Source organism: Pseudomonas sp. D4002 (assembly GCF_013385665.1).
Taxonomy (GTDB): domain Bacteria; phylum Pseudomonadota; class Gammaproteobacteria; order Pseudomonadales; family Pseudomonadaceae; genus Aquipseudomonas.
On the sequence record NZ_JACAPN010000020.1, the window covers coordinates 1 to 57,671 of the forward strand.

Sequence of the window (57,671 nt, forward strand, 5' to 3'; positions counted from 1 at the left end):
AACTCCTTCTGGGCTTCGATGACCTGAAGCAACTCGCTGCCGAAACCTACATAACTCTTTGTTTACCAAGGAGTTTTCCGTTTCGACTGCGCCGGAAGTGGGGCGAATTATAGACTTCCAGAATCTGCCGTCAAGGGTTAATTACGCTTTTGTTGCAGAAGATGGTTTTTTAGCAATAAGACGGGGAATTCGGCGCGTCACCGGTGGTATACGCAGGACCAGAAGCACCCCCCCTATAGATGCATAGATAGCCCACTCCTTCAGATCTGCCCGCACGATCCACAACATATGCAGCAAACCAAGCCCGAGAATCACGTAAACCAAACGATGCAGTTTCTTCCAGCGCGCACCAAGGCGACGCTGACTGTATCGGTTGGAGGTGACTGCCAGCACCAATAGAGAAAGGAATCCCAACGTACCCACAATAATGTAAGGCCGCTTCCGTAGCTCAACCCCCAACTGCGACCAATCCAACCCAAGGATAAACACGCAGTAAGCAGCGAGATGCAAAACCACATAGGCAAAGCACCACAATCCCAGTTGCCGTCGCACGGCGACCCACCCCGCCCAACCACTGAGCTTCTGCAACGGTGTCATACCCAGGGTTATTAACAACAGAATCAAGGTGCCAAGCCCGAGCCGATCCATCAGCACCTTGCCCGGATCAGGTCCCAGCGCAAAGCTCCAGGCCTCGTACAGCCAGAACAGCGGCCACACCGCCGCTGCTATAAAGACGCCGATGCGCCAGATCGGATAGCGCATCAATAGTTCTTCCGCAGATCGAGGCCCGTATAAAGAGAGGCGACTTCATCGGCGTAGCCGTTGAACATTTGTGTCTCACGCACATTGGGACTGAACAGCCCGCTGGGCAACCGCCGCTCCCGCGCCTGGGTCCAACGCGGATGGTCGACGGTAGGATTCACATTTGCGTAAAACCCATACTCACTCGCGGCAATACTTTGCCAGGTGGTTTTCGGCTGCTCGCTGACCAGGCTGATGCGTACGATCGACTTGACGCTCTTGAATCCGTACTTCCACGGCACCACCAACCGCAACGGCGCGCCGTTCTGGTTCGGCAGCTCCCGCCCATACATGCCCACCGCAAGGATCGCCAGGGGATTCATCGCCTCATCCAATCGCAGCCCTTCTACATAAGGCCAGTCGATCAAGGCGAAGTTGGACCGCTGCCCCGGCATGCTCTTGGGGTCCTGCAGGGTTTCAAAACGAATGTACTTGGCGTTCGAGGTCGGCTCGACGTGCTTGAGCAGTTCCGATATAGGGAACCCTATCCACGGAATGACCATCGACCAGGCCTCTACACAGCGCAGTCGATAGATTCGCTCTTCCAACTGATAGGGCTTCATGAAGTCTTCAAGCGCATAGCGCCCAGGTTTGGCGACCTCACCATCTATCACCACACTCCACGGCTCAGTCTTCAGAGACCCGGCATTGGCTGCAGGGTCGCCCTTATCCGTACCGAACTCATAGAAGTTGTTGTAGTGGGTTGCGTCCTTGAAAGGGGTGATGGCCTCGTCCTTGACGGTAATCGCCTGCCATTTGGTACCCGGGAGCTTTTCGGCAAACCAGCCAGGTGCATTGCCCGGCTCGACATCGGCATAACGTGCCGCATCATCCGCACTGGCCCAACGCGGCAGGCTGCTGGCAGCCAGGCCGGCAAGCGCACCACCGAGCAAGCTGCGGCGAGAGAAATAGAGGGATTCAGGCGTGACGTCCGATTCTTGGCAATCAGACGCTTTAGGAAACTTGATTAACATGGCAACTCCGCAGCTTTGGAGGACAGATGCACCAATAGACTGCGGAGTATGGGGGAAATTACATTAAGGCAACGTTTTGCGCTGACGAAGATGCAGCAAGTACTGCACCGGACCAGACGCGGCATAGACGAGGAAAGCCAACAGCAGGATTCGCGGCGGATCACTGAAGACCACGGCAAATACCAGCACCACTGCCAGGATGGCCACAAACGGCACGCGCCCCTTGAGGTCCAGCTCCTTGAAGCTGTTGTACTTGATGTTGCTGACCATCAGCATGCCGGCCGCCGCGACCATCAAGGCCACCAGGAACGACATCTTGGAACCCTGGATACCGTAGTCGCTGAATGCCCAGACAATACCGGCTACCACACCCGCCGCAGCCGGACTGGCCAAGCCAATGAAGTAGCGCTTGTCGGCAGTCCCCACCTGGGTATTAAAGCGCGCCAGACGCAATGCCGCGCCCGCCACATAGATGAAGGCAACCATCCAGCCAACCTTGCCCATATCACCCAGCGCCCAGGCAAATGCGAGCAACGCCGGCGCCACACCGAAGGCAACCATGTCCGACAGCGAGTCATACTCGGCGCCAAAGGCACTCTGGGTGTTGGTCATCCGCGCAACCCGGCCATCCAGGCCATCAAGGACCATGGCGACGAAGATCGCTATCGCGGCAAAACCAAAGTACTTGCTGGCCCCGGCCGCATCGCCGGCCGCCAACGCACTCTGGGCACTCATGGAATTGATGATGGAGTAGAACCCCGCGAACAGGTTCGCAGTGGTGAACAGATTGGGCAGAAGATAGATGCCACGATGCCGGACTTTACGGCCTTCAGCATCGTGCCCTTCTTCGACATGTTCATCGATCGGTAGCAGGCTTTCGGCGTCAGAGGCCTGGTTTGGCTCTTCGGGACGTTCGCTCATGGACTTTACCTTGCAACGGTGTGAAAAATTTCGACAGAAACTTGCGGCGAGTGTTCGCCCGCAAACGATGCAGCTTTATACCAGAACCTGCCCCGCAAACGAAAAAACGCGGCCTAAGCCGCGTTTTCCCTTGATCCGTACGACTTAGTTTTTGGCTTTGTCGACGATCTTGTTGGCACCGATCCACGGCATCATGGAGCGCAGTTGCTCGCCGATGATCTCGATACCGTGAGCGGCGTTGTTACGACGCTTGGCGGTCATCGAAGGGTAGCCGGTTGCACCTTCGCTGATGAACATTTTGGCGTATTCGCCGTCCTGAATACGTTTCAGGGCGTTGCGCATGGCCTGACGGGACTCGGCGTTGATCACTTCCGGGCCAGTCACGTACTCGCCGTATTCGGCGTTGTTGGAGATCGAGTAGTTCATGTTGGCGATACCGCCTTCGTACATGAGGTCAACGATCAGCTTCAGTTCGTGCAGGCATTCGAAGTAGGCCATTTCTGGCGCGTAGCCAGCTTCAACCAGGGTTTCGAAACCGGCTTTGACCAGCTCAACGGTACCGCCGCACAGAACGGCTTGTTCGCCGAACAGGTCGGTTTCAGTCTCGTCCTTGAAGGTGGTTTCGATGATGCCGGTACGACCGCCACCCACGCCAGCAGCGTAGGACAGTGCGACGTTCTTGGCGTTGCCCGAGGCGTCCTGGTAGATCGCGATCAGGTCAGGGATACCGCCGCCTTTGACGAACTCGGAGCGCACGGTGTGGCCCGGTGCTTTCGGCGCGATCATGATCACGTCGAGGTCGGCGCGCGGCACAACCTGGTTGTAGTGGATCGCGAAGCCGTGGGAGAAGGCCAGGGTGGCGCCCTTCTTGATGTTCGGCTCGATCTCGTTCTTGTACAGCGCGGACTGGAACTCGTCCGGGGTCAGGATCATGACCAGGTCGGCAGCAGCAACAGCAGAAGCAACGTCAGTCACTTTCAGGCCGTGGGCTTCAGCCTTGGCAACAGTGGCCGAGCCTTTGCGCAGGCCAACGGTCACGTCAACGCCGGAATCTTTCAGGTTGCACGCTTGGGCGTGGCCCTGGGAACCGTAGCCGATGATGGCGACTTTTTTGCCCTGGATGATCGACAGGTCACAATCTTTATCGTAATAAACTTTCATGAGGTTCCTCTATATATCCAGGCCGTTTAAGGCCATTCGCTAAATTTGAGTTAGATGCTGAGTACTTTGTCGCCACGAGCAATCCCGGTGACGCCACTGCGTACAGTTTCCAGAATCGAGGCCGTCCCGATCGACTGGATGAAGCTGTCCAGCTTGTCGCTTGTACCGGTCAGTTGAACGGTATAAACGCTGGCGCTCACATCGACGATCTGCCCGCGATAAATGTCGGTAGTGCGCTTGATCTCGGCCCGTTGTGCCCCCGTAGCCTTGACCTTGACCAGCATCAGCTCACGCTCGATGTGGGCACTTTCCGACAAGTCGACCAGCTTGACCACTTCGATCAGCTTGTTGAGGTTCTTGGTGATCTGCTCGATCACCTCATCATGGCCAACGGTGGTCAACGTCAGACGCGACAAGGTCGGGTCTTCGGTCGGCGCCACCGTCAGGCTTTCGATGTTGTAGTTGCGTTGCGAAAACAGTCCGACCACACGTGACAGAGCGCCCGGTTCGTTCTCCAGAAGCAGGGAGATAATGTGCCGCATGATTAGGTACGCTCCGTCTTGTTCAGCCACATATCGCGCATGGAGCCGTCTTTGATCTGCATCGGGTAGACGTGCTCGCTGGTGTCGACCTGAATATCGAGGAACACCAGGCGGTCCTTCATGGCGAACGCCTCTTCCATCATCGGCTTCAAATCCTTCAGATCGGTGATGCGCATGCCGACATGGCCATAGGCTTCAACCAATTTGACGAAGTCAGGCAGAGACTCCATGTAGGAATGGGAGTGACGGCTGCCGTAGCTCATGTCCTGCCACTGGCGAACCATGCCCAGTACACCGTTGTTCAGGCAGACGATCTTCACCGGCAAGCCATATTGCAGGCAGGTCGACAGTTCCTGGATGTTCATCTGGATACTGCCTTCGCCGGTGACGCAAGCAACGTCGGTGTCCGGGAAGCTCAGCTTCACACCCATGGCCGCAGGGAAACCAAAGCCCATCGTGCCCAGGCCACCGGAGTTGATCCAGCGGTTAGGCTTGTCGAACTTGTAGTACTGCGCCGCGAACATCTGGTGCTGGCCCACATCGGAGGTCACAAAGGCATCGCCCTTGGTCACTTCGCACAGGGTTTCGATCACGGTCTGTGGCTTGATGACGCTGCCATCACCCTTGTCGTAAGGGAACAGACCGCGATCACCGCGCCACTCGTCGATCTGCTTCCACCAGCTGGCAACGGAATCCTTGTTCGGGGCTTCGCCGATTTCCTTCAGCGCAGCGACCATTTCGGTCAGCACGCTTTCCACAGGACCAACGATAGGCACGTCGGCCTTGATGGTCTTGGAGATGGATGCCGGGTCGATATCGATGTGGATGATCTTGGCATTCGGGCAGAACTTGCTCGCGCCATTGATCACCCGGTCATCGAACCGCGCACCGACGGCGAGGATCACGTCAGCATGGTGCATGGCCAGGTTGGCGGTGTAGCTGCCGTGCATGCCGAGCATGCCGACGAACTGACGGTCCGAACCCGGGAACGCGCCAAGGCCCATCAAGGTGTTGGTGACTGGCAGGTTGAGCAGCTTGGCCAGTTCGGTCAGCGGTGCAGAACCGCCGCCCAGAATCACCCCACCACCCGAGTAGAGCACCGGACGCTTGGCCGCCAACAGCATTTCTGCCGCCTTGCGGATTTGCCCCGAGTGCCCACGAACGGCCGGGCTGTAGGAGCGCAGCTTGGCTTTCTTCGGGAAGATGTATTCGAATTTTTCCGCCGGGTTGGTCATGTCTTTCGGGATATCGACCACTACAGGACCCGGGCGACCGGACTGTGCGAGGTAGAACGCCTTCTTCATGACTTCCGGGATTTCCGAGGCATGCTTGATCATGAAGCTGTGTTTCACGATCGGCCGGGAAATACCGATCATGTCGGTTTCCTGGAATGCATCGGTACCGACCATGGTGCTCGCCACCTGGCCAGAAATGATCACCATCGGGATGGAGTCCATATAGGCCGTCGCGATGCCGGTAATGGCATTGGTCGCGCCAGGGCCGGAAGTCACCAGTACCACACCGGCTTTACCGGTGGCACGGGCGTAACCGTCAGCCATATGGGTAGCAGCTTGTTCGTGGCGAACCAGGATGTGGGTAACAGCCGGTTCCTTGAACAGTGCGTCGTAGACATGCAGCAGAGCACCACCTGGGTACCCGTAGATATAGTCGACGCCTTCGTCACGCAAAAAGCGGACGAGCATCTCACCGCCAGATAAAAGCTCCACGTTGTTCACCTCTAAAACGCCAGAATACCGTCCGTTAAAAACCGACGGGTCTTAATAGGTTTACTTCTCAGCAGAGCATGAGCGACGGTGGTCGCCGACTACGTCAGCACTGACTGAGCAAGTATTGGGAGCGTCCCAAGTGTTGCGGGATTTTCCCACCCAGCGCGAGGTAACGCGTTGCGGGTGTAACAGGTCGGCGCGGGTATGCGCCTCATGATCTGCTGAGTGGGTCTGCTTCTGGCAGTCCCTCTACAGCGGACTTTGGATTCTTCTGTTTCAGCCCCTCCAAGTCAAGCAATAATTGCGCTTTTTTCCAACTAAGCGCATGAGAACGTAGAAGAAAGGGGCTTGAGGAGGGATAAAACTCGCCTGAATGGCGCAAAGCGGTAGAAATATGCGCAAGACTGCCGGAAAAACCGGCAGCCAGGCAATTAACGAGCGTCGACGATCAGTTGATCGAACTTTTTCAGCGCAGTCCGCAGGCCAAGGCTCTCAAGTGGCCGATCGGCGTAAACCATCTCGGCCATCTCCAGAATCCCCGACGCATTGGGCAATGGCAGGTCCTGTTCGAGGATTTGCTTCATCCGTGTCAGGAAAATCCATTGCAGCCACTGGTGAAAGTCCAGTTTGTCGACGGAAAACGGCTCAACACTGCTCAAGGCTTCAGCACTGGGGGACACTTCGTCCCACCAGCCCTGCAAGCGCAGTTCGCGCTCGATCAACAACAACAACTGTTCGGCAATCGCCGGAAAGCGTGCATCCATCAGAGGCTTACCTTGGCTTTTTGCCGAGCCTGGGCGGCGCCGGCAGCATCGCCTTGCTTCTCGCGGGCATCACCGATCAAGCTCCACAGGCTGGCCTGCAGGTCTGGACGGCCATTGGCCAGGGTCAGGCCGCGACGGGCAAATTGTTCAGCTTGCGGGGCATCGCCCTGGGCCATGCGAACCTGAGCCAGGCGGTATAGCACTTGCGGTTCACGCGGTGCAACGCGCTGGGCGCGCTCGAGGCTCGACGATGCGCCGTTCAAATCGCCACCCGACTGCTGCTGTTGGGCAGTGGTGAGCAACGCCAGAACCGGGCCATCCAACTGCTCATCGGCTGACAGACCGCCGGCACTGCTGGCGGAAGGAATTCCACTCGGCGTCGACGGCATGTTGTAGGTGCCCTGGTTGATCGGTGCCGTTTGAATCGGCGTGGCGTCGATCGGGCCCGATGTACTTGGGCCTGGGGTCCATGGTTGAGTACTGATCGGAGCCGAGGTGGCAGCGCCGCCACCCGGGATCATCACCACTACACCAGAATCCTGAGGCACGGCTTGCGCCTGGGGCCGGGCCTGGGCAGGACGGTTGGTAACGGTTTGGCGGAAGCCGCCGTTGGCCGAGATCCGGTCGTTGTTGGACACCGTTGTACTGGAGTCCACCACCGGAATAGAGCCCCGCTCCACGCTGGCGCAACCACCGAGCAATGCCAACACTGTAATAGCTGGAATCAACAACTTGTTCACGTGAAACCCTCTTTGCTTAATTCATCCAGCCCTTGACCCAATCCATCACCGATTCAGCACTGGCGGGCGCACTGGCTCCGCAGGCTGCACCGGGTGGTGGCTCGCTGCCGCGAATATACGGCATCTGCACCGCGCCCGGACAGTTGGCATCGGAACCCTGGCCGGTGTGCGGATCGATCCAGGCCTGGACAATATTGTCCGGCTGCGGCATGTTCAGCGGCAGTGGATCGGCCTTTTTCATGAAACTGGTCCATACCTGCAACGCGCCGGTGGCACCGGTAAACGGCGTCTTGCCGTTGTCATCACGCCCCAGCCAAACTACTGCCAGCAGGTCCTGGCTGAACCCTGCGAACCAGCTGTCCCGCGAATCGTTACTGGTACCGCTCTTGCCAGCCAGTGTCAGGTTGGCCGGCAGCACGTTGTAGGCCGAGCGCCCGGTACCTTCGCGCATCACGCGCTGCATGGCGTTCTGGATCAGGTAGATCGAGGCCGGGTCAAAGCGTTGCTGAATCTGGAACGGATAACGCTTGAGCGGTTCGCCTTCGGCCGTCAACACGCTCCGGATCCCACGCATCGGCGTATTGAAACCACCGTTGGCCAGGGTCTGGTACATGGTCGCCACTTCCATCGGACTCATCGCGCCCGCACCCAACAGCATCGATGGGAACGCCGGGAACTCACGAGTGATGCCCAACCGGCCGAGCGTCTTGAGCACGTTCGGCACGCCCAGTTCAAGGCCGAGGCGGGAAGTCGAGATGTTGTAGGAATGCGCCAAGCCCTGGTACAGGAAAATCGTACCGTGGGAGCGACGATCAAAGTTATGCGGCGTCCACATCTGGCCATCAGCCCCTTTGACCGACAGCGGGTCATCGGACAGCCAACTGGTCAGCGTGTACTTGCTCGGTTTTTCCAGCGCGGTCAGGTACACCGCCGGCTTGACCAGCGAGCCAATCGGCCGCACCGCGTCCAGCGCCCGGTTGAACCCGGCAAAGCTGGCCTGGCGACTGCCGATCATGGCCTGGACTTCGCCGGTTTCCGGGTTGGTCACCACCATCGCCGCCTCGACGTCGTCAGAGCCTTTACGACCTGTCAGGCGTTTGAAGGTGTCATTGACCGACGCTTCGGCCTTCATCTGCAGGATCGGGTCGAAACTGGTGAAGATCCGCAGGCCTTCTTCGGTCAAGTCTTCGTCGCGGTAGTCTTCACGCAGTTGGCGTTTGACCAGGTCGATAAAGCCCGGGAAGGAGCTGTCGGCGAGCTTGCCGCGGGTGGTTACACCCAGTGGCATTTTCTTCGCGGCGGCCACTTGTTCAGGGGTGGCGACACCTTGCTGCTCAAGTACATCCAGCACCAGGTTACGGCGCTCCAGCGCCCGCTCCGGGTTGCGACGCGGGTTGTAGTAGGACGGCCCCTTGACCATGCCCACCAGCAGCGCCACCTGGTGCAACTTCAGCTCGGACAACGGCTGGCCGAAGAAGAACTGGCTGGCCAGACCAAAACCGTGGACGGCACGCTGACCGTCCTGGCCAACGAATACTTCATTGAGGTACGCCTCAAGAATTTCCTGCTTGCTGTAGTGCAGCTCCAGCAGCATCGCCATCATGGCTTCGGTCAGCTTGCGGGTCAGACTGCGCTCGTTGGTCAGGTAGAAGTTCTTGACCAATTGCTGTGTCAGCGTACTGCCGCCCTGGGTCATCTTGCCGCCGGAGGTGTTGACCCAGATGGCGCGCGCGATGGACTTCGGTGATACGCCCCAGTGGCTGTAGAAATCCCGGTCTTCGACGGCGATCAGAGTATCCAGCAGGTAAGGCGGCACCTGATCGATCTTGATCAGGATGCGGTCTTCCAGGTTTTTCGGATAAATCCCACCGATCATTAAGGGTTCCAGGCGCACCACCGGCAACTTCGAGCCGTTGAGCGAGGACAGTTCGGCTACGTAGTCGCCAGAGAAACGCACGCGCACCGGCTGGGGTTTTTCCAGGCCTTCATAGAACTGGAAGCCGCGGGTGTTCAGGTCAACCGTGTTGCCGCTGACGGCAGCGGCGCCGGGGCCATTGCTCACGGGTTCGCGGCGATAGCCCAGGGCATCGAGCTCGGTGAGGAAGTCATCCTTGCTCAGCTTCTGGCCGCTGAACAGTTCCAGCGGGCGCGCGTAGACCTTGGCCGGAATGGTCCAGCGCTTGCCGGAGAACTTCTCCTGGACCACGGCATCGAGGTAAACCGCGAAGCCGGCGATCACGACAAGCCCTACCAGGCTGAGCTTAAGCGCCCAGCCCAGCCAAGGGCGCAGGCCGCGGGAAGGAGGTTTTTTACGGGAACGGGGAGATCGGGTACGAGTCATGGCGGCGGATTATACGCACTTTATTGATGACCAACATGAGCCGGACAGCGGTTTGCACGACCGCCTGTAGGAGCCATAATGCCCGCCATGAATTTTCCCAGACTCTGAAGGATCGCCCGTGAGCCAGTCCCTGATTGCTGCCCTGCAAAACCCGGCCCTGTTTCCCCATCCGGTGGATCAGTTCCAAGTCATCGAGACCCATATTTCCTGGGTCCTGCTCACTGGGCCCTATGCTTACAAGATGAAGAAGCCGGTGAATTTCGGTTTCCTCGATTTCACCACCCTGCAAGCCCGCGGACACTTCTGCAATGAAGAGCTGCGCCTCAACCAGCGCCTGACCGATGATTTGTATCTTGAAGTGTTGCCGATCACCGGCAGCGCCGAGGCACCGCAGTTGGGCGGCGACGGTCCGGTGGTCGACTACATGCTGAAAATGCGCCAGTTCCCGCAAAGCCAACTGCTCAGCACTCTGCAGGCCAACGGCGAACTGACCAGCGCGCACATCGACGAAATGGCCAGGCAGATCGCGCATTTTCACCTGAATGCCCCGAAAGTGCCGGCCACTAACTCTGCTGGCACGCCGCACGATGTCATGGCACCGGTGCTGCAGAACTTCGAGCAGATCCGTCCGTTCCTCAGCGACAAGGCCGACCTGGCACAACTGGACGCCTTGCAGGCCTGGGCCGAAAGCAGCTTCGAGCGCCTCAAGCCACTGTTCGAACAACGCAAGCTCAATGGCTTCACCCGTGAATGCCACGGTGATATCCACCTGGGCAACGCCACGATGATTGATGGCCACGTGGTGATCTTCGACTGCATCGAGTTCAACGAGCCGTTCCGCTTCACCGACGTGTATGCCGACACCGGCTTTTTGGCGATGGACCTGGAAGACCGCGGCCTCAAGAGCCTGGCACGACGCTTCATCAGCCAGTACCTGGAGCTGACCGGCGACTATCAAGGCCTGGAAGTACTGAACTTCTATAAAGCCTACCGCGCGCTGGTACGCGCGAAGATCGCGCTGTTCAGCATGCCTTCCGAGGCGGATGCGGTGCAGCGCGCTACCACCCTGCGCCAGTACCGCAACTACGCCAACCTGGCAGAAAGCTACAGCACCATCCCATCGCGCTTCCTGGCCATCACCCATGGGGTATCGGCCGTTGGCAAAAGCCATGTATCCATGCGCCTCGTAGAAGCATTGGGGGCGATTCGCCTGCGTTCGGACGTAGAGCGCAAGCGCCTGTTCGGCGAGCAGAAGGTCGAGAACACGCCGCAGGCCGGGATCTACGCCGCAGACGCCAGCGCCGCGACCTACGCGCGCCTGAACGAAATCGCCGACACCGTACTGCGCGCCGGTTTCCCGGTGGTATTGGACGCGACCTTCCTCAAGCGAGAACAACGCGACGCGGCGGCCAAGATCGCCGAGGCCACCGGCGCGCCATTCCTGATCCTTGACTGCAATGCGCCACAGGCGGTAATCGCCGCTTGGCTGGCACAACGTCAGGCGGACAAGAACGACCCTTCCGACGCCACCCTGGCCATCATCGAAGAACAGCAGGCCACCCGTGACCCGCTCAGCGCCGAGGAGTTGCTGCTCAGCAAGCGCGTGGAGACCAATGAAAGCGGGACCCTGGACGCATTGGTGGCACATATACGCCAGCGCCTGCCGGGGCTGTAAGAAATATTTCTTGGTCGTGCAGCCTTCCGGGGCTCACGGCCGAGAAATAGTGGCACTATAATGGCGCCATAATTCCAACACGGGAGTCGCCATTGTGAGCCAGCCGAAGCTACTTGATACCCCGCTGTACGCGCTTCTGCATAAAGATGATATCCGCGGCTTCAACCAGGAGCGTCCGAAAGACGGCACCATCGATATGCGCGGTGGCGACTTTCGCGGCCTGGACCTGCGCGACCTGAATGCCGAGGGCGTCGATTTCACCGACGCTTATTTCCGCTCCGCCGACTTGCGCGGCCTGGATTTGCGCGACTGCCCCCTGGAAGGCGCGAGCCTGGCGCATGCCCAGATCTCCGGCACTTATTTCCCCCCTGAGTTAAGCGCCGATGAGATCCTGATGTCCGTCAATTTCGGCACACGCCTGCGCTACCGCACTCGCTAAACCGCTACATCGGCTCCCGGCTACGCACAGGGCGTACCGGGGGCTTCACCCTTTCCTACGCTAAAACCCCCGCCTGCCTTAGAAGCTTTTAGGTCGTTGCCGACCAAAGAACTACGCTTTTCCTACTGAGCGCTACACTCCTTTCAGGCTTGCCTGGTCACGATACCCACCGAACCATTCGGCCGTCGCAAGGAGGCTTGATGAATGATGAGCTGCAACACCTGAAAAACCTTGGCAAGACGTCGGCGCAATGGCTGCATGCGGTGGGCATCCACAGTGCGTCCGACCTACGCCGCCTGGGGGCAGTCGACGCGTACCGTGCCGTACGCACCCGCGGTTTCAGGGCATCCAAAGTGTTGTTGTATGCCATTGAAGGCGCGCTGATGGATGTGCACTGGAATGACATTCCCGTTGAACGCAAGGAAGCTTTAAATCGTCAGCTGGACGCTCTGACGGCACGCCAAAAGAATTGAGATGCCAACTTGCACCCGCGTTTACGGGGATTCCAAGCAGAAGTTTGAGGAAATTCGAAGAGGCCGCAAAAACAAATGTTGACTCTCAAATGAGAATCGTTATGATTATCACAACTGGTCGCGAGATCAGCCGATAACTGAAAGACCATTGGTTCGGACTCTCAGATTATCTCCTCATCAGGCTAATCACGGTTATTTGACCCGGCTCTTGCCGGGTCTTTTTTTGCCCATAAAAAACTGCGGCGATTTTCAGCGGGCAATGATCAACGGATGGCCGCGCTCCGGGTGCGGCTGCACCAACACATCCAGCCCGAATACCGCCTTCAGCGGCTCAGGCCGCAACACCTGTGCCGGTGTGTCCAACGCATGGGGCCGGCCATCCTCCAGTAACAGGATGCGATCACAGTAGCGCGCCGCCAGGTTCAGGTCGTGAAGGATCACCAGCACAGCCGCGCCACGGTCGGCAAAGCGGCGGATCGCCTGCAAGGTGGTGTGCTGGTGCAGCGGGTCAAGCATTGATGTCGGCTCATCCAGCAACAAGGTCTGCCCCGCTTCACCCGGCCATAGCTGCGCCAGCACCCGTGCGAGGTGCACACGCTGCCGCTCGCCGCCCGACAACGCCAGATAGCTGCGCCCGCTCAAGTGGCCGACGTCGGCAGCCTGCAAGGCAGCATTGATGATTTCATCGTCACGCACCCGGCCCGTCTGATGAGGCAAGCGCCCCATGCCCACCACCTCTTCGACGCGAAAGGCAAAGTCCAGGGTCGAGGTCTGCGGCAACACCGCCAGGCGCTGGGCACGCTGCGCTCCGCCCCAGTCCTTCAACTCACGCTGATCCAGCCACACACGGCCTTGGTCGGGCTGCAACTCGCCGCATAACGCACCGAGCAATGTACTTTTTCCCGCGCCGTTGGGGCCCAATACGCCGAGCACTTCTCCTGGCAGCAGGTCCAGGGTGATGTCCGCCAGAACAGTTTTGCGCCCACGGCGGATCTGCAGGTCTTCTACTCGCAGCATCAGGCGCGCCCTCGTAACAACAGGTAGAGGAAAAACGGCGCACCGATAAACGCGGTAACAATGCCGATCGGTAATTCCGCCGGCGCCAAGGCCAGGCGCGCCACCAGATCGGCAAACAACAGCAAACTCGCCCCCGCCAGCACCGAGGCTGGCAGCAGCACCCGATGATCCGGCCCCGCCAGCAGGCGTACCAGATGCGGCACCACCAGCCCGACAAAGCCGATCATCCCCGCAGCCGCCACGGCCGCGCCCACGCCCAGCGCGGTGCAGAACACCAGTTCGCGCTTGAGGCCTTCAACATCAATGCCCAAGTGACTGGCTTCCGACTCACCCAGCAGGAGTGCATTCAGCGCCTTGGCCCGGCGCGGCAGCCACAGTGCTACGCCGGCGCTGACCAGCAGCAGCGGCCATAAGCGCGAGTAGCTGGCGCCATTCAGGCTGCCCAGGTTCCAGAACGTCAGGGTGCGCAAGGTAGCGTCATCTGCCAGGTAGGTGAACAGGCCCACCGCCGAACTGGCGAGCGCCGTCAGGGCGATACCCGCCAGCAACATGGTCGCGACGTTGGTTTGGCCGTTGCGCCGCCCCAGGCGATAGACCAGCGCTGTTACCCCCAAACCGCCGAGGAAGGCACACAACGACAGCAGATAAGGCCCGAGGGCATCCGGCAAACCGCCAAAAAACGAACCACCGACAATCGCAATCGCCGCGCCCAACGCTGCACCGCTGGAAACCCCGACCAACCCGGGATCAGCCAAGGGGTTGCGAAACAGCCCCTGCATTGCAACGCCGGAAAGCGCCAGAACCCCACCGACGGCCAATCCCAGCAACGTACGCGGCAGGCGAATCTGCCCGAGGATCAGCTCCGCCTGCTCCAGGCCTTGGGCCTCGATTGGCACACCCATCAAGCGTAAGGCTGCCCGCAGTGTGTCCATTAACGGCAGACTCACCGGCCCCAGGGCCAATGACAACCAGATCGCCAGTACACACAGCAGACTCAAGCCGATAAACAGGGTTCGCGGTTTAACCAGAGTGGTCATGGGGCGGTATTAGCCTGAGACGGATAGAACCCGGCAGACAGCTTCACCAGGCTTTGCGGCAAGCGTGGCCCAAGCCCACCCACCAGCAGCGTCGGGTCCAGTTCATAGACGCGTCCATTCCTGGCCGCTGGCGTCGAAGCCAGGATCGGGTTTTCCTTGAACAACGCGGCGCGGGCCGCATCCCCGGTCAAAGCGCGATCGGCAAACACCAGCACCTCAGGATTGAGCCCCGCCAGCGACTCTACGGAAAACGGCTTGTAACCATCGTGGGTCGCCAGGTTGTGGCCGCCGGCCTGCTGCAACATCCAGTCAGCCGCCGTGTCTTTGCCCGCAATCAGCGGTTTGCCGCCGGCATGTCCCAGCAGCAACAGCACTCCAGGCGCCTTTTGAGTGGCCTGGGCCTTGGCCACCCAGTTCTTTTGTTGGTCAAGTTGTTGCTGATAGTCACTGAACAGTTCTGCAGCCTTCGCTTCGTTACCCAGCAGCTTGCCCAAATGCTGAAGGTTGCCCTGCAGCGTCGGCAGATCCGGCTCGGCTGAAAACAGCTCCACTTTCACACCGGCATTGCGGATTTGCGCCAACACCGGCGGCGGCCCCATTTCCTCGGTCCCCACCAGGATTTGCGGGCGCAGGCTCAGAATGCCTTCCGCCGACAACTGACGCTGGTAACCAATGCTCGGCAACGCCTTGAGGGATTCCGGATGCTGGCTGGTGGTATCCACGCCCACCAGCTTTGACTCACCGCCCAGGGCCGTCACCCATTCCGACAACGCACCACCGGCGCTGACCCAGCGTTGTGGCAGTTCAGAGGCCTGGGCCCCAGCGTTGACCAGCAGTCCGACAACGAGCGCGATAGCACTGGCACTCAGGCGCATAAAAGGGTTTCCTTCCAAGGGGTGAGCCCGCTGAAACACTCGCAATGTGACAGATCAAGGCTGCCCGACATCGTACAGAGCGCCCAGTCAGCTTACGGGCGAAGCCGGCATTTGATAATTGTTTGCATTTGCACGTCAAGCACCGGGCTCTGCGGCAAAAACCAGGATAGCCTTACAGCCCGCAAACGGCGGCACTTAAGGATCGATATGAAGTTTCTCTGCGCCTCCAGCGAACTCGCACCCAACGCCAGCCTCGGTTTCGATATCGACGGCCGCAAGCTGTTTGCCGTGCGCCGCGAAGGCATTGCCTACTTCTATATCAACCGCTGCCCACATCGCGGGGTGCCGCTGGAATGGCAGCCGCACCAGTTTCTCGACCCCAGCGCCAGCCTGATCCAGTGCGCCACCCATGGCGCGCTGTTCCTGATCGAAAGCGGTGAGTGCGTCGCCGGCCCTTGCGCCGGCCAGAGCCTGACAGCCCTGCCCGGCCGCGAGGACGAACAAGGCCTGTGGGTACAACTCTAGTCGCCGAGCAATACTTCCAGCCGGCGATCGACGCAGATTTCCTCTGACGTCACTCGCACGCCATAGGCCAGCACCTCGACGCCCGCCGCCTTGGCCTCACGCAACGCCGCCGCATAACCGGCATCAATTTCTTCGGCAGGACGCACCGCATCGATCCCCGAGAGGTTGACGCAGTACAACTGCACTGCCCGTACACCCTCACGCGCCAGATGCGCCAGCTCACGCAGATGCTTGGCACCGCGCTGGGTCACGGCATCGGGAAACGCCGCCGTCGAGGTCCCGTCAAACCCGAGGGTGACGCTTTTGACTTCGACATATGCCGCGCCCGCCGGGTAGTCCAGGCGGAAATCGATCCGGCTGTTTTCCTGGCCGTAGGCGACTTCGCGTTTCAAGGCGGTAAAGCCATTGAGCTCGGTGATGACCCCCGCGCGCAGCGCTTCTTCAACCAACTGATTGGCCCGCGCCGTGTTCACACACGCCAGGCGCCCTTGTGGGGTTTCGCTGATTTCCCAGGTGCCTGGCAGCTTGCGCTTGGGGTCATTGGAGCGGCTGAACCAGACCTGGCCACCTTCCACCATGCAGTTGAACATCGAGCCGGTGTTCGGGCAGTGAATGGTCAACAACTCGCCGGTAACGGTTTCGATATCGGCGAGAAAACGCTTGTAGCGGCGGATCAGCCGGCCTTCTTCAAGGGGAGGATTAAAGCGCATCAGCCTTGCCAACTCCGCAGGCCGCGGGCAATCCGTTCAACGGCTTGCTGTAGGCGATCAAGGTTTTGCGTGTAGGCAAAACGCACATGGTGACCGGCTTGATAACGGCCGAAATCCAGGCCCGGCGTGAACGCAACGTGCTCGGTTTCGAGGAAGTGCCGGCAGAACGCGAAGGCATCGCCGCCGAATGCGCTGATATCGGCATACAGGTAGAACGCGCCTTCCGGCTCCACGGCAATACCGAAACCCAACTCGCGCAACGCTGGCAGCAGGAAGTCGCGACGCCGGCCAAACTCGGCCCGGCGGTCTTCAAGAATGTTCAATGTTTGCGGGGTGAAGCAGGCCAGGGCCGCATGCTGGGCCATGCTCGGCGCGCTGATGTAGAGATTCTGCGCCAGTTTCTCCAGCTCACCCACCGCAGCAGGCGGCGCCACCAGCCAGCCCAGGCGCCAGCCGGTCATTCCGAAATACTTCGAAAAACTATTTAGAACGAAGGCTTCATCGTCGACTTCCAGCACGCTGACGGCATCGGTGCCATAGGTCAGGCCGTGGTAGATCTCATCCACCACCAAATGCCCATTGCGCGCCTTGATGGCGCTCGACAACCCCGCCAACTCGTCCCGCGTCAGGATGGTGCCGGTAGGGTTGGCAGGCGACGCGACCAACGCGCCCACGCTGTCCTGATCCCAATGGCGCGCCACCAGGTCGGCGGTCAGTTGATAACGCACCTCGGGGCCGACCGGGACCAGTTGGGCCGCGCCCTCCACCAGCCGCAGGAAGTGGCGGTTGCAGGGGTAGCCTGGGTCTGCCAGCAGCCAGTGCTTGCCGGGGTCCACCAGCAGGCTGCTCGCCAGCAACAAGGCTCCCGAGCCGCCGGGTGTAATCAGAATTCGCTCGGGATCGATGCTCAACCCGTAGCGCTGCTGGTAGAAACCGCTGATGGCTTGCCGCAACTCCGGTAGCCCGCGGGCCGCGGTATAGCGGGTCTTGCCATTGGCCAGCGCCGCCTGCCCGGCCTTGATGATGGGTTCGGCGGTGGTGAAGTCCGGCTCGCCGATTTCCAGGTGAATCACGTCGTGACCGGCGGCCTGCAATTCATTGGCCCGCGCCAGCAACGCCATGACATGGAAAGGTTCGATAGCGCGGCTGCGCGCACTGTAGGGCTGAGCCATTAGCCTTCCTTAACTCTGAGGACAAACCCCGATTCTACCCAACCCGCCGCGCAAAACCTGCTCTATTGCCCCAAGACATGTAGCAAGCACGGCAAGCAACTACCTGCAAAACAGCTAAAATCAACATTCGAGACCGTACAAGCCCGCCCTGCTGGGGCCTGCGGCGGTTTGCAAGCCAAAGGAGACGGTGCCTCGACAACCGGGAGTGGCGCACCCCGAATCTATCTGGTAAGTTCGCCCGCTTGCAGCCGCAGGGCCGGCAGGTGTCGGTGATGTTGCAATCCTGCGCAATGGATTAGAAGAGTGAGAGGCGGTCCATTCATGCCCACCCAAGCAAAGCAACAGAGCATCAGCGGCTTCCAACCCTACGTCGAGGCGAAGGGTGAGGAATACATGGGCAAGCCCATGCGCGAACACTTCTCCAAGATCCTGAAGCAGTGGAAACAGGACTTGATGCAAGAGGTTGACCGTACCGTTGACCATATGAAGGACGAAGCGGCCAACTTCCCGGACCCGGCAGACCGTGCCAGCCAGGAAGAAGAGTTCGCCCTTGAACTGCGCGCCCGTGATCGCGAGCGCAAGCTGATCAAGAAGATCGACAAGACCCTGCAACTCATCGAAGACGAAGAGTACGGCTGGTGCGAGTCCTGCGGCGTCGAGATTGGTATTCGCCGCCTGGAAGCGCGTCCTACTGCCGACCTGTGCGTGGACTGCAAGACCTTGGCTGAAATCAAGGAAAAACAGGTCGGCAAGTAATCATTGCCGGGCTGAACAAATGGGGCGTGCGAACGCCCCATTTTTGTTTCTGGCGTTTGCTGGTTTTCCAGTAATATCCGGCCCATGACAGCCTCCTCCTATATCGGGCGTTTCGCCCCCACGCCCAGCGGACACCTGCACTTCGGTTCCCTGGTCGCCGCCCTCGCCTCCTACCTCGACGCCCGTGCCAACCAAGGCCGCTGGCTGATGCGCATGGAAGACCTCGACCCGCCACGGGAAGAGCCCGGCGCCCAGGCCGCAATCCTGAATGCCCTGGAACGCTATGGTTTTGAATGGGACGGGGAGTTGGTCCGACAAAGCGAGCGGCACGATGCCTACGCTGAAGTGCTCAACCGCCTGTTCAATCATGGCCTGGCCTACGCCTGCACCTGCTCGCGCAAGCAACTGGAGCCCTATGCCGGGATTTATCCGGGACTGTGCCGCAATGCCGGGCATGACCAGCAAGATGCCGCCATCCGCCTGCGAGTGCCGGAGTTGGAGTACCACTTTACCGACCGCGTACAAGGCAAATTCCGACAGCATCTGGGTCGCGACGTAGGCGACTTCATCATCCGCCGTCGCGACGGCCTGTATGCCTACCAACTGGCGGTAGTCCTCGATGATGCCTGGCAAGGTGTGACCGACATCGTGCGTGGCGCCGACCTGCTCGACTCCACGCCGCGCCAACTGTATCTGCAAGAACTGCTGGGCCTGCGCCAACCGCGTTACCTGCATGTGCCGTTGATCATCCAGCCGGACGGTAACAAGCTGGGCAAATCCTACCGCTCACCGCCCTTGACCACTGACCAGGCCACGCCTTTGCTGTTAAGAGCACTGCGCGCCCTGGGCCAGCCGGCGGGCGACGAACTGCACCACGCCAGCCCACGGGAACTGCTGGATTGGGGCATTCAACACTGGGATGCCACACAGATCCCGCGCACACTCACGCTGGCCGAAGCGCAATTGCGCTGAAGGCGCTTGCAGCTTGCGAGCCATCCGTTACCATCGCCGCAGTTTTTCAATCAGAGGCCAACATGTACATCTATCGATTGGTCCTGCTGCTGGTCGTCGGGATCTACCTGTTTTCTCCCGCCATCATGGATTGGTGGATCGACGCCACAGGCGCCTGGTACCGGCCCTATCTGCTTTGGCTGATTCTGATCGTCGTGACTTTCATCCTGCAGAGCCAAAAAGATGCCGATGAGCTTTAGCCTGACCGAGATGCTGCTGATCAGCGCCGCCTACCTGGCCGCGTTGTTCGGGGTAGCCTGGATCAGTGAACGTGGGATGATTCCGCGGGCGATCATTCGCCATCCGTTGACCTACACCTTGTCGTTGGGCGTGTACGCGAGTGCCTGGGCGTTTTATGGCACCGTGGGCCTGGCCTATCAGTATGGATACGGCTTTCTTTCGAGTTATCTCGGGGTGTCCGGCGCGTTTTTGCTGGCGCCGGTGCTGTTGTATCCGATCCTGAAAATCACCCGCACCTATCAGTTGTCGTCCCTGGCCGACCTGTTTGCGTTCCGTTTTCGCAGTACCTGGGCCGGTGCACTGACCACGATTTTCATGCTGATCGGCGTGCTGCCGTTGCTGGCATTGCAGATCCAGGCCGTGGCCGACTCCATCAGCATCCTCACCCGCGAACCGGTGCAACACCGCGTGGCATTGAGCTTCTGCGCACTGATCACTCTGTTCACGATTTTCTTCGGCTCACGGCATATCGCCACCCGTGAAAAACATGAAGGACTGGTGTTTGCGATCGCGTTTGAATCGGTGATCAAGCTGATCGCCATCGGCGGCGTCGGTCTGTACGCGTTGTATGGCGTATTCGACGGCCCGCAACAGCTGGAACTGTGGCTGCTGCAAAACCAGACCGCCCTGGCCGCACTGCACACGCCGTTGCAGGAAGGCCCATGGCGCACGCTGCTTTTGGTGTTCTTCGCCTCGGCGATTGTGATGCCGCACATGTACCACATGACCTTCACCGAAAACCTCAACCCGCGCTCGCTGGTCAGCGCCAGCTGGGGCTTGCCGCTGTTCCTGCTGTTGATGAGCCTGGCGGTGCCGCTGATCCTGTGGGCCGGCCTGAAACTTGGCGCCACCACCAATCCCGAATACTTCACGCTGGGCGTGGGCATTGCAGCCAACAGCAAATCCCTCGCATTGCTGGCCTATGTCGGCGGATTATCGGCCTCCAGCGGGCTGATCATCGTCAGTACCCTGGCGCTGTCGGGGATGGCGCTGAATCACCTGGTGCTGCCGCTCTACCAGCCGCCGGCCGAAGGCAATATCTACCGCTGGCTGAAATGGACCCGCCGGGCCCTGATCGTCGCGATCATCATGGCCGGCTATGGCTTCTACCTGTTGCTGGGTGCAGAACAGGACCTGGCCAACCTGGGCATCGTTGCCTTCGTTGCCACCTTGCAGTTCCTGCCGGGCGTGCTGTCGGTGCTGTACTGGCCGACCGCCAACCGCCGAGGCTTTATCGCCGGTTTGCTCGCCGGGATCCTGGTATGGACCGTGACCATGCTGCTGCCGCTGGTGGGCAACCTGCAGGGCTTCTACATCCCGCTGCTGAACATGATCTACGTGCTGGATGACACCAGTTGGCACATGGCGGCAATTGCCTCGCTGGCGGCCAACGTGCTGATGTTCACCCTGATCTCGCTGTTCACCAACGCCAGCCCCGAAGAAACCAGCGCTGCCGAAGCCTGCGCAGTGGACAACGTCCGTCGCCCGCAACGCCGCGAACTGCACGCGGCCTCACCCCAGGAATTCGCCACGCAACTGGCCAAGCCGCTGGGCGCCAAGGCCGCACAAAAGGAAGTCGAGCAGGCCCTGCGCGATCTCTACTTGCCGTTCGACGAGCGCCGGCCTTATGCCCTGCGCCGCCTGCGGGACCGTATCGAAGCCAACCTTTCCGGCCTGATGGGCCCGAGCGTGTCCCAGGACATGGTCGAGACCTTCCTGCCCTACAAGGCCGGCGGCGAAAACTACGTGACCGAAGACATCCACTTCATCGAGAGCCGGCTGGAGGATTACCACTCCCGCCTCACCGGCCTTGCCGCCGAACTCGACGCCCTGCGCCGCTATCACCGCCAGACGTTGCAGGAACTGCCGATGGGCGTCTGCTCCCTGGCCAAGGATCAAGAGATCCTGATGTGGAACAAGGCCATGGAAGAGCTCACCGGCATCGCCGCCCAACGTGTGGTGGGCTCGCGCCTGAACACCATTGGCGACCCGTGGAAAGAATTGCTCCAGGGCTTCATCAACCTGCCCGACGAACACTTGCACAAACAGCACCTGGCGCTGGATGGCCAAACCCGCTGGCTCAACCTGCACAAGGCCGCCATCGACGAGCCACTGGCGCCCGGCAACAGCGGCCTGGTGCTGCTGGTGGAAGACCTGACCGAAACCCAGATGCTCGAAGACAAGCTGGTGCACTCCGAGCGCCTGGCCAGCATCGGGCGCCTGGCCGCGGGTGTGGCCCATGAAATCGGCAATCCGATCACCGGTATCGCCTGCCTCGCGCAAAACCTGCGGGAAGAGCGCGAAGAAGACGGCGAAATCATCGAAATCAGCGGGCAGATTCTCGAGCAGACCAAGCGTGTTTCGCGCATCGTGCAGTCGCTGATGAGCTTTGCCCACGCGGGCGCCCATCAGAATCACGACGAAGCGGTGTGCCTGGCCGAAGTGGCCCAGGATGCCATTGGGCTGCTGGCCTTGAACCGGCGCAATTTCGAAGTACAGTTCTTCAACCTGTGCGACCCGGAACACTGGGTCGACGGTGATTCACAACGCCTGGCCCAAGTGCTGATCAACCTGCTGTCCAACGCCCGCGACGCATCGCCGGCCGGCAGCGCAGTACGGGTCAAGAGCGAGGCTTTCGAGCACACGGTCGATCTGATCGTCGAGGACGAAGGCAGCGGCATTCCACAGAACATCATGGATCGATTGTTCGAACCCTTCTTCACCACCAAGGATCCGGGTGAAGGTACCGGTCTGGGCCTTGCACTGGTCTATTCCATCGTTGAAGAGCATTATGGACAAATCACCATCGACAGCCCGGCTGACACCGAAAGCCAACGCGGCACCCGTATTCGGGTGACCTTGCCGCGTCATGTCGAAGCGACGTCCGCTGTGAACTGAGACCGTCGAGAGAGTTGAATCAATGCCGCACATTTTGATCGTCGAAGACGAAACCATTATCCGCTCTGCCTTGCGTCGCCTGCTTGAACGTAATCAGTACCAGGTCAGCGAAGCCGGCTCGGTGCAGGAAGCCCAAGAGCGTTTCAGCATTCCCACGTTCGACCTGATCGTCAGTGACCTGCGTTTGCCAGGCGCCCCCGGCACCGAGCTGATCAAGCTCGGCCAAGGCACTCCGGTGCTGATCATGACCAGCTACGCCAGCCTGCGCTCGGCCGTGGACTCCATGAAGATGGGCGCGGTGGACTACATCGCCAAGCCCTTCGATCACGACGAAATGCTCCAGGCCGTAGCGCGAATCCTGCGTGACCGTCAATCGGCCAGCAGCGCACCGGCTGAACGCCCGGCAGCGGGCAAGGCCGCCAATGGTTCTGAAAAACCCGGTATTGATAACAGTAACGGCGAAATCGGCATCATCGGCTCCTGCCCACCCATGCAGGACCTGTACAGCAAGATCCGCAAAGTGGCGCCAACCGACTCCAATGTACTGATCCAGGGCGAGTCCGGTACCGGTAAAGAACTGGTGGCCCGTGCCCTGCACAACCTGTCCAAGCGCGCCAAGGCACCGATGATCTCGGTGAACTGCGCGGCGATCCCCGAATCCCTGATCGAATCCGAATTGTTCGGCCATGAAAAAGGCGCCTTTACCGGCGCCAGTGCTGGCCGTGCGGGTTTGGTTGAAGCCGCCGACGGCGGCACGCTGTTCCTCGACGAGATTGGCGAGCTGCCGCTGGAAGCCCAGGCACGCTTGCTGCGGGTACTCCAGGAAGGCGAAATACGTCGCGTCGGTTCGGTACAGTCGCAAAAGGTCGACGTACGACTGATTGCGGCCACTCACCGTGACCTGAAGAGCCTGGCCAAGATTGGCCAGTTCCGTGAAGACCTTTATTACCGCCTGCACGTGATAGCTCTCAAACTGCCGGCCCTGCGTGAGCGCGGCGCCGACGTCAACGAAATCGCCACGGCCTTCCTGGCGCGCCAGAGTGCGCGCATCAACCGTACCGACCTGAAGTTTGCTGCCGATGCCGAGCAGGCGATTCGTCACTACTCCTGGCCGGGTAACGTGCGGGAGCTGGAAAACGCGGTAGAGCGTGCGGTGATTCTGTCGGAGAGCCCGGAAATTTCCGCCGAGCTGCTGGGGATCGATATCGAGCTCAGCGACCTGGATGATGATGACTTCATCGGTTTGCCACCGCAGCAAGGTGGCGGCAGTAATAACAGCCACGAGCCGACAGAAGATTTGTCACTGGAAGATTACTTCCAGCATTTCGTGCTGGAGCACCAGGACCACATGACCGAGACCGAACTGGCGCGCAAACTGGGCGTCAGCCGTAAATGCCTGTGGGAACGGCGCCAGCGCCTGGGTATCCCGCGGCGCAAGACCGGGGTTGCCAGCGAAAGCTGAGTGGGTCGCCCCCACAGGTAACACCCGCAGATGTGAAAAAACTGTTACCGCTGATTTTTCACGTAACAAAAGCCGGGGCTTACGGTAACGAAGCCCCGGCTTTTTTTCGCCTACAAAAAACCCGAAAACGCCCCAAACCCCTTATTTTGCTGGGCCTCGCAAAAGTTGGCACGCACCCTGCTATATGCTTAGTACAAAAACAATAACAAGCAAATGTACAAGACAATAAAAATAAGACGAATCGACTCACGCATAACAAAAACAACACGGCGGAGGCGCAGCTAACTGATTCTTTTGGAGAGGCGTTGCATTTGGGGCTTGCCCCGCAACCAGGCCGAGAACAACAAAAACTGCCCTAAGGCAGAGCCTGAACTGGTTGGATCGTAGATCAGCAACACAGCGACCAAAGCAATCCGTTTGCTCTTGGCTCCCGATTGGGAGTGTCATGAAGGTGAAGCTTCATGGCGAGGGCGATCAACAAAAACAAGAAGCCCGCAACCAATAATAAAAATAGAGCACGCAACTACTTCTGGGGGAGCTTCGGCTCCCCTTGTAGTTTCCGCGATTTGGCACCTGCCACCCTTCTTTTAAGCTTCTGGCTCAAGCCTTGCAGCTAGTTCCTACACCATCCCCTGACTAAATGCTAGAATCCCGGCCCATCATGCGGTCATTCTTCGTTATGGCCGAACATTCCTTCAAACAGTGCATCCCATGCTGAAGAAGTTGTTCCAGTCATTCCGTTCTCCCTTGCGTCGTACGCAACACAAACGCAGCACGCCTGAAGTGCTCAATAGCAGCCAGCATTCGCTGCAACGCGCCCAGTTCAGCCGTTATGCGGTGAACATCGTCGAACGTTTGCAGAACGCCGGCTACCAGGCCTACCTGGTTGGCGGTTGCGTGCGCGACATGTTGCTCAATATCACTCCTAAGGATTTCGACGTCGCCACCAGCGCCACGCCGGAACAAGTGCGTGCCGAATTCCGCAATGCGCGGATCATCGGCCGGCGCTTCAAGTTGGTGCACATCCACTTTGGTCGCGAGATCATCGAGGTCGCGACCTTCCGCGCCAACCATCCGCAAAACGATGAAGAAGAAGACACTAACCAGTCTTCCCGCAACGAAAGCGGGCGCATCCTGCGGGACAACGTCTACGGCACCCTGGAAGAAGACGCGCAGCGCCGCGACTTCACCATCAATGCCCTGTATTACGACCCGGTCAGCGAGCGCATTCTCGATTACGCCAATGGCGTACACGACATCCGCAACAACCTGCTGCGCCTGATCGGCGACCCGACGCAACGCTACCAGGAAGACCCGGTGCGCATGCTGCGGGCCGTGCGTTTCGCCGCCAAGCTGAACTTCGGCATCGAGAAGCACACGGCCGCGCCGATTCGCGACCTGGCGCCGATGCTGCGGGAAATTCCCTCGGCACGCCTGTTCGAAGAGGTGCTCAAGCTGTTCCTCTCCGGCTATGCTGCCGACACCTTCGAAATGCTGGTAGACCTGCAGTTGTTCGACCCACTGTTCCCGGCCAGCGCCGAAGCACTGGAGTACAACCCGACCTACACCCACACGCTGATCAGCGAAGCCCTGATCAACACCGACCTGCGCATCAAGCAGAACAAACCGGTAACCCCGGCGTTCCTGTTTGCCGCCCTGTTGTGGCCAGCGCTTCCAAAACGCGTCATGCGCTTGCAAGACCGTGGCATGCCGGCAATTCCGGCCATGCAGGAAGCCGCTCACGAGCTGATCGCCGAGCAATGCCAGCGCATCGCCATCCCGAAACGCTTCACCATGCCGATCCGCGAGATCTGGGACATGCAGGAGCGCCTGCCACGCCGCAGCGGCAAACGCGCCGACCTGCTGCTGGACAACCCGCGCTTCCGTGCCGGCTATGACTTCCTGCTGCTGCGCGAAAGCGCCGGCGAGCAGACCGACGGCCTGGGCGAATGGTGGACCGACTACCAGGACGCCAACGACAGCCAGCGCCGCGAGATGATCAAAGAGCTCAGCAGCAAAGGCGAAGCCACCGGCGATGGCCCGAAAAAACGTCGTCGCAGCAGTGGCAGCAAGCGCAAACGCAGCGCTGGCGATTCATCGAGCGCGTCGGGCGAGTAAGCACGTGGAACGTATCTACGTCGGCATGGGCAGCAACCTGGCTGCCCCTGAACAACAATTGCGCGACGCCATCGAGGCCCTCGCGCAATTGCCGGACACCACGCTGGCGGGCGTCTCCGCCTTCTATCAAAGTGATTCCCTGCTCCCGGGCCAGCCGCGCTATACCAATGCGGTCGCGGCCCTGGACAGCGCCCTGGCACCACTGGAACTGCTCGATGCGCTGCAAGCCATCGAGAATGACCAGGGCCGCGAGCGTCTTGAGCGTTGGGGCCCGCGCACCCTGGACCTGGATATCCTGGTGTTTGGCGACCGGCTGATCGATGAGCCGCGCCTGAAGGTGCCGCACTATCAAATGCACCTGCGGGCGTTCGTGCTTTACCCGCTGGCAGAACTGGCCCCGGCCAGCCTGCAACTGGCCGATGGCCGCCTGCTCGGCGACCTGCTGGATGCCTGCCCGTTTGTCGGCCTGGAACGCCTGCCTTCAAACCTGTAGGAGCGAGCTTGCTCGCGAAAAACCTGAGAACACCGCTGGGCGCCAGGCTTCCCGCGTCATCATTGACGACCTTCGCGAGCTAGCTCGCTCCTGCATTTACTACGCATCATTTACTGCTGAATCGCATCAGTAACAGCGGTAACACCACCGCCGTAACAATGCGGTAACACATCCAATTGACTTCCAGAGTCCTCCTCACGACTATAGGCGTCCCGCTGCCGCCTACCCGGCGCTAAAGGGCGCAATCCAGGCCTTATAAGCACTGATCCTTAAGAAAGTGCGCCTGTATAAACGAAGACTCACGCGCGTTACTCGCTGTTTCCAAGCGCCTGAATGAGGACCCTTTTCATGCCAAACGTTACCCTGAGCACCTTGCAGAGCCTCAAGCTCAAAGGTGAAAAGATCACCATGCTGACCTGCTACGACGCCACTTTTGCCCAGGCCAGCAGCCAGGCAGGAGTTGAAGTGTTGCTGGTGGGGGACTCCCTGGGCATGGTTCTACAAGGGAATGACAGCACCCTGCCCGTCACCAACGATGAAATCGCTTACCACACGGCCTGCGTCAAACGCGGCAACGAAGGCGCCTTCATCATTGCCGACCTGCCCTTCATGGCCGATGCCACCATCGAACAGACCCTGACCAACAGTGCTCAACTGATGCGTGCCGGTGCACACATGATCAAGGTTGAAGGTGCCGCCTGGCTCGCCGAGTCAATTCGTTTGCTGGCTGAACGCGGCGTGCCGGTTTGCGCGCACATGGGCCTGACGCCACAGTCAGTGAATATCCTCGGCGGCTACAAGGTACAAGGCCGCGGCGAAGCCCAGGCGCGCCAGATGCGGGCCGATGCCATCGCCCTTGAACAGGCCGGTGCGTGCATGATTCTGCTCGAATGCGTGCCAAGCGAGCTGGCAGCGGAAATCACCCAGGCCGTTAAAGTACCGGTGATCGGTATCGGCGCCGGACCTGCCACAGACGGCCAGGTATTGGTACTGCATGACATGCTGGGCCTGTCCCTTACCGGCCGCGTACCCAAGTTCGTGAAGAACTTCATGGCGGGCCAGGACAGCATCCAATCAGCCCTCGCCGCCTATGTCAGCGAAGTCAAAGCCATCACCTTCCCGGGCGCCGAACACGGATTCTCCGCATGAACACCGTCAAGACCGTGCGCGAACTGCGTGCCGCCGTCACCCATGCCCGCAGCGCGGGCAAACGCATCGGCTTCGTGCCCACCATGGGCAACCTGCACAGCGGCCATGCCACGCTGGTCACCAAGGCTGCGCAACAAGCCGATTTCGTGGTGGCGAGCATTTTCGTCAACCCGCTGCAATTCGGCGCCGGCGAAGACCTGGACAAGTACCCGCGCACCCTGGCGGCTGACCAGGAAAAGCTGCTTCAAGCCGGTTGCAACCTGTTGTTCGCCCCGACCGTCGAGGAGATGTACCCCGACGGCATGGCCGGCCAGACTCGCGTCAGCGTGCCGCAACTGTCCGAAGGCCTGTGCGGCGCCAGCCGGCCCGGGCATTTTGAAGGCGTGGCCACGGTGGTCAGCAAGCTGTTCAACATGGTCCAGCCGGACCTGGCGATCTTTGGCCAGAAGGACTACCAGCAACTGGCGGTGATTCGCGCCATGGTCCATGACCTGAACATGCCGATCCAGATTATCGGCGAGCCGACCGTGCGCGCCGACGACGGCCTCGCGCTGTCGTCGCGCAATGGTTACCTCACCGACGAACAGCGCGCGATCGCACCGGTGCTGTACCGCAGCCTCAGCCAGATCGCCGCCGCCATTGAAGCGGGCGATCGCGACTTCGCCAAACTGCGCGCCGCACAGGTCCAGCAAATCGAAGCGGCAGGTTTTCGCATGGACTACCTGGAGGTTCGCCAGGGCCTGCACCTGCGTCCGGCCACCGCCGAAGACAAGGACCTGGTGATCCTGGTCGCCGCCTACCTGGGCGCCACCCGGCTGATCGACAACCTGCATCTGCACCTGAACTGACCCCGCCGCACACCCCGCCTGTTGCACTGCCTGATCGGCCGGTATAAAAAAGTACCGGCCACAGCGCAGACAAAGCCAAGACAGATCGACACGCTAGGTTTAATGTATTCGCCCTACGCTCTTCGTTGGCGTTGACCGGAGCCTGTCATCTTCACAAAGACAGGACATTCCCGGCTTTCAAGTGTCCTAAAAGCAGTCCCAGCAATAAAAAGGAAACCCGCAGCGATGGCGTACTACCGCACTCCTCATGACGTTACCGCTCTGCCCGCCTGGCAAGCGCTCAATCAACATCGCCAAGCCATGCAGGATTTCAGCATGCGCGAAGCCTTTAATGCCGATCCCCAGCGCTTTACCCAGTTCACCTTGAGCAGCTGCGGACTTTTCCTCGATTACTCGAAAAACCTGATCACCAGCGAAACCCGCGACCTGCTGGTAGGCCTGGCCAAGGAAGTCGACCTTCAGGGCGCGATCAAGTCGCTGTTCAACGGCGAGCCGGTCAACTCTTCCGAAGGCCGCCCGGCGCTGCACACCGCACTGCGTCGCCCGGTGGGTGACAAGCTGTCGGTCAACGGCGTGAACATCATGCCGGACGTGCACAAGGTGCTGAACCAGATCACTGACCTGGTCGGCCGCATCCACGACGGCCTGTGGCGTGGCTACACCGAGAAGCCGATCACCGACGTGGTGAACATCGGTATCGGTGGCTCGTTCCTCGGCCCGGAGCTGGTGTCTGAAGCGCTGTTGTCCTACGCCCACAAAGGCGTGCGCTGCCATTACCTGGCGAACATCGACGGCAGCGAGTTCCACGAGCTGACCATGAAGCTGCGCGCCGAGACCACGCTGTTCATCGTCTCGTCAAAATCCTTCAACACCCTCGAAACCCTGAAAAACGCCCAGGCCGCCCGCGCCTGGTACCTGGCCCAGGGTGGCTCGGAAGCCGAGCTGTATCGCCACTTCATCGCCGTATCGAGCAACAACGCGGCGGCCGTGGCCTTCGGTATCCGCGAAGAGAACATTTTCCCGATGTGGGACTGGGTGGGCGGTCGTTACTCGCTGTGGTCGGCCATCGGCCTGCCCATCGCGCTGGCCATCGGCATGTCCAACTTCAAGGAACTGCTGTCCGGCGCCTACACCATGGACCAGCATTTCCAGACCGCTCCATTCGAGGCGAACATGCCGGTGCTGCTCGGCCTGCTGGGCGTGTGGTACGGCAACTTCTGGGGCGCGCAGAGCCACGCAATCCTGCCGTACGATCACTACCTGCGTAACATCACCAAGCACCTGCAACAGCTGGACATGGAATCCAACGGCAAGAGCGTGCGCCAGGACGGTACGCCGGTTTCCACCGACACCGGCCCGGTTATCTGGGGCGGCGTAGGCTGCAACGGCCAGCATGCTTACCACCAGCTGCTGCACCAGGGCACCCAACTGATCCCGGCCGACTTCATCGTGCCGATCGTCAGCTTCAACCCGGTTTCCGACCACCATCAGTGGCTGTACGCCAACTGCCTGTCCCAGAGCCAGGCCCTGATGCTCGGCAAGACCCGCAGCGAAGCTGAAGCCGAGCTGCGCGACAAGGGCATGGACGAGGCCGAAGTGCAGAAGCTGGCACCGCACAAGGTGATCCCGGGCAACCGTCCGAGCAACACCATTGTGGTTGAACGCATCAGCCCTCGCCGTCTTGGCGCACTGGTGGCGATGTATGAACACAAAGTGTTCGTGCAAAGCGTCATCTGGGGCATCAACGCGTTCGACCAGTGGGGCGTGGAGTTGGGCAAGGAGCTGGGCAAAGGCGTCTACAACCGCCTGACCGGCACCGAAGAACAGCCTGCGGACGACGCGTCCACCCAAGGGTTGATCAACTACTTCCGCGGCCGTCACCGCGGTTGATGGTATCAGCACTACAATGAGGGTCTGAACCTGCGGGAGCGGACCCTTGTAGGAGCTGGCTTGCCAGCGATGCAAACACCTCGGTGAAACTCACTACCGAGGTGATGCAATCGCTGGCAAGCCAGCTCCTACGAGGGTCGCAAAGCTCCCCTCTTGTCGCAAAAAACAAGAATAAGGATCCCTCATGTTCGATATCAGCACGTTCCCCACCGCCGATGCCGTCCGCCGGGCTGCGCAACTCAGTCAAGAGGACTACCAGCGCCTCTACCGCCAATCCGTCGAGCAACCCGATACGTTCTGGGCCGAACAGGCCAAGCGTTTTCTCGACTGGACCACGCCCTGGCAGACCGTCCAGAAATCCGACATCAAGACCGGCGCCGCCCAATGGTTTGCCGGTGGCCAACTGAACGTCAGTTACAACTGCATCGACCGTCACCTGGCGCAACGTGCCGACCAGCCGGCCTTCATCTGGGAAGGCGATGATCCTGCAAAGTCTTCCAAAATCACCTACCGCCAACTCCACCAAAACGTCAGCCGCCTGGCCAACGTGCTGAAAAGCCGTGGCGTGAAGAAAGGCGACCGGGTGTGCATCTACATGCCGATGATTCCCGAGGCGGCCTACGCGATGCTGGCCTGTACGCGGATCGGTGCGGTGCATTCGGTGGTGTTTGGCGGATTCTCGCCGGACGCCCTGCGCGACCGCATTCTCGACGCCGATTGCCACACGGTGATCACCGCCGATGAAGGCGTGCGCGGCGGCAAGCCGGTGGCGCTGAAACAGAATGTCGACAAGGCTCTGGCCAGTTGCCCGGGTGTCAGCACGGTACTGGTGGTGCAGCGCACTGGCGCGGCAGTCAATTGGACTGAAGGGCGCGACCTCAAGTATCAACAGGCCCTGGATGCAGCCAGCGACGACTGCCCGCCCGAGCCGATGGATGCGGAAGACCCGCTGTTTATCCTCTACACCTCCGGCAGCACCGGCAAACCCAAAGGTGTGTTGCACACCACCGGCGGTTACCTGCTGCAGGCTGCGATGACCTTCAAGTACGTGCTCGATTACCGCGAAGGCGAAGTGTTCTGGTGCACCGCCGATGTCGGCTGGGTCACCGGCCACAGCTATATCGTGTACGGGCCACTGGCCAATGGTGCGACCTCGCTGATGTTCGAAGGCGTGCCGAGCTACCCGGACAGCTCGCGGTTCTGGCAGGTGATCGACAAACACAAGGTCAACATCTTCTACACCGCGCCGACCGCGTTACGCGCGCTGATGCGGGAAGGCCACGGGCCACTGGAAAACACTTCCCGCGCCAGCCTGCGCCTGCTGGGCAGTGTCGGCGAGCCAATCAACCCGGAAGCCTGGGACTGGTACTTCAATGCCGTGGGCGAACAACGCTGCCCGATTGTCGACACCTGGTGGCAGACCGAAACCGGCGGCATCATGCTCAGCCCGCTGGTCAGCGCCCAGCGGATCAAGCCCGGCTGCGCTACCCAGCCGATGTTTGGCGTAGTGCCGGTGCTGCTTGATGAGCAAGGCAAGGAAATCAGTGGCGCCGGCAGCGGCGTGCTGGCGATCAAATCCAGCTGGCCAGGGCAAATCCGCAGCGTGTACGGCGACCCTCAGCGGATGATCGACACCTATTTCAAACCCTATCCCGGCTACTACTTTACCGGCGACGGCGCGCGGCGCGACGAGGACGGTGACTACTGGATCACCGGCCGCATCGACGACGTGATCAACGTTTCCGGGCACCGCATCGGCACCGCCGAAGTCGAAAGCGCCCTGGTGCTGCATGATCAGGTCGCAGAAGCCGCGGTGGTCGGTTATCCACACGACGTAAAAGGCCAGGGCATCTATGCCTTCGTCACGCCCATGAATGGCGTCGAGCCCGACGACGCGCTGAAAAAGCACCTGCTGGACCTGGTCAGCAAGGAAATCGGCAGCTTCGCCAAGCCCGAGCTGATTCAATGGGCGCCGGCCTTGCCGAAAACCCGCTCAGGCAAGATCATGCGGCGGATCCTGCGCAAGATTGCCTGCAACGAGCTGGACAGCCTGGGAGATACATCCACACTGGCCGACCCGAGCGTGGTGGACGGCCTGATCGACAAGCGCCTCAACCGCTAGGAACCCATGGAATTCATTCGCAGCCGCATCGAAAACCAGCTGATGAGCCTGACCGGCTTGTCGCTGGGCCAACTCGACCTGGAGAACCCCAAGGGCGATCCGGGTCTCTTTGGGCCGAACTCGGTGAGCTGGAAGGTCCATGGCGACTTCAGCAGCATGTTGATCGGCGGCATCAGCGCGTTGATGTTGCAGGCATTGCACCCGCTAGCGTTGGCCGGCGTGTGGGACCACTCGAACTTTCGGCAGGACATGCTGGGGCGGTTACGACGCACCTCGCAGTTCATTTCCGGCACCACGTTTGGTTCGCGGCGTGACGCCGAATGGCTGATCGAGAAAGTGCGCACCATTCACCTGCAAGTGGTCGGCCATGCACCGGACGGCCGACCGTATGCCGCCAGTGATCCCGAGTTGCTGACCTGGGTGCATGTGGCGGAGGTCAGCAACTTTCTCGCGGCCCACCTGCGTTATCGCAACCCGGATTTATCTCCGAGGGATCAAGACCGGTACTACAGCGAAATCGCCCTGGTGGCCGAGCAATTGGGCGCGCGCCATGTGCCGCGTTCGCGCCAGGAAATTTCCGATTACCTTGAGCGTATTCGTCCGCAACTGCTGTGTGACCAGCGCAGCCACGAAGTCCTGCGCCTGCTGCTCAATGCGCCGTCTCCGAGCACCCTGGCCAAGCCGTTTGGCTCGCTGATGATGCAGGCCGGTATCGACCTGCTGCCGGACTGGGCCAGCGACATGCTCGGGCAGAAGCAAAGCCCGATCCAGCGCCAGATGATTCGTGCCGGGGTCAGGCGCAGCGCGCCGTTGTTGCGCTGGGCCATGCGCAATGGTTCGGTGCAGCGGGCCCACAGGCGAATGGGCCTGCTGGAGCCATAACTGTTAAACTCCCGCGCCCCAATTACTCTGCAAGGCGCGCACTATGTCTTCCTTGAATCAGGCGCTGCGCGCCGCCCTCGATCATCGCCAGGACCTGCTCGCCGAGTTGCATGCACAAGGTACCGATTGCTATCGCCTGTTCCACGGCAGCCAGGAAGGCGCCGGCGGCCTGACGATCGACCGCTACGGCCCGCAACTGCTGGTGCAGAGTTTTCACCAGTCGCTGGAAAGCGACGACCTGTTGCACCTGCATCAAGCAATCAACCAGCACCTGGGGCTTGAACTGCTGCTGGTCTACAACGACCGCTCCCGGGGCAACTCGCGCATCGACCGTGAAGACACGGTGTACCGCGCCGAGCCCGCAGCCCTGGAAGACCTGGTCGGCCACGAATGGGGCCTCAATTACCGCGTGCGCGGCCGCCATGCCGGGCAAGACCCGCTGTTGTTCCTGGACCTGCGCAACACCCGTGGCTGGGTCAAGGCACACAGCGCCGGCAAAAGCGTGCTGAACCTGTTTGCCTACACCTGCGGCGTAGGCCTGAGTGCTGCTGCCGGTGGCGCTCGTGAGGTGTGCAACCTGGACTTTGCCGAGGGCAACCTGGCGGTCGGTCGCGAAAACGGTCAACTCAACCCGCAATTGCCGACGATGGAATTCATCCAGTCCGACTACTTCCCGGCAATCCGCCAACTGGCCGGCCTGCCCATCAGCCAGCGTCGGGGGCAGAAGCTGCCGAGTTACCCGCGCCTGGAGCAGCGTCAATACGATCTGGTACTGCTCGACCCACCCGCCTGGGCCAAGAGCGCCTTCGGTACCGTCGACCTGCTGCGCGACTACCAGAGCCTGCTCAAGCCGGCGCTGCTGGCCACGGCCGACAACGGCGTGCTGATCTGCTGCAACAACCTGGCGAAAGTCGGCATGGACGACTGGCGTGACCAGGTCCTGCGCTGCGCGGAAAAGGCCGGGCGCCCGGTGCGCGACTGGCAGGTCATGACTCCCGGCGCAGACTTCCCGTCCCACGACCAGCAATCACCGCTGAAGACCCTGATCCTGCAACTGTAGGACTTGTCCCAAAAGGGTCAGGGCGCAGTAATAAAGGCCCGGCTCTTCGGAACCGTAAACCCGTGCCATACTCCAAGGCACTCTTGATTGACATAGATGGCGTCACATATGCCCAAAGGATTGATTCGCGCCGCTGGCGCCTTGCTGACCGCCCTTGCCCTGTACAGCTTGCTGGGCTTCCTGATTCTCCCCGGCATTGCCCTTCGCGTGGCCAACCAACAGTTGGCCAACTACGCCACGGTGCCGGCGCGTGTCGAGCGTATCGAGCTCAACCCGTTCAGCCTCGAACTGACCGTGTGGGGCCTGAATATCGGTGAGCCGGGCAAGGAGCAAGTGGCCTTTGAACGCCTCTATGCCAACCTGCAGATCGACAGCCTGTGGACCCGCGCCCTGCACCTGGCCGACGTACAACTCGACAAGCCCAAGACCGAGCTGCTGTTCGACAAATCCGGCCAGCTCAACCTGGCGCAGCTGTTCAAACTCCCGGCCAGCGAACCGACACCAACCGATCCGAACGCCAAGCCATTCCCGCTGCGCATCGATAACATCAAGCTGGCAGCCGGCTATGTGCACTTCCAGGATTTGCGCCCGAGCGAGCCGATCGAGTTTCTCTACGACAAACTCGATTTCGAGCTGAAAAACCTCAGCACGCTGCCCGATGACAACGCCGACATGACCCTGGTGGCAGCCGGCCCTGAAGGCGGCCAGATCGACTGGACCGGCAACTTCAGCCTGATCCCGATCGCCTCCGAGGGCAAACTCAAGGTTACCGACGGCAAGATGAAAGTCTGGTGGCCGTATGTACGTGACGCGGTGCCGCTGGTTCTGGAAGACGGCATCCTCAACTTCAGCACCGACTACAAGCTGAGCCTGGCCAAGGAAACCGAGCTGAACCTGACCAACGTCGCCCTGAGTGTCGCGCCGTTTGCGATCAAGGCACCGGATGGCCGGCCGCTCGCGCGCCTGCAGAAGCTGGACGTCAGCGAAACCACCGTGGACCTGGCCAAACAGCAAGTGATCGTCGGCAAGATCCGCAGTAATAAACTCGAAACCTGGGCCGCCCTTGAAGCCGACGGCCAGCTGGACTGGCAGAAGCTGTTTGCCAGCCAACCGAGCAAACCTGCAACTGCACCCGCAGCCGAGCCAGCCACCGCACCCGCTACCGCCGACTCGCCAAAACCTGCACCGGCAGCGCCGAGCAAGCCTTGGCAAGTGCTGCTCAAGGACGTGCAACTGCGCGACTATCAAGTGCATCTGGCTGACCGCTCGGCCAAACCGGCAGTCGCCCTGGAAGTCGGGCCGCTGAACCTTGACCTGCAGGGTTTCGACAGCCTTAACCAGAGCCCTTTTACCCTCAAGCTCGATACCGGCGTAGGCAAACAAGGCAAGCTCGAGGCGACCGGCCAGGTCAACCTGAGCCCGGTCAGCGCCAAGCTGAAAGTGGACACCAAAGACATCGACCTGCGCGTCGCCCAGTCCTATATCAGCCCATTTATCCGCCTGGAACTGCGTAGCGGCATGCTCGGCAGCAACCTCGACGTGAACCTGAAAAGCACCGACCCCCTGGCATTCCAGGTGACCGGCCGGGCCCAGGTCGACCAGTTGCACACCCTGGACACCATGAAGACCCGCGACTTCCTCAAGTGGCAGCGCCTGGTGCTGGAAGGCGTGAATTATCAACATGGCGACAGCCTGTCGATCGACAAGGTCAACCTGTTGCAGCCCTATGCGCGCTTCATGATCAACGATGACCGCACCACCAACATCGATGACCTGCTGATCCCGCAGCCGGCCAACAGCCCCGGCAAGTCCGCGGCGAAACCTGCGGCCAGCAAAGAGAAGCCCCTGGGCATTCATATTGGTCAAATTGCGATCAACGACGGCTCGGCCAACTTCGCCGACTTCAGCCTGACCCCGAACTTCGCCACGGCCATCCAGCAGCTCAACGGCCAGATCGGCACCATTGACAGTCGCCAGGCCAAACCGGCCAGCGTCGACGTCAAGGGCAAGGTTGACCGTTATGCACCGGTCACCATCAAGGGCAGCGTGAATCCGTTTGACCCGATGGCCGCACTGGATATCGCCACCAGCTTCAAACGCGTCGAACTGACCACCCTGACGCCATACTCGGGCAAGTTTGCCGGGTTCCGCATCCGCAAGGGTCGGCTCAACCTTGACCTGCATTACGTCATCACCAAGGGCCAGTTGAAGGCCGAAAACAAGGTGGTGGTCGAGCAACTGCAACTGGGTGAGAAGGTCGACAGCGCCGACGCCGTGGACCTCCCGATTCGCCTGGCGATAGCCCTGCTCAAGGACTCCGACGGCAAGATCTCGATCGAACTGCCGGTGACCGGCGACTTGAACAACCCGCAGTTCAGCGTCATGCCGATTGTCTGGCAGACCCTGCGCAACCTGGTAGTGCGTGCGGCCACGGCGCCATTCAAGTTCATTGGCGGCCTGATCAGCGGTGGTGGTGCTCAAGACCTTGGCAACGTGTCGTTTGCCGCAGGCTCGAGCGAGCTGAGCAAGGATTCCCAGTCGGCCCTCGACAGCCTGGCCAAAGCCCTCAAGGAGCGCCCTGCGCTGCGCCTGGAGATCGAAGGCACCGCCGCTGCCAGCAGTGACGGCCCGCTTTTGGCCGCACAACGGCTGGAACGCGAATACCAGTACAACTACTACAAGATCCTCCAGCGCCGTGGCGACAAGGTACCGGCCCAGGCGTCGCTGCTTGAAGTACCGGAAAAGGAAAAGGCGCCGCTGCTGGAAGGCATCTACCGCACCCGCCTGAAACAACAGCCTCCGGCCGAATGGAAAGACCTGAGCAATGACGAGCGCACCGCCAAGCTGCGGGACGGTGTGATCAAGTTCTGGAGTGGCAGTGACGTGTTGCTGCGCCAACTGGGCCAGGACCGCGCCAGCGCGATCAAGGACTACCTGGTAGACAAGGCGCAGTTGGAAGATGAGCGGGTTTACTTTATCGATGCAAACCTTGGGGAAGCGGAGAAAGATGGTCGGGTGGTAACACCGATGCATCTGGATGCCGAATAAACCGGCACCCGCTGAGCACCTGTGGCAAGGGGGCTTGCCCCCCGTTGGGCTGCGTAGCGGCGCCAATGAGGGCGTCGCGGTCATTCAGGCGGATCACCGTCGTCATACCAAGGGGCCGCTACGCAGCCCAACGGGGGCAAGCCCCCTCGCCACAAGAGCCGCGCTGACCTCCCCACTTTTCTACCCACAATAGAACAGGCCCCGACACAAGTGCCGGGGCCTGTAATGACCACATCCGTGTGGTCGGTCGCATGAACCTGTGAGGTGCATTGAGCGGATATCTAACTCGCTCGTGGCCGCCTCCGCCTAGCTCAGGCGATTCGTTAAGCGTTACTCTGCTTTCAGGCCGTCGGCCGATACAGCTTTAACGCCTTTGATTTTCTTGGTGATGTTCACCGCGGTGGTTTTCTGCGCTTCAGTCACTGCGACGGTCGACGACAGGGAAACTACACCTTTGTTGGTTTCGACTTTGATGTCGGTGCCAGGAATACCTTTCTCGGTTACCAGGTCAGCTTTCACTTTGGTGGTGATCCAAGTGTCCGAGGTGGACTCTTTGGCACCAGCAGCTGCGCTTTTGGTTTTGTCGACGTTATCAGCCTTGGTAGCGCCGCCAGCCATCAGGCCGTCAGCCGAAACTGCGGTTACGCCTTTGATTTTCTTGGTGATCGCTACAGCAGTAGCTTTCTGAGCGTCAGAGATAGCAACTGTCGAGGACAGGGAAACCACACCTTTGTTGGTCTCAACCTTAATGTCCGAACCAGGAATACCTTTCTCGGTCAGCAGGTCAGCTTTGACTTTGGTGGTGATCCAGGTATCCGAAGTGGACTCTTTAGCCTTGGTGACTTCACCGGCCGCCAGCGTCATAGGGGCTTGGGAAGTCTGAGCAAAGGCTACGTTAGCACCCATGGCCAGGGTCAGAGCGGTAGCAGTAGCGAGAGCGAACTTCTTCATACGAGTAACTCCTGTTTTATTAAAAGTCTGCAGTACGTAAACCTTGATGCTGCAGCGTTAACAGGGATATTGCAGACAGTGTGCCAACTCGACGCGGCCAATTAAATCCTTATAAAACAACACGTTATGAAAATAGGTGATTTTCGGAATCGTGCAACTTGCATGAAGACGAACGTGCCTGCATGCAAGTTGCGGCTTTTGGGGTATGGCTAAACGCCTGATTTCGCGACAGTTTCCCGCAGGCATAAAAAAAGGACTCCGAAGAGTCCTTTTTCAGCTTGCAGCGACGGAGTGATTAAACGCCCGAAGCCTTGGCTGCTGCTACGTCCTTGATGGACAGCTTGATACGGCCGCGGTTGTCCACGTCCAGTACCAGCACTTCCACTTCCTGGCCTTCTTTCAGGATGTCGGTCACTTTCTCAACGCGAGCATCGCTCAGCATGGAGATGTGAACCAGACCGTCCTTGCCCGGCAGGATGTTGACGAATGCGCCGAAGTCGACGATTCGCTCAACCTTACCGACGTAGATCTTGCCGATCTCGGCTTCAGCAGTGATACCCAGGACGCGCTGACGTGCCGCTTCAGCCGCTTCCTTGGTTTCGCCGAAGATCTTGATCGAGCCGTCGTCTTCGATGTCGATCGAAGCCTTGGTCTCTTCACAGATCGCACGAATGGTCGCGCCGCCTTTACCGATAACATCACGGATTTTGTCGGTGTCGATTTTCATCGCGATCATGGTCGGAGCATTTTCCGACAGTTCGGTACGGGACTGGCCAATGATCTGGTTCATCTGACCGAGGATGTTCAGGCGCGCTTCCAGGGCTTGGCCCAGAGCGATTTCCATGATTTCTTCGGTGATGCCCTTGATCTTGATGTCCATCTGCAGCGCGGTAACACCTTTGGCGGTACCGGCTACTTTGAAGTCCATGTCGCCCAGGTGGTCTTCGTCGCCCAGGATGTCGGTCAGGATGGCGAACTTCTCGCCTTCTTTAACCAGGCCCATGGCGATACCGGCAACCGGTGCCTTCATCGGAACGCCGGCATCCATCAGAGCCAGGGAAGCGCCGCAGACCGAAGCCATGGAGCTGGAACCGTTGGACTCGGTGATTTCCGACACAACACGAATGGTGTACGGGAACACGTCGGCGGCAGGCAACATGGCTGCAATCGAACGACGGGCCAGACGGCCGTGACCGATTTCGCGACGACCAGCGCCACCCATGCGACCACACTCACCTACCGAGAATGGAGGGAAGTTGTAGTGCAGCATGAACGGGTCTTTTTTCTCGCCTTCCAGGGTGTCCAGCAGCTGTGCGTCACGGGCAGTACCCAGTGTTGCAACAACCAGGGCCTGGGTTTCACCACGGGTGAACAGGGCCGAACCGTGGGTTTTTGGCAGAACGCCGACTTCGATGTTCAGCGGACGTACGGTGCGGGTGTCGCGGCCGTCGATACGTGGCTTGCCGTTAACGATGTTTTCGCGAACGGTGCGGTATTCGATTTCGCCGAAGGCTGCTTTGACTTCGCTGGAAGAAGGCTGGCCTTCTTCACCGGACAGCTTGGCAACAACCTGGTCCTTCAACTCACCCAGGCGAGCGTAACGGTCGGCCTTGATGGTGATGGTGTAGGCGTCGGAGATAGCGGTGCCGAACTCGGAGCGGATAGCGCCCAGCAGTGCGGTAGCTTCTGGCTGAGGAGCCCAGGTCCAGGTTGGCTTGGCAGCTTCAGCGGCCAGTTCCTTGACAGCGTTGATCACAACCTGGAACTCGTCGTGAGCAAACAGTACAGCGCCCAGCATCTGGTCTTCGGTCAGCTCTTTGGCTTCCGATTCAACCATCAACACGGCTTCCGAAGTACCGGCAACGACCATGTCCAGGCTCGAAGCTTTCTGTTGTTCGTAAGTCGGGTTCAGCAGGTAGCCGGTGCTTTCGTGGAATGCAACACGGGCAGCGCCGATCGGGCCATCGAAAGGAATACCGGAGATGGCCAGGGCCGCCGAAGTACCGATCATCGCAGCGATGTCCGGATCGGTCTTCTTGCTGGTGGAAACGACGGTGCAGACAACCTGCACTTCGTTCATGAAGCCTTCTGGGAACAGCGGACGGATCGGACGGTCGATCAGTCGGGAAGTCAGGGTTTCTTTCTCGGAAGGACGGCCTTCACGCTTGAAGAAACCACCAGGGATCTTACCGGCAGCGTAAGTCTTTTCCTGGTAGTGAACGGAAAGAGGGAAGAAGCCTTTGCTTGGGTCAGCGGTCTTTGCGCCTACAACGGTCACCAATACGGTGACGTCGTCGTCAACGGTGACCAGCACTGCGCCGGAGGCTTGACGGGCGATACGGCCTGTCTCGAGGGTAACGGTCGACTGACCGAACTGGAATTTTTTGATAACCGGGTTCACGGTGTCCTACCTTCTTTGTGGCTCTTGGGGAACTTGTCTTCTTGCGAAATTCTTGGGCAATGTCGGGAATCGGCCCAACGCCTGTCCAGGGTAAAACGTGTATCCAGATAAAACTTGAGGCTGGAAGCCTGCCATGGGCCAGCGGGAAACCCACTGACACACGACAGCCAACCAACCTCTAGCGCAATCGCTTATTAGCGACGCAGACCCAGGCGACCGATCAGAGTCTGATAACGACCCAGATCCTTGCCTTTCAGGTAGTCCAGCAGCTTACGGCGCTGGTTTACCATGCGGATCAGACCACGACGGGAGTGGTGATCTTTACCGTTGGCCTTGAAGTGACCTTGCAGCTTGTTGATGTTGTGGGTCAGCAGTGCAACTTGCACTTCTGGCGAACCAGTGTCACCAACAGCTTGCTGATAGTCAGCAACGATTTGTGCTTTTTCTTGAACGTCGAGAGCCATGAGGCAATCCTTTTTTCAGGAAACCACCCAAAGGGCAGTTTCAACAGGCCAGGGACAAATCCCTGTATCTAAAAATGAGTAGTGACCATGCCTGCTAACAGCCACCCTCGTTCCAGTTTGAGTAAAAGCTACTGCGCTTTTACCACAAACTGGTTTCGGTCATTCTGACCGAATCAGTCGACGCGGCGCGATGCGCCCGTCTTCGCTCACTTCACCGATACCGATAAAGCGACCGTTGTGATCTTGTACTCGCACCATGCCGAACTTCGGGGCATCCGGTGCACGTACCGGCTGGCCGTTAAGCCAGTAGAACGCGCTGTGCTCCGAGAAGTGCAGCAATGGCCAATCCAGTAAACCGCTGTCCGATGGCATCAGGAAGCGATCAACCGCTTCGTTGCCGCCTTCGGCATGCACTGCTTCCAGCTCTTCCAGCGTGACCGTCTGGGCCAGGGTGAAAGGGCCTGCCTGGGTGCGTCGCAGTTCTGCAACGTATGCGCCACAGCCTAGTTGCTCACCGATATCTTCCACGAGGGTGCGGATATAGGTGCCTTTGCTGCAGTCCACCGCCAACCGGGCGGTGTCGCCTTCAGCGGCGAGCAATTCCAAGCGCGCAATAGTAACAGAACGCGGTTCGCGCTCCACCACTTCCCCTGCACGTGCCAGCTTGTAAAGAGGCTGGCCATCACGCTTGAGAGCCGAGTACATCGGCGGTATCTGACTGATTTGCCCACGAAAAGCAGGTAAGGCAGCTTCGATATCAGCACGACCAACGGTCACCTCGCGAACCTGCAAAACATCACCTTCGGCGTCTGCCGTGGTGGTGGTCTTGCCCAGTTGCATCAGGGTCTCGTAGCCCTTGTCGGAATCGAGCAGGTATTGCGAAAACTTGGTGGCCTCGCCGAAGCACAACGGCAACACGCCGGTGGCCAAGGGGTCGAGGCTGCCGGTGTGCCCTGCCTTCTCGGCATTGAGCAGCCAGCGAACCTTCTGCAACGCCGCATTGGAGGTAAAACCAATGGGCTTGTCGAGCAGAATGATGCCGCTGACATTACGACGGATACGTTTGACCTGAGCCACCGATTACTCCTTGGCGTCTTCAGGCGTGGCGGATTCCGGGTGCTGATTGTCTTCAGCCACGGCCCGCTCGATCAGTGCCGACAGGTGCGCGCCACGCACGACGCTTTCGTCGTAGTGGAAGTGCAACTGAGGAACGCTGCGCAGCTTCATTTCACGGGCCAACTGCATACGCAGGAAACCTGCGGCGGAGTTGAGCACCTTGATGCTTTGCGCGATTTCTTCGCTGTTGTCCTGGCCCATCACGGTGATGAAGATCTTGGCGTGACCAACGTCACGGCTGACTTCAACGGCGGTGATGGTGACCAGGCCAACACGTGGGTCTTTTACTTCACGACGGATCAGCTGTGCCAGCTCACGCTGCATCTGATCGCCGATACGTTGGGTACGGCTGTATTCTTTTGCCATGTCTTGTTACCTGTTGCTGCCACACGGTGAAACCCGTGGGGTCTGAAAGCGGCAAACGCCCGGCCTGACAAAAGCCAGACCGGGCGTTGCGTTTAGAGTCCGGACACAGCGCCAGGCATTTGCATGCCCGGGCGCTGCGTGGCCCTTGAAGTACGCGAGTTAGAGGCTGCGAGCAACCTGGACCTTCTCGTAGACTTCGATCTTGTCACCCGCCTTGACGTCGTTGTAGCTCTTGACGCCAATACCGCATTCCATGCCGGCACGTACTTCGGAAGCGTCATCCTTGAAGCGGCGCAGGGATTCCAGCTCGCCTTCGAAGATAACGATGTCTTCACGCAGTACACGGATTGGACGGTTACGGTGCACAACACCTTCGATAACCATGCAACCGGCGATCGCGCCGAATTTCGGCGAGCGGAACACGTCACGCACCTCGGCCACACCCAGGATGTTCTCCCGGACGTCGCTGCCAAGCATGCCGGTGAGGGCTTTCTTGACGTCTTCGATGATGTCGTAGATGACGTTGTAGTAACGCATGTCCAGGCCTTCCTGCTCGACGATCTTCCGTGCGCCAGCATCGGCACGCACGTTGAAGCCGAACAGTACAGCGTTGGAGGCCAGCGCCAGGTTGGCATCGGATTCGGTGATACCACCGACACCGCCGCCGACCACACGCACTTGCACTTCGTCGTTACCCAGGCCATTCAAGGCGCCGTTCAACGCTTCGAGGGAACCACGAACGTCAGATTTGAGGACGATGTTAAGCGTCTTCTTCTCTGCCTGGCCCATGTTCTCGAAGATGTTTTCCAGCTTGCCGGCGTGAGCACGGGCCAGCTTGACTTCGCGGAACTTGCCTTGACGGAACAGAGCCACTTCTCGGGCTTTCTTCTCGTCCGACAGCACGCTCATCTCGTCGCCAGCGTCCGGGGTACCGTCCAGGCCGAGGATCTCGACAGGGATGGAAGGACCGGCTTCCTTGATTGGCTTGCCGTTCTCGTCGAGCATGGCACGTACACGGCCATAGTTCGAACCGACCAGGACCATGTCGCCTTGGCGCAGGGTACCGTCTTGAACCAGAACGGTTGCAACCGGGCCACGACCCTTGTCGAGACGCGATTCAACCACAACACCACGACCTGGGGCCGATGGAGTTGCTTTCAGTTCAAGAACTTCGGCTTGCAGCAGGACAGCTTCGAGCAGTTCGTCTACACCGGTACCGACTTTCGCCGAAACCGAAACGAATGGCGTATCACCGCCCCACTCTTCGGAAGTCACGCCGTGAACCGACAGTTCGCTACGGATGCGATCGAGATCGGCGCCCGGCTTGTCGATTTTGTTCACTGCAACAACCAGAGGAACACCAGCGGCTTTAGCGTGCTGGACAGCTTCAATGGTCTGCGGCATTACGCCGTCGTCCGCTGCAACTACCAGGATCACGATGTCAGTCGCCTTGGCACCACGGGCACGCATGGCGGTAAACGCGGCGTGACCAGGGGTGTCGAGGAAGGTGACCATGCCGCGTTCGGTTTCAACGTGGTATGCACCGATGTGCTGGGTGATGCCGCCGGCTTCGCCTGCAGCTACCTTGGCACGACGGATATAGTCGAGCAGCGAGGTCTTACCATGGTCAACGTGGCCCATTACGGTCACGACTGGCGCACGGGAGAAAGTCTCGCCTTCAAACTTCAGGGACTCGGCCAGGGAATCTTCCAGGGCGGTGTCGCTGACCAGGGTCACTTTGTGGCCCAGCTCCTCAGCAACCAGTTGGGCAGTTTCCTGGTCCAGTACCTGGTTGATGGTCGCTGGGGTACCCAGTTTGAACATGAACTTGATGATTTCAGCAGCCTTGACCGACATCTGATTGGCGAGGTCGCCAACAGTGATGGTCTCGCCGATCTGCACATCACGCACGACAGGGCCGGTTGGGCTCTGGAAACCGTGGGCGTTGCGCTTCTTCAGCTTGGCCTTGCCGCGACCACCGCGACGGAAGCTGTCGCTTTCTTCGTCGGTAGTACGTGGGGCAACGCGTGGCGCTGGCGCCTTCTCTTTGACCGAAGCACGATGTGGAGCGTTTTTGCGCTCACCATCGCCACTGCCACGACGATTGTTATCGTCGGCACGTGGTTTGTCCGGGCGGCGAGGTTCTTCGCGTTTGCGAGCGTCGGCTGCAGGAGCTGGCGCGGCGGCAACCGGAGCGGCCTCACGAACAGCTTCAACAGGCGCGCTAGGCGCAGCAACGGCCTCAGTGTTAGCAGGTTGCGCAGCAGCAGGCTGGCGACGCGCTTCTTCTTCGGCGCGACGCTTGGCTTCTTCTTCAGCCTTCTGACGAGCAGCATTTTCTACTGCGCGACGTTCTTCCAGTTCGCGTTTGCGCTCGGCTTCGATTTCTTCCGGGCTGCGCTGTACGAAGACTTTCTTCTTGCGTACTTCAACGCTGATGCTCTTGCTGCCAGCAACACGCAGGGTGCTGGTGGTTTTGCGCTGCAATGTAATCTTGCGCGGTTCTTCCACTTTCGCCTTGTGGCTGCTCTTCAAGTGAGTCAGCAAAGACTGCTTCTCACTATCGCTCACACCTTCATCGGCGGCGGTGTGCGGCAGACCTGCCTCACGCATCTGCTGCAACAGGCGCTCTACCGGTGTTTTGACCTCATCGGCCAGTTGTTTCACCGTGACTTGCGTCATGCACTTCTCTCCTCAGGCCGCGCCTAATTACTCGAACCAATGGGCTCGGGCGGCCATGATCAACTTGCCGGCACGATCATCGTCAATGCCGTCGATGTCGAGCAGGTCGTCAATAGACTGCTCGGCCAGGTCTTCGCGGGTAATTACGCCGCGCACCGCCAGTTCCATCGCCAAATCCTTGTCCATACCCTCAAGCGAGAGCAGGTCTTCGGCCGGATGGGCGTCTGCCAGCTTTTCCTCAGTAGCGATGGCTTTAGTCAACAAACGATCCTTGGCCCGAGCGCGAAGCTCGTTGACGGTGTCTTCGTCAAAGCCGTCGATGTTGAGCATTTCTTCCAACGGTACGTAGGCAATCTCTTCCAGGCTGGTGAAGCCTTCATCTACCAGCACCTGTGCCAGGTCTTCGTCGACTTCCAGCTCGTCGATGAAGTTGCGCAGGATGTCACCGGTTTCTGCTTGCTGCTTAGCCTGGATGTCCGATTCGGTCATCACGTTCAGGGTCCAGCCGGTCAACTGGCTGGCCAAACGTACGTTCTGACCACCGCGACCGATGGCCTGAGCCAGATTGTCTGCGCCAACGGCGATGTCCATTGCATGGGCATCCTCGTCAACGATAATTGCCGCCACTTCAGCAGGCGACATTGCGTTGATCACGAACTGCGCAGGGTTATCGTCCCACAGGACGATGTCCACACGCTCACCGCCCAATTCGCCCGACACTGCCTGGACGCGCGAACCGCGCATACCAATGCAAGCGCCTTGCGGGTCGATGCGTTTGTCCTTGGAGCGGACCGCGATCTTGGCGCGTGAACCCGGATCGCGGGACGCAGCCATGACTTCGATCAGGCCTTCGGCAATTTCCGGCACTTCGATGCGGAACAGCTCGATCAGCATTTCCGGCGCGGTACGCGACAGGATCAACTGAGGGCCGCGGTTCTCGGTGCGGATTTCCTTGAGCAGCGCACGCAAGCGCACGCCAACCCGGAAAGTTTCGCGGGAAATGATGTCTTCGCGGGCCAGCAACGCTTCAGCGTTGTTACCCAGGTCGACGATCACGTTGTCGCGGGTGACTTTTTTCACGGTGCCGGAGATGATTTCCCCCAGGCGCTCGCGATAAGCGTCAACGACTTGAGCGCGCTCGGCTTCGCGGACCTTCTGCACGATGACTTGCTTGGCAGTCTGTGCAGCGATGCGGCCGAACTCGATGGATTCGATCTTTTCTTCGACGACATCACCGACCTGGGCGCCCGGATGCGTTTCAGCAACCTTGCTCGGCCAGGTTTCGATGGCCGGATCATCAAGATCGGCTTCTTCGACGACCGTCCAGCGACGGAAAGTCTCGTAGGCACCGGTGTGGCGGTTGATTTCCACACGCAGATCAACTTCGTCTTCAAAACGCTTTTTGGTAGCAGTGGCCAGGGCCAGCTCCAGCGCTTCAAAAATCACGTTTGCCGGTACGCCCTTTTCATTGGATACCGACTCAACAACCAGCAGTACTTCTTTGCTCATCGTACGCCTCGCCTTTCGCAAGCCATTGGATCCGCGGGATCCGCGTCTCAGTCAAAACTGGGAATAATGTTGGCCTTGTCGATCATATCGATCGGCAACAGGAACTCATGGTCTTCTACCTGCACCACGACGTCCTGCTCTTCTACACCGCGCAGAAGGCCCTGAAAGTTGCGTCGCCCTTCAAAGGGAGAGCGCAGCTTGATCTTCACTTGTTCACCGGCAAATTTTGCAAACTGATCAATAGTGAACAGTGGGCGTTCCATGCCAGGCGAGGAAACTTCGAGGGTGTATTCAACGGAGATCGGATCTTCAACATCCAGGACACCGCTGATCTGACGGCTGACAATGGCACAATCGTCCACCAGCACGCCGCCCTCTTTATCGATATAAACGCGCAACATTGAGTGGCGACCTTGAGCCGAAAACTCAATACCCCAGCATTCATAGCCTAGGGCCACGACCACCGGGGCCAACAAGGCCTGCAACTCTTCTAGCTTGCTCGACACCTGAACCCCCTCGTGCATGTATGTGCATGCTGTGCAAAATAAAAAAATGGGCGAAACGCCCATCCTTGAAACGCCGTCGAACAGCGGCGTTGAAAGTGTCCAGCTAACAAAAAGCCCCTTAAAAGGGGCTCCGCTAAAACTGGTTGCGGGGGCCGGATTTGAACCGACGACCTTCGGGTTATGAGCCCGACGAGCTACCAGACTGCTCCACCCCGCGACAAAGCTGGGGCGGAAGTATACGACCGATCCCTTACAGGGTCAATGTAACCTTCCACCTACAAGAAAGCCCGCAACAGCGGGCTCTCCTGATAATTGGTACCGAGAAGGGGACTCGAACCCCTACACCCTATGGGCACAACCACCTCAAGGTTGCGTGTCTACCAATTCCACCACCTCGGCAATACAGCGTTTACAACCTTCTTACTTCTGCTCTTGAGCTGGAGGTACGTCAGTCGCTGGAGTAGCCGACTTTTGCTCTTGAAGCACCGGGACATCATCAGAAGCCGGTTTTGCTTTTGGTACTTCCAACACTGCTGGGTTTGGGAGACCTACTTGAGTCAGCACATGAGCTTTCTCTTTAGCAAAGTAACCTAACCCCAAGCTGGTTATGAAGAAACCGGCGGCAAGTATAGCAGTAAACTTACTAAGAAAGGTAGAGGAACCTTGGCTTCCGAACACAGTATTTGAAGCACCTGCCCCGAAAGACGCACCAGCGTCCGCACCTTTACCCTGCTGCAGCAAAACCAGAGCAACTACGCCCAGTGCACCCAGCAGATGAAAAACAACGATGACTGTTTCCAGCATTTTTTCAGTTTCCCGCGGCGCGACAGATCGCACCGAACTCATCTGCATTCAGGGAAGCTCCACCAATGAGCCCCCCATCGATATCCGGCATGCCGAACAGTTCGACCGCATTGGCCGCCTTCACGCTGCCGCCGTATAGAAGCCGCACACCTCGTGCGACCTCAGAATTCTCTGCCGCCAACTGCGCGCGGATGGCTGCGTGCACATCCTGCGCCTGTTGCGGCGAAGCAGTCAGCCCGGTGCCAATGGCCCAGACCGGCTCGTAAGCAATTACTGCATTTGCAAAGGCACCGACTCCCAGCTCCTCGATGATGCTGCCCAGCTGACGCCCGACAACCTCAAGAGTTTTACCGGACTCACGCTGCTCAAGGGTCTCCCCTATGCACAACACCGGAACCAAGCCGCAAGCCTGTGCCGCCGCGAATTTGCGATTGAGTGTCCCATCACGCTCGCCCATGATCTGGCGGCGCTCGGAGTGCCCAACAAGCACCAGGGAGCAACCCGCATCAACCAGCTGACTCGGTGCAATCTCACCGGTCAACGCACCTTGCATGGATTCCACCGCAGAGTTCTGCGCGCCGACCTGGATCGACTTGCCTTTCAAGCCATCAATCACTTGATTGATATACAAGCAAGGCGGGAATACCGCGACATCAACACCGCTAGGCAAGGCCAAATGACGAAGGCCATTGATCAGCTCAGCGACACTGGCGCGGGTACCGTGCATCTTCCAGTTACCAGCTACCATAGTGCGACGCATGCTGTACCTCGTCGGTCAAAGTGGGCGCAGATGTTACCCAACCACATCATCACTGGCAAGCCGAATTCAGGCGCAAACTTCAGTTACCAGTTTTGCCAGCTCTTCGGCATAGCCGCGAACCTGTGTTTCGTCCTCGCCCTCGACCATTACACGCACCAAAGGCTCGGTACCCGACTTGCGCAGCAAGACCCGGCCACGCCCCGCCATGGCGGCAGTCACGCGCTCACTGGCCTCTTTGACAGCTGGATGCTCGATAGGGTTGTCACCGCCTGCAAAGCGCACGTTGAGCAGCACTTGCGGGCACTTGCGCAACGCCTGCCGCGCCTGGGCCAGGCTTTCTTCACGGCGACGCAGCGCCAGCAGCACCTGCAGCGCCGCAATGATCGCATCCCCGGTAGTCGTGTGCTGGAAGCAGACGATATGACCGGAATTTTCGCCACCCACCTGCCAATTACGCTCCAGCAGGTCGGCAATCACGTAGCGGTCACCGACATTGGCGCGCACAAACGGGATCCCCAGATCTGCCAGGGCCAGCTCCAGGCCAAGATTGCTCATCAAGGTACCGACGACGCCGCCTTGCAGCTTGTTACGCTCATGCAGGTCACGGGCGATGATGAACAACAGGTCGTCGCCATCGACGATCGCGCCAGTGTGGTCGACCATCAATACGCGGTCGCCATCACCATCGAACGCGATGCCCAAGTCGGCATGCTCAGCCAGGACAGCCGCCTGCAACTGCCCCATGTGGGTTGAGCCGCAGTTGTCGTTGATGTTCAGGCCGTTCGGCTGCGCCGACAGTACAGTAACGTCTGCGCCAAGCTCCTTGAACACACTCGGTGCGACTTTGTACGTCGCGCCGTGGGCGCAGTCGATGACGACCTTCAACCCGGCAAAATTGGTGCTGCTAGGCACGCTGCTTTTGCAGAATTCGATGTAACGGCCGGAAGCGTCGTTAATCCGCGATACCTTGCCCAGCTTGCTCGATTCGACGACGGTCATCGGCGCATCCAGCAACTCTTCGATCATGTGCTCGATCTCATCCGGCAGCTTGGTGCCCTGGCCCGAGAAGAACTTGATGCCATTGTCATCGTGGGGATTGTGCGAAGCGCTGATCACGATACCGGCTTCAGCATGAAAGGTACGCGTCAGGTAAGCGATCGCCGGCGTAGGCATCGGCCCCAACAGCATCACATCAGCGCCGGCAGCAGACAGACCTGCCTCCAGCGCAGACTCAAACATATAACCCGAGATACGCGTGTCCTTACCCACCAGGATACGGCAGGCCCCCATGCTGCGGAACGCCATGCCGGCGGCCCAGCCCAGCTTGAGCATGAAATCGGGAGTAATCGGGAATTCGCCGACCCGACCGCGAATGCCATCGGTGCCAAAATACTTTTTAGTCATAAGTGCTCCATCATTCTTATTCGGCTGATTCAACCGCTGCGATCATCCGCACTACATCTATCGTCTCGGCCACGTCATGCACGCGCAAGATGCGCGCACCCTTGACCACGGCAAGTGCCGCAAGTGCCAGGCCGCCATGCAGCCGCTCACCCACCGGACGATTCAACGCCAGACCTATCATGCTCTTGCGCGAAACCCCGACCAACAAGGGGCGACCAAGGGCATGCAGGGATTCCATATGCTTGAACAGGCTTAAATTGTGCTGCAAGGTCTTGGCAAAGCCAAATCCCGGGTCGAGGATTATCCGCTCGGGAGCAATCCCCGCCGCCGCGCATTGAGCCATGCGCTCAGCAAGGAAGCCTTTCACTTCACCGACCAGATTGTCGTAATGCGGGTCGTCCTGCATCGTGCCCGGCTCGCCAAGCATATGCATCAGACAAACCGGCAGCCCCGTCGCGGCGGCCGCATCCAGAGCGCCATCGCGCTGCAAAGAGCGCACATCGTTGATCAACCCTGCACCCAGCCGCGCAGTTTCGCGCATAACGGCAGGGGTCGAGGTGTCGACAGAGATGATGACGTCCAGCTCTTGATGGATGCGCTCGACAATCGGAGCAACCCGTTCCAGCTCCTCCAGGGGAGAAACTGCGCGCGCACCGGGCCGGGTTGATTCGCCACCGACGTCAATCAGAGTCGCACCGGCAGCCACCATCGCTTCCGCATGGCGCAACGCAGCATCAAGCTGACTGAAGCGACCACCATCGGAAAAGGAATCAGGGGTTACATTAAGAATGCCCATAACGTGTGTATGGGCCAAATCAAGAACCCGGCTGCCGCAAGGCAACCGGGTCGAGGACAACGCAGAAGTCATTTCAAACCTTAATGGTCAGCAGCCGGGCCGCCGATCGGGGCTTCAGGGCGTTCGTTCTGTACCACTGGCGGCGTGCCCGAAGTACCCGAACCACCTTCCCAATCGCGAGGCTCGCGAGGCGTACGACCGGCCATGATGTCGTCAATCTGCTCGGCATCAATGGTCTCGTACTTCATCAGGGCATCAGCCATGGCGTCGAGCTTGTCGCGGTTGTCGGTGAGGATCTGCTTGGCCGTGCCGTAGCACTGGTCAATGATGCTGCGCACCTCGGAGTCGATCAGCTTGGCTGTCTCGCCGGAGAAGCTGGCAGCTTGACCACCACCACCGCGACCCAGGAATACTTCGCCTTCTTCCTCGGCATACATCAAAGGACCGAGTTTCTCCGACAGACCCCACTTGGTCACCATGTTCCGTGCAATCTGGCTGGCACGCATGATGTCGTTGGAGGCACCGGTGGTAACACCGTCGAAGCCCAGGGTCATCTCTTCGGCGATCCGGCCGCCATACAGCGAGCAGATCTGGCTGATCAAGGCACGCTTGGAGAGGCTGTAGCGATCCTCTTCCGGCAGGAACATGGTGACGCCCAGCGCCCGGCCACGAGGAATGATCGATACCTTGTAGACCGGGTCATGCTCAGGCACAACGCGACCAACAATGGCGTGACCGGCTTCATGATAAGCGGTGTTCTGCTTCTCTTTCTCGGACATGACCATGGATTTGCGCTCGGCGCCCATCATGATCTTGTCTTTCGCCAGCTCGAACTCCTTCATTTCAACGATGCGCTTGCCGGTACGGGCGGCAAACAGCGACGCCTCGTTCACCAGGTTGGCAAGGTCGGCACCGGAGAAGCCTGGAGTACCACGGGCAATCACGGCCGGAGCCACGTCGTCGCCCATTGGCACTTTGCGCATGTGCACTTTCAGGATCTGCTCACGACCACGGATGTCTGGCAACCCGACAACGACCTGACGGTCAAAACGGCCCGGACGCAGCAAAGCGGGGTCGAGTACGTCTGGACGGTTGGTTGCAGCGATCACGATGATGCCGTCGTTCATTTCAAAGCCGTCCATCTCAACCAGCAACTGGTTAAGCGTCTGCTCACGCTCATCATGACCGCCGCCCATGCCGGCGCCACGATGGCGACCAACGGCGTCGATTTCATCGATGAAGATGATGCACGGGGCGTGCTTCTTGGCCTGTTCGAACATATCGCGAACACGGCTGGCACCTACACCGACGAACATTTCGACGAAGTCGGAACCGGAAATGGTGAAGAAAGGTACTTTGGCTTCGCCGGCAATGGCCTTGGCCAACAGGGTTTTACCGGTACCTGGCGGGCCAACCATCAGCACACCGCGAGGAATACGGCCACCCAGGCGCTGGAACTTGCCCGGATCGCGCAGGAACTCAACCAGTTCGCCCACTTCTTCCTTGGCTTCGTCGCAGCCTGCAACGTCAGCCAAGGTGGTTTTCACCTGATCTTCGGAAAGCAGGCGTGCCTTGCTCTTGCCGAAGCTCATCGGCCCGCCCTTGCCTCCCGCACCACCTTGCATCTGGCGCATGAAGAACATGAACACGGCGATAATCACCAGTATCGGGAAGCTGGCCACCAGGAGCTGGGTCCAGATGCTCTGCTGCTCAGGCTGCTTGCCTTCGACAACCACGTGGTTATCCACCAGGTCGCCGATCAGGCCATTGTCCTGGATTGCCGGACGGATGGTCTTGAAGCTGTCGCCATCGTTGCGCTTGCCGGTAATCACGTAGCCATCAACCGCTACGCGCTCGACCTTGCCATCCTTAACTTGCTGGATGAAGTCGGAATAGTTGAGGGTCTGCGGCTCGTTAGGGCTGGAGAAGTTGTTCATCACCGTCACGAGGACAGCCGCGATGATCAACCACAGGATCAGATTCTTTGCCATATCGTTCAATTAACTACCCTCTGAAGCAAGCTCCGCTACTGGCGCGTGCTTCGCATGATATTCACCGGCCTAACTTACTACATTACCTACAACTCTGGCAGGCGCCGTCTGTAACCCTTTGTGAAACTTTGACTACACAATATTCGTAAAGCTTCATGACGAAAGCGATATAAAAAAACCTATCGCCTCCGTCAAATTTCTCAAAAACGCTCTTCACTGGCAGCGCCTTCAATGCCACGGAAGCCGCGACCCAGCAAATACTGCTCGCGAGACCTGTCCCGGGAAGAGTCAGGCTTGCGTGTCTGTACCTTGTCGAACAGTTTGCGGATGTTCTTGTGATACTCGTCGAAGCCTTCACCCTGGAAGACCTTGACCAGGAAGTCACCACCCGGACGCAGTACCCGCCCTGCCAGGTCCAGTGCCAATTCGCACAGGAACATGGCTCGCGGCATATCAACAGCCGGTAATCCACTCATATTGGGGGCCATATCGGAAATCACAAGGTCTACCTGCGAATTTCCGACGGCCTCAAGGATCTGTGCCAGCACTTCATCCTGGGTAAAATCGCCGTGAACAAAGGTCACGTCAGGGATGCTGTCCATTTCCAGGATGTCGGAAGCGATCAAACGACCTTGTCCACCAATCAGACGACTGGTCACCTGGGACCAGCCACCCGGGGCGGCACCCAGGTCGATAACGCTCATGCCAGGACGGATCAACTTGTCCTTTTCCTGGATCTCCAGCAGTTTGTAGCTGGCCCGGGAACGGTAGCCATCCTTTTGCGCCATTTTGACGTAAGGGTCGTTGAAATGCTCTTGCAGCCACTTAAGGCTAGTTTTGGAACGGGCCACGGGCCACCTCGAAAATAAAACGGGTCGTGATTAACTGGGCGGTCCCGGACTCGCTCGGGTAAACTGGCCGCCGCTTTTTACAAGATCAGACGCAGGGGTCAGATTATGCCGCTCACTCAAGAGCAGAAGAAACAGTACAAATCCATTGGCCACCATCTGAAACCAGTTTTGATTGTGGCTGACAACGGTTTGACTGAAGGTGTGTTAGCCGAACTTGAACGCGCATTGGGCGATCACGAGCTAATCAAGATCAAGGTCAGCATCCTTGATCGCGAGGCGCGCCTGGCAGCTATTGCAGAACTGTGCAAGGCTGGCAAAGCGGACCTGGTTCAGGTCATCGGCAAGATGGCGCTGCTGTATCGCAAGAACTTCAGCGCCAACAAGCAACTGTCGAACGTACACCGCTTCAAGTGAAACAAGGGTCACGGGCGTGCTTCGCACGCCCTGCCACTCCATCCTGGCGCCGGCTGTACAACCAGCACCAACCCGGAAAACCCTAGCACAAGATAGCTGAACAGCTGCCAGCGCAACGCCTCCGGCAGAAAGATGCGCACCACGCAAAACATTGCGCACGCATACAGCGCCATCAACAGCAGTTGCCCGCGAATATCCCGCCACAGACTCCCCAAGCCTTCGGCCTTGATCAGCACCAGCGCCTGAAGCGTCACGCACGCCGCTGCAAAACCTACCAGCAACGCGCTTAATAATCCGCTGACCTCATCGATCAGCAACGGTGCCAGGCCAATCAGGCCCAGCGCCGGCAGCACACCAATATGTAACAGCCATAGGCCGCCAACCCAAAGCATCTGGGCAAACTGCCAAAGCATGGCGCCCGCACGAAGCGGGCGCCGTCTTTCAGATGTGACGAACTTCGACAATCTCGTACTCGATCACGCCACCAGGCGTCTTGACGGCCACCACGTCACCCTCTTCCTTGGCAATCAAGGCGCGGGCCAGCGGCGAACCGACGGAGATCTTGCCGAGTTTGAAGTCGGCCTCGTCTTCACCCACGATGTGGTAAACCACGCTTTCGTCAGTCTCGACGTTGGCGATTTCCACGGTGGTGCCGAAAATCACCTTGCCGGTATGCGGGATGGTCGTGACGTCGATAACCACCGAATTCTGCAGGCGGCCTTCGATGTCACGGATCCGCGCCTCGACCATACCTTGCTGCTCGCGGGCAGCATGGTATTCAGCGTTTTCCTTCAGGTCACCCAATTCCCGGGCCGTACCGATGTCCTGGCTCAGCTTCGGACGGACGACCTTGGTCAGGTGGGCGTGCTCTTCTTCCAGGGCTTTTGCGCCCTGGACGGTCATTGGGTATTTGATCATGCCTTCAATCCTGCGTGTAGATCCTGCAAGCGACGCACGGTTTTTTCAGGACCGAACTTCAGCGCTTCGCAGATAGCTTCGCCAGCAGCAATGGTGGTGGTGCAGTAGATCTTGTGCTGCAAGGCGTTACGACGAATGGAGTAGGAGTCCGCGATCGACTGGCGACCTTCGGTGGTGTTGATGATCAAGGTGACTTCGTCATTCTTGATCATGTCGACCACGTGTGGACGGCCTTCCGTCACCTTGTTCACGCGACGCACTTTCAGGCCGGCAGCCTCGATCAGCTTGGCGGTCCCGGCAGTGGCCACGACTTCGAAGCCCAAGTTGATCAGATCACGGGCCACGCCTGCAACCAGCGGCTTGTCATCATCGCGCACGCTGATGAACGCAGTACCGCCGGTAGGCAGCACCTCGCTGGCGCCCATCTGGGCTTTGGCGAATGCTTCACCGAAGGTATCGCCCACGCCCATCACTTCACCGGTGGACTTCATCTCCGGGCCCAGGATCGGGTCCACACCAGGGAATTTGGCGAATGGGAACACCGCCTCTTTCACACTGTAGAAGTTCGGAATGATTTCCTTGGTGAAGCCGATTTCCTTCAAGGTCTTACCGGCCATCACACGGGCAGCAATCATTGCCAGGGAAACACCGATGCACTTGGAAACAAACGGCACGGTACGCGAGGCGCGCGGGTTGACTTCGATGACGTAGATGTCTTCGCCTTGCAGCGCCAACTGTACGTTCATCAGGCCGACCACGCCCAGCTCCAGGGCCATTTTCTTGACCTGTTCGCGCATCTCGTCCTGGATGTGTGCAGGCAGCGAGTATGGCGGCAGCGAACAAGCGGAGTCACCGGAGTGAACGCCAGCCTGTTCGATGTGCTGCATGATCGCGCCGATCACCACGTCGGTGCCGTCGCAGACCGCATCCACGTCCATCTCGATGGCGCAGTTGAGGAAGTGGTCCAGCAGCACCGGGCTATCGTTGGACACTTTCACCGCATCACGCAGGTAACGCTTGAGTTCGTCTTCTTCGTAGACGATTTCCATCGCCCGGCCACCCAGTACGTAGGACGGACGCACCACCAGCGGGTAACCAATCTTGCTGGCCGCGCGGATCGCTTCGTCTTCGCTGCGCACAGTGGCGTTTGGCGGCTGACGCAGGTTCAGGCGCTCAACCATCTGCTGGAAGCGCTCACGGTCTTCGGCACGGTCGATAGCGTCAGGGCTGGTACCGATGATCGGCACGCCAGCAGCTTCAAGTGCGCGAGCCAGTTTCAACGGGGTTTGGCCGCCGTACTGGACGATCACGCCTTTTGGCTTCTCGACACGGCAGATTTCCAGTACGTCTTCCAGCGTTACCGGCTCGAAGTACAGACGGTCGGAAGTGTCGTAGTCAGTAGAAACAGTTTCCGGGTTGCAGTTGACCATGATGGTCTCGTACCCGTCTTCGCGCAGGGCGAGAGCGGCGTGTACGCAGCAATAATCGAACTCGATGCCTTGGCCGATACGGTTTGGACCGCCGCCCAGGATCATGATCTTGTCGCGGCCCGACGGCGCGGCTTCGCACTCTTCCTCGTAGGTGGAGTACATGTATGCAGTGTCGGTGGCGAACTCGGCCGCACAGGTATCAACGCGCTTGTAGACCGGGAAGATGTCCAGCTTGTGGCGATGGGTGCGCAGGTTCTTCTCGGTCACGCCCAGCAGCTTGGCCAGACGCATGTCGGAGAAACCTTTGCGCTTGAGGCGGAACATCAGGTCGCGGTCGATGGAGGACAGACCGAGGGTCTTGACCTTCTCTTCTTCCTTGATCAGATCTTCGATCTGCACCAGGAACCACGGGTCGATCATGTTCATGCCGAAGATGT

50 protein-coding genes and 2 tRNA genes (1 of these 52 running past the window's edge) are annotated in these 57,671 nt (G+C 59.4%); 19 read left to right on the top strand and 33 right to left on the bottom strand.

Features of this window, described 5'->3' with window-relative positions:
- Positions 1-141 precede the first annotated feature (141 nt).
- The 9 genes from msrQ to mrcB form a co-directional block, all read right to left on the bottom strand.
- A complete protein-coding gene (msrQ, locus tag HX824_RS14265) occupies positions 142-762 on the bottom strand; it encodes a protein-methionine-sulfoxide reductase heme-binding subunit MsrQ (protein ID WP_177054698.1) in 621 nt (206 codons plus the stop codon).
- Entirely contained in the window at positions 762-1,775 is a 1,014-nt protein-coding gene (gene msrP / locus HX824_RS14270) for a protein-methionine-sulfoxide reductase catalytic subunit MsrP (protein ID WP_003212121.1), read from the bottom strand. The genes msrQ and msrP overlap by 1 nt, the downstream gene beginning before the upstream one ends.
- Positions 1,776-1,838: 63 nt before the next feature.
- Positions 1,839-2,696, bottom strand: a complete 858-nt coding sequence (pssA, locus tag HX824_RS14275; RefSeq protein WP_003212123.1) for a CDP-diacylglycerol--serine O-phosphatidyltransferase — start codon at positions 2,694-2,696, stop codon at positions 1,839-1,841.
- Between the two features lie 144 nt (positions 2,697-2,840).
- On the bottom strand, positions 2,841-3,857 hold the full coding sequence (gene ilvC / locus HX824_RS14280; protein WP_003212125.1) for a ketol-acid reductoisomerase: 1,017 nt from the start codon (positions 3,855-3,857) through the stop codon (positions 2,841-2,843).
- 50 nt (positions 3,858-3,907) lie between these two features.
- Positions 3,908-4,399, bottom strand: a complete 492-nt coding sequence (ilvN, locus tag HX824_RS14285) for an acetolactate synthase small subunit (RefSeq protein WP_003176102.1) — start codon at positions 4,397-4,399, stop codon at positions 3,908-3,910.
- Positions 4,400-4,401: 2 nt separating this feature from the next.
- Complete coding sequence (locus HX824_RS14290; protein WP_008436892.1) at positions 4,402-6,126, bottom strand: acetolactate synthase 3 large subunit; 1,725 nt, start codon at positions 6,124-6,126, stop codon at positions 4,402-4,404.
- Positions 6,127-6,557: 431 nt separating this feature from the next.
- Positions 6,558-6,890: a YqcC family protein gene (locus HX824_RS14295; protein ID WP_177054699.1), complete on the bottom strand. Its 333-nt coding sequence runs from the start codon at positions 6,888-6,890 to the stop codon at positions 6,558-6,560.
- Positions 6,890-7,630 (bottom strand): M48 family metallopeptidase, encoded by a 741-nt coding sequence (locus HX824_RS14300; RefSeq protein WP_008436887.1) that lies wholly within the window; start codon positions 7,628-7,630, stop codon positions 6,890-6,892. The genes HX824_RS14295 and HX824_RS14300 overlap by 1 nt, the downstream gene beginning before the upstream one ends.
- 16 nt (positions 7,631-7,646) lie before the next feature.
- The gene (mrcB, locus tag HX824_RS14305; protein ID WP_102604517.1) at positions 7,647-9,971 is read right to left on the bottom strand and encodes a penicillin-binding protein 1B; all 2,325 of its coding nucleotides are present in this window, start codon (positions 9,969-9,971) and stop codon (positions 7,647-7,649) included.
- Positions 9,972-10,089: 118 nt separating this feature from the next.
- Between mrcB and HX824_RS14310 the strand changes: the two genes are divergently transcribed.
- From HX824_RS14310 to HX824_RS14320, 3 genes are all read left to right on the top strand, one after another.
- Positions 10,090-11,646: a bifunctional aminoglycoside phosphotransferase/ATP-binding protein gene (locus HX824_RS14310; protein ID WP_003212136.1), complete on the top strand. Its 1,557-nt coding sequence runs from the start codon at positions 10,090-10,092 to the stop codon at positions 11,644-11,646.
- A gap of 94 nt (positions 11,647-11,740) precedes the next feature.
- A complete protein-coding gene (locus HX824_RS14315) occupies positions 11,741-12,085 on the top strand; it encodes a pentapeptide repeat-containing protein (RefSeq protein ID WP_008436884.1) in 345 nt (114 codons plus the stop codon).
- Positions 12,086-12,285: 200 nt separating this feature from the next.
- A complete protein-coding gene (locus tag HX824_RS14320) occupies positions 12,286-12,558 on the top strand; it encodes a TfoX/Sxy family protein (RefSeq protein ID WP_003212140.1) in 273 nt (90 codons plus the stop codon).
- A 249-nt stretch (positions 12,559-12,807) separates the two neighbouring features.
- Here HX824_RS14320 and HX824_RS14325 read toward each other — a convergent pair whose 3' ends face one another.
- The 3 genes from HX824_RS14325 to HX824_RS14335 are packed head-to-tail and all read right to left on the bottom strand — an operon-like array spanning position 12,808 to position 15,487.
- Positions 12,808-13,575, bottom strand: a complete 768-nt coding sequence (locus HX824_RS14325; protein ID WP_003212142.1) for a heme ABC transporter ATP-binding protein — start codon at positions 13,573-13,575, stop codon at positions 12,808-12,810.
- Positions 13,575-14,612, bottom strand: a complete 1,038-nt coding sequence (locus tag HX824_RS14330) for an iron ABC transporter permease (RefSeq protein WP_003212144.1) — start codon at positions 14,610-14,612, stop codon at positions 13,575-13,577. Before HX824_RS14330 ends, HX824_RS14325 begins: the two co-directional genes overlap by 1 nt.
- Positions 14,609-15,487: a hemin ABC transporter substrate-binding protein gene (locus HX824_RS14335; RefSeq protein ID WP_177021517.1), complete on the bottom strand. Its 879-nt coding sequence runs from the start codon at positions 15,485-15,487 to the stop codon at positions 14,609-14,611. The genes HX824_RS14330 and HX824_RS14335 overlap by 4 nt, the downstream gene beginning before the upstream one ends.
- A 207-nt stretch (positions 15,488-15,694) precedes the next feature.
- On the opposite strand from HX824_RS14335, the gene HX824_RS14340 reads away from it, so the two are divergent.
- Positions 15,695-16,012, top strand: coding sequence for a Rieske (2Fe-2S) protein (locus tag HX824_RS14340; RefSeq protein ID WP_003212149.1), 318 nt, complete (start codon positions 15,695-15,697; stop codon positions 16,010-16,012).
- On the opposite strand, the gene sfsA is transcribed toward HX824_RS14340, so the two are convergent.
- Complete coding sequence (gene sfsA / locus HX824_RS14345) at positions 16,009-16,722, bottom strand: DNA/RNA nuclease SfsA (RefSeq protein WP_003212151.1); 714 nt, start codon at positions 16,720-16,722, stop codon at positions 16,009-16,011. The two genes, HX824_RS14340 and sfsA, sit on opposite strands and share 4 nt — an antisense overlap.
- The gene (locus tag HX824_RS14350) at positions 16,722-17,894 is read right to left on the bottom strand and encodes a pyridoxal phosphate-dependent aminotransferase (RefSeq protein ID WP_177054700.1); all 1,173 of its coding nucleotides are present in this window, start codon (positions 17,892-17,894) and stop codon (positions 16,722-16,724) included. Before HX824_RS14350 ends, sfsA begins: the two co-directional genes overlap by 1 nt.
- A 321-nt stretch (positions 17,895-18,215) precedes the next feature.
- Between HX824_RS14350 and dksA the strand changes: the two genes are divergently transcribed.
- The 14 genes from dksA (at position 18,216) to HX824_RS14420 (ending at position 37,871) form a co-directional block, all read left to right on the top strand.
- Positions 18,216-18,650, top strand: coding sequence for an RNA polymerase-binding protein DksA (gene dksA, locus HX824_RS14355; protein WP_003212154.1), 435 nt, complete (start codon positions 18,216-18,218; stop codon positions 18,648-18,650).
- Between the two features lie 84 nt (positions 18,651-18,734).
- The gene (gene gluQRS / locus HX824_RS14360) at positions 18,735-19,622 is read left to right on the top strand and encodes a tRNA glutamyl-Q(34) synthetase GluQRS (protein WP_102368086.1); all 888 of its coding nucleotides are present in this window, start codon (positions 18,735-18,737) and stop codon (positions 19,620-19,622) included.
- Positions 19,623-19,684: 62 nt separating this feature from the next.
- Positions 19,685-19,861: a hypothetical protein gene (locus HX824_RS14365; RefSeq protein WP_003176118.1), complete on the top strand. Its 177-nt coding sequence runs from the start codon at positions 19,685-19,687 to the stop codon at positions 19,859-19,861.
- Positions 19,845-22,799, top strand: a complete 2,955-nt coding sequence (locus HX824_RS14370) for a sensor histidine kinase (RefSeq protein WP_023659379.1) — start codon at positions 19,845-19,847, stop codon at positions 22,797-22,799. Before HX824_RS14365 ends, HX824_RS14370 begins: the two co-directional genes overlap by 17 nt.
- Positions 22,800-22,821: 22 nt before the next feature.
- The gene (locus tag HX824_RS14375; protein ID WP_003212159.1) at positions 22,822-24,261 is read left to right on the top strand and encodes a sigma-54 dependent transcriptional regulator; all 1,440 of its coding nucleotides are present in this window, start codon (positions 22,822-22,824) and stop codon (positions 24,259-24,261) included.
- Between the two features lie 711 nt (positions 24,262-24,972).
- Positions 24,973-26,379 carry a polynucleotide adenylyltransferase PcnB gene (locus HX824_RS14380; protein ID WP_003212161.1) on the top strand — a complete coding sequence of 469 codons (1,407 nt, stop codon included), beginning with the start codon at positions 24,973-24,975 and terminating at the stop codon, positions 26,377-26,379.
- A 4-nt stretch (positions 26,380-26,383) separates the two neighbouring features.
- Positions 26,384-26,872, top strand: a complete 489-nt coding sequence (folK, locus tag HX824_RS14385; RefSeq protein ID WP_003212163.1) for a 2-amino-4-hydroxy-6-hydroxymethyldihydropteridine diphosphokinase — start codon at positions 26,384-26,386, stop codon at positions 26,870-26,872.
- 348 nt (positions 26,873-27,220) lie between these two features.
- Positions 27,221-28,021 carry a 3-methyl-2-oxobutanoate hydroxymethyltransferase gene (gene panB, locus HX824_RS14390; RefSeq protein ID WP_177054701.1) on the top strand — a complete coding sequence of 267 codons (801 nt, stop codon included), beginning with the start codon at positions 27,221-27,223 and terminating at the stop codon, positions 28,019-28,021.
- Positions 28,018-28,869, top strand: a complete 852-nt coding sequence (gene panC / locus HX824_RS14395) for a pantoate--beta-alanine ligase (protein ID WP_003212166.1) — start codon at positions 28,018-28,020, stop codon at positions 28,867-28,869. Before panB ends, panC begins: the two co-directional genes overlap by 4 nt.
- A gap of 225 nt (positions 28,870-29,094) precedes the next feature.
- Positions 29,095-30,759, top strand: a complete 1,665-nt coding sequence (gene pgi / locus HX824_RS14400; RefSeq protein WP_076013744.1) for a glucose-6-phosphate isomerase — start codon at positions 29,095-29,097, stop codon at positions 30,757-30,759.
- A 184-nt stretch (positions 30,760-30,943) separates the two neighbouring features.
- Positions 30,944-32,881: an acetate--CoA ligase gene (gene acs, locus HX824_RS14405; RefSeq protein ID WP_177054702.1), complete on the top strand. Its 1,938-nt coding sequence runs from the start codon at positions 30,944-30,946 to the stop codon at positions 32,879-32,881.
- A 6-nt stretch (positions 32,882-32,887) separates the two neighbouring features.
- Positions 32,888-33,763: an oxygenase MpaB family protein gene (locus tag HX824_RS14410; RefSeq protein ID WP_008436867.1), complete on the top strand. Its 876-nt coding sequence runs from the start codon at positions 32,888-32,890 to the stop codon at positions 33,761-33,763.
- A gap of 43 nt (positions 33,764-33,806) precedes the next feature.
- Positions 33,807-34,823: a class I SAM-dependent rRNA methyltransferase gene (locus HX824_RS14415; RefSeq protein WP_177054703.1), complete on the top strand. Its 1,017-nt coding sequence runs from the start codon at positions 33,807-33,809 to the stop codon at positions 34,821-34,823.
- Between the two features lie 108 nt (positions 34,824-34,931).
- Positions 34,932-37,871: a DUF748 domain-containing protein gene (locus HX824_RS14420; protein ID WP_177054704.1), complete on the top strand. Its 2,940-nt coding sequence runs from the start codon at positions 34,932-34,934 to the stop codon at positions 37,869-37,871.
- 330 nt (positions 37,872-38,201) lie between these two features.
- Here the strand turns inward: HX824_RS14420 and HX824_RS14425 are convergent, their stop codons facing one another.
- The 16 genes from HX824_RS14425 to rlmE form a co-directional block, all read right to left on the bottom strand.
- The gene (locus HX824_RS14425) at positions 38,202-38,822 is read right to left on the bottom strand and encodes a BON domain-containing protein (protein WP_003212178.1); all 621 of its coding nucleotides are present in this window, start codon (positions 38,820-38,822) and stop codon (positions 38,202-38,204) included.
- Between the two features lie 295 nt (positions 38,823-39,117).
- Positions 39,118-41,223, bottom strand: a complete 2,106-nt coding sequence (pnp, locus tag HX824_RS14430; RefSeq protein ID WP_003212180.1) for a polyribonucleotide nucleotidyltransferase — start codon at positions 41,221-41,223, stop codon at positions 39,118-39,120.
- A 194-nt stretch (positions 41,224-41,417) separates the two neighbouring features.
- Positions 41,418-41,687: a 30S ribosomal protein S15 gene (rpsO, locus tag HX824_RS14435; RefSeq protein ID WP_003177875.1), complete on the bottom strand. Its 270-nt coding sequence runs from the start codon at positions 41,685-41,687 to the stop codon at positions 41,418-41,420.
- 159 nt (positions 41,688-41,846) lie between these two features.
- Positions 41,847-42,764, bottom strand: coding sequence for a tRNA pseudouridine(55) synthase TruB (truB, locus tag HX824_RS14440; protein WP_003212182.1), 918 nt, complete (start codon positions 42,762-42,764; stop codon positions 41,847-41,849).
- Positions 42,765-42,767: 3 nt separating this feature from the next.
- Positions 42,768-43,169, bottom strand: coding sequence for a 30S ribosome-binding factor RbfA (rbfA, locus tag HX824_RS14445; RefSeq protein ID WP_003212184.1), 402 nt, complete (start codon positions 43,167-43,169; stop codon positions 42,768-42,770).
- 159 nt (positions 43,170-43,328) lie between these two features.
- Positions 43,329-45,851 carry a translation initiation factor IF-2 gene (gene infB / locus HX824_RS14450; protein WP_003212186.1) on the bottom strand — a complete coding sequence of 841 codons (2,523 nt, stop codon included), beginning with the start codon at positions 45,849-45,851 and terminating at the stop codon, positions 43,329-43,331.
- 27 nt (positions 45,852-45,878) lie between these two features.
- The gene (nusA, locus tag HX824_RS14455) at positions 45,879-47,360 is read right to left on the bottom strand and encodes a transcription termination factor NusA (RefSeq protein WP_003212187.1); all 1,482 of its coding nucleotides are present in this window, start codon (positions 47,358-47,360) and stop codon (positions 45,879-45,881) included.
- Between the two features lie 47 nt (positions 47,361-47,407).
- Complete coding sequence (gene rimP / locus HX824_RS14460; RefSeq protein ID WP_003235029.1) at positions 47,408-47,866, bottom strand: ribosome maturation factor RimP; 459 nt, start codon at positions 47,864-47,866, stop codon at positions 47,408-47,410.
- 140 nt (positions 47,867-48,006) lie between these two features.
- Positions 48,007-48,083, bottom strand: a tRNA-Met gene (locus HX824_RS14465).
- A gap of 96 nt (positions 48,084-48,179) precedes the next feature.
- Positions 48,180-48,265: transfer RNA gene (locus HX824_RS14470), tRNA-Leu, on the bottom strand.
- 21 nt (positions 48,266-48,286) lie between these two features.
- Positions 48,287-48,670: a preprotein translocase subunit SecG gene (gene secG / locus HX824_RS14475; protein WP_026078118.1), complete on the bottom strand. Its 384-nt coding sequence runs from the start codon at positions 48,668-48,670 to the stop codon at positions 48,287-48,289.
- 4 nt (positions 48,671-48,674) lie between these two features.
- A complete protein-coding gene (gene tpiA, locus HX824_RS14480) occupies positions 48,675-49,430 on the bottom strand; it encodes a triose-phosphate isomerase (protein WP_003212194.1) in 756 nt (251 codons plus the stop codon).
- A 66-nt stretch (positions 49,431-49,496) separates the two neighbouring features.
- Positions 49,497-50,834: a phosphoglucosamine mutase gene (gene glmM / locus HX824_RS14485; RefSeq protein ID WP_003212196.1), complete on the bottom strand. Its 1,338-nt coding sequence runs from the start codon at positions 50,832-50,834 to the stop codon at positions 49,497-49,499.
- A gap of 16 nt (positions 50,835-50,850) precedes the next feature.
- Positions 50,851-51,702: a dihydropteroate synthase gene (gene folP / locus HX824_RS14490; protein WP_102368079.1), complete on the bottom strand. Its 852-nt coding sequence runs from the start codon at positions 51,700-51,702 to the stop codon at positions 50,851-50,853.
- 8 nt (positions 51,703-51,710) lie between these two features.
- On the bottom strand, positions 51,711-53,621 hold the full coding sequence (gene ftsH, locus HX824_RS14495) for an ATP-dependent zinc metalloprotease FtsH (RefSeq protein ID WP_008436840.1): 1,911 nt from the start codon (positions 53,619-53,621) through the stop codon (positions 51,711-51,713).
- A gap of 200 nt (positions 53,622-53,821) precedes the next feature.
- The gene (rlmE, locus tag HX824_RS14500; protein WP_003212203.1) at positions 53,822-54,472 is read right to left on the bottom strand and encodes a 23S rRNA (uridine(2552)-2'-O)-methyltransferase RlmE; all 651 of its coding nucleotides are present in this window, start codon (positions 54,470-54,472) and stop codon (positions 53,822-53,824) included.
- Positions 54,473-54,577: 105 nt separating this feature from the next.
- Between rlmE and yhbY the strand changes: the two genes are divergently transcribed.
- On the top strand, positions 54,578-54,886 hold the full coding sequence (gene yhbY, locus HX824_RS14505; protein WP_003212205.1) for a ribosome assembly RNA-binding protein YhbY: 309 nt from the start codon (positions 54,578-54,580) through the stop codon (positions 54,884-54,886).
- An 8-nt stretch (positions 54,887-54,894) separates the two neighbouring features.
- On the opposite strand, the gene HX824_RS14510 is transcribed toward yhbY, so the two are convergent.
- The 3 genes in view from HX824_RS14510 to carB are tightly spaced (at most 28 nt apart) and all read right to left on the bottom strand, a layout consistent with a single transcriptional unit that may run on beyond the window.
- Positions 54,895-55,299: a hypothetical protein gene (locus HX824_RS14510; protein WP_003212207.1), complete on the bottom strand. Its 405-nt coding sequence runs from the start codon at positions 55,297-55,299 to the stop codon at positions 54,895-54,897.
- Between the two features lie 28 nt (positions 55,300-55,327).
- Complete coding sequence (gene greA / locus HX824_RS14515) at positions 55,328-55,804, bottom strand: transcription elongation factor GreA (RefSeq protein ID WP_003212209.1); 477 nt, start codon at positions 55,802-55,804, stop codon at positions 55,328-55,330.
- A protein-coding gene (gene carB / locus HX824_RS14520) for a carbamoyl-phosphate synthase large subunit (protein WP_177050987.1) crosses the window boundary here: on the bottom strand, positions 55,801-57,671 show its 3' portion. Its footprint extends 1,351 nt past the window's final position; 1,871 of the gene's 3,222 nt are visible here — the last part of the coding sequence; its start codon lies beyond the right edge, outside the window; the stop codon is at positions 55,801-55,803. The genes greA and carB overlap by 4 nt, the downstream gene beginning before the upstream one ends.

Excerpts from the sequence above, each read along its gene's own strand:
- msrQ (WP_177054698.1), bottom strand. The coding sequence starts at position 762 with ATGCGCTATCCGATCTGGCGCATCGGCGTCTTTATAGCAGCGGCGGTG.
- HX824_RS14370 (WP_023659379.1), top strand. The coding sequence starts at position 19,845 with ATGCCGATGAGCTTTAGCCTGACCGAGATGCTGCTGATCAGCGCCGCC.
- rbfA (WP_003212184.1), bottom strand. The coding sequence starts at position 43,169 with ATGGCAAAAGAATACAGCCGTACCCAACGTATCGGCGATCAGATGCAG.
- folP (WP_102368079.1), bottom strand. The coding sequence starts at position 51,702 with ATGACTTCTGCGTTGTCCTCGACCCGGTTGCCTTGCGGCAGCCGGGTT.
- secG (WP_026078118.1), bottom strand. The coding sequence starts at position 48,670 with ATGCTGGAAACAGTCATCGTTGTTTTTCATCTGCTGGGTGCACTGGGC.
- HX824_RS14350 (WP_177054700.1), bottom strand. The coding sequence starts at position 17,894 with ATGGCTCAGCCCTACAGTGCGCGCAGCCGCGCTATCGAACCTTTCCAT.
- HX824_RS14340 (WP_003212149.1), top strand. The coding sequence starts at position 15,695 with ATGAAGTTTCTCTGCGCCTCCAGCGAACTCGCACCCAACGCCAGCCTC.
- yhbY (WP_003212205.1), top strand. The coding sequence starts at position 54,578 with ATGCCGCTCACTCAAGAGCAGAAGAAACAGTACAAATCCATTGGCCAC.
- HX824_RS14335 (WP_177021517.1), bottom strand. The coding sequence starts at position 15,487 with ATGCGCCTGAGTGCCAGTGCTATCGCGCTCGTTGTCGGACTGCTGGTC.
- acs (WP_177054702.1), top strand. The coding sequence starts at position 30,944 with ATGTTCGATATCAGCACGTTCCCCACCGCCGATGCCGTCCGCCGGGCT.
- HX824_RS14425 (WP_003212178.1), bottom strand. The coding sequence starts at position 38,822 with ATGAAGAAGTTCGCTCTCGCTACTGCTACCGCTCTGACCCTGGCCATG.
- HX824_RS14365 (WP_003176118.1), top strand. The coding sequence starts at position 19,685 with ATGTACATCTATCGATTGGTCCTGCTGCTGGTCGTCGGGATCTACCTG.
- sfsA (WP_003212151.1), bottom strand. The coding sequence starts at position 16,722 with ATGCGCTTTAATCCTCCCCTTGAAGAAGGCCGGCTGATCCGCCGCTAC.
- HX824_RS14295 (WP_177054699.1), bottom strand. The coding sequence starts at position 6,890 with ATGGATGCACGCTTTCCGGCGATTGCCGAACAGTTGTTGTTGTTGATC.
- HX824_RS14415 (WP_177054703.1), top strand. The coding sequence starts at position 33,807 with ATGTCTTCCTTGAATCAGGCGCTGCGCGCCGCCCTCGATCATCGCCAG.
- HX824_RS14325 (WP_003212142.1), bottom strand. The coding sequence starts at position 13,575 with ATGCTGCGAGTAGAAGACCTGCAGATCCGCCGTGGGCGCAAAACTGTT.
- HX824_RS14410 (WP_008436867.1), top strand. The coding sequence starts at position 32,888 with ATGGAATTCATTCGCAGCCGCATCGAAAACCAGCTGATGAGCCTGACC.
- HX824_RS14375 (WP_003212159.1), top strand. The coding sequence starts at position 22,822 with ATGCCGCACATTTTGATCGTCGAAGACGAAACCATTATCCGCTCTGCC.
- msrP (WP_003212121.1), bottom strand. The coding sequence starts at position 1,775 with ATGTTAATCAAGTTTCCTAAAGCGTCTGATTGCCAAGAATCGGACGTC.
- nusA (WP_003212187.1), bottom strand. The coding sequence starts at position 47,360 with ATGAGCAAAGAAGTACTGCTGGTTGTTGAGTCGGTATCCAATGAAAAG.
- infB (WP_003212186.1), bottom strand. The coding sequence starts at position 45,851 with ATGACGCAAGTCACGGTGAAACAACTGGCCGATGAGGTCAAAACACCG.
- glmM (WP_003212196.1), bottom strand. The coding sequence starts at position 50,834 with ATGACTAAAAAGTATTTTGGCACCGATGGCATTCGCGGTCGGGTCGGC.
- HX824_RS14510 (WP_003212207.1), bottom strand. The coding sequence starts at position 55,299 with ATGCTTTGGCAGTTTGCCCAGATGCTTTGGGTTGGCGGCCTATGGCTG.
- gluQRS (WP_102368086.1), top strand. The coding sequence starts at position 18,735 with ATGACAGCCTCCTCCTATATCGGGCGTTTCGCCCCCACGCCCAGCGGA.
- pgi (WP_076013744.1), top strand. The coding sequence starts at position 29,095 with ATGGCGTACTACCGCACTCCTCATGACGTTACCGCTCTGCCCGCCTGG.
- HX824_RS14320 (WP_003212140.1), top strand. The coding sequence starts at position 12,286 with ATGAATGATGAGCTGCAACACCTGAAAAACCTTGGCAAGACGTCGGCG.
- HX824_RS14420 (WP_177054704.1), top strand. The coding sequence starts at position 34,932 with ATGCCCAAAGGATTGATTCGCGCCGCTGGCGCCTTGCTGACCGCCCTT.
- HX824_RS14330 (WP_003212144.1), bottom strand. The coding sequence starts at position 14,612 with ATGACCACTCTGGTTAAACCGCGAACCCTGTTTATCGGCTTGAGTCTG.
- panB (WP_177054701.1), top strand. The coding sequence starts at position 27,221 with ATGCCAAACGTTACCCTGAGCACCTTGCAGAGCCTCAAGCTCAAAGGT.
- rpsO (WP_003177875.1), bottom strand. The coding sequence starts at position 41,687 with ATGGCTCTCGACGTTCAAGAAAAAGCACAAATCGTTGCTGACTATCAG.
- mrcB (WP_102604517.1), bottom strand. The coding sequence starts at position 9,971 with ATGACTCGTACCCGATCTCCCCGTTCCCGTAAAAAACCTCCTTCCCGC.
- panC (WP_003212166.1), top strand. The coding sequence starts at position 28,018 with ATGAACACCGTCAAGACCGTGCGCGAACTGCGTGCCGCCGTCACCCAT.
- ftsH (WP_008436840.1), bottom strand. The coding sequence starts at position 53,621 with ATGGCAAAGAATCTGATCCTGTGGTTGATCATCGCGGCTGTCCTCGTG.
- ilvN (WP_003176102.1), bottom strand. The coding sequence starts at position 4,399 with ATGCGGCACATTATCTCCCTGCTTCTGGAGAACGAACCGGGCGCTCTG.
- pssA (WP_003212123.1), bottom strand. The coding sequence starts at position 2,696 with ATGAGCGAACGTCCCGAAGAGCCAAACCAGGCCTCTGACGCCGAAAGC.
- tpiA (WP_003212194.1), bottom strand. The coding sequence starts at position 49,430 with ATGCGTCGCACTATGGTAGCTGGTAACTGGAAGATGCACGGTACCCGC.
- dksA (WP_003212154.1), top strand. The coding sequence starts at position 18,216 with ATGCCCACCCAAGCAAAGCAACAGAGCATCAGCGGCTTCCAACCCTAC.
- ilvC (WP_003212125.1), bottom strand. The coding sequence starts at position 3,857 with ATGAAAGTTTATTACGATAAAGATTGTGACCTGTCGATCATCCAGGGC.
- greA (WP_003212209.1), bottom strand. The coding sequence starts at position 55,804 with ATGATCAAATACCCAATGACCGTCCAGGGCGCAAAAGCCCTGGAAGAA.
- HX824_RS14380 (WP_003212161.1), top strand. The coding sequence starts at position 24,973 with ATGCTGAAGAAGTTGTTCCAGTCATTCCGTTCTCCCTTGCGTCGTACG.